A 57671-nucleotide genomic window follows, 5' to 3' on the forward strand; every position below is an offset into this window, starting at 1 on the left:
GATCACACCCGGGATTTCCGCAAACGCTCGCCAGAAAGAGTAGCTGAACGTTCTTCCGCCAACGGAGGGCTGAAGGTAAAAACCAAACACCGGAATCACTTCGGAGAGCGCTCGGACTCTTTCCAAGTGCTCCTCCTCCGTAAGCTCCGGCAGCCCTCCCATACTGATAAGCCCCGCATCGTAGCCTAGAGCGGCCGCCGTCTTCGCTTCTTGAAGCGCTTGTTCCAGCGAACCGCAAATCCCGGCAATTAAGAAAAAAGGACGCTGCTCCCGGACCTCGGCCGCCTCCTCCGCTGCCAGCCGAAGCACGGTTTCAAACAACGCGACGGAGGGATCGCGGATTTCAAACTGTGTGGAATGCACTGCAACAGCAATCCCGCCTGCACCGCTACCTGCGTAATAACGCGTCAAAGCTCGCTGCCGACGTTCATCGAGCTTTCTGTCTTCAGTTAACGCAAGGGGATGCGCAGGAATCACTAAACCTTCATGCAGCGCCCTCTTTTTTGCATCCGACAATCGGACAGCTGTATCCGCCATTAATACTTCCCCTCCCGCTCCTGAAAGTGTGTCGGCTTGTTCCAGGTATCACCGCCATTTTCCAGCCAGTCCGCGATCCAATCGATCATTTGCCGCAGGCTGACCTTGGGATAGCCGAACAGTTGGTGGCATCTTCCCGCATTGCTCAGTAACGCCGTCGGTGCCTCGTCCCCAGTAAGGACTGGCTCCGCACCCAGCCTTCTGCCGAATTCCTCGGCTACCCAGCGCAGCGAGATCGTCTCCGGTCCCGTTACGTTGATCACGGTCGGTGGAGTAGCACAAACGGTTAGCGCCCGTAGCGCAATCTCGTTGGCATCTCCCTGCCATATACAGTTGGCGTGTCCCATTGTAAGATCTACCGGTGTCCCCGCTTTTACGGCTTTGGCGATTTCGAGCAGTATGCCGTATCTAAGATCTATCGCGTAGTTGAGGCGGTAGATGGCCATAGGGGTTCCATTTTTTCGTGCAAAATGCTCAAATACCCTCTCACGGCCCAGACAGGATTGCCCGTATTCTCCGATCGGCCCAGGGGAATGGTCCTCCGAGGCTCCTCCCGACCCGACTGGCGTAAGCGGATATACGTTTCCTGTAGAAAAGACGACGATCCGCGAGTCGTGAAACTTTTCCGCCACCCGTCCGGGGAGATACGCATTCATCGCCCAAGTAAAATGCTCGTTGCCAGCGGTGCCGAATTTGTTTCCCGCCATATACAGCACATTGCGCACGTTCGGCAGCTTTTGCAGCTCTTGATCGTCCAAGAGATCCACGGAGATCGTCTCCACCCCCGACGCCTCAAGCTCCTCCTTCAAGGAGCCATTCGAAAACCGCGAAGCTCCGATCACTTTTTTGGAGAGACCCGCTTTTCGAATCGCGTTAACCGCCAGCTTTGCCAGTGTAGGTCCCATTTTCCCGCCTACGCCAAGCAATAGCAGATCTCCATCCAGGCTCGCCAAATCCTGCATCAGTTTCTCGGACGGCTCCGCTAAGATGTTTTCCAATTCCTGAACTGTTCGCATCCATCCACCTTCTTCCTTCAAATTTTTATGATCTAAATCCATCTTAAGGAAGGGGTGGGTTAAAAGACAAATCTTTATATTGTCCATAAATCAGACGCTATACTTAGAAAACCCCAGAAAAAAGCCACAGGTCAACGAACTACGACGCATAGTCAAATACACGGTTCTACCCGCTTAGATAAAACACAAAAAAGACCATATGACTATGGCCTTTTTCGTTCATTATAGTAATTGCAAGGGTTAGCGAACCGCCAGAACAACTTCCTGGTTCGCACGCACTTGTTTACCCGAGTTTACTGTTATTGCCGGAACCTGATCCGCTCCCGAAGGAATAATGACAGGGGTGATTGCCGATAAACCTGCCTGTTTTATTTTGTCGATATCAAATTCGATCAGCAATTGTCCCGCCTTCACCGTGTCACCCGTTTGAACATGCGTAGTGAATCCATTGCCTTTCATCGAAACCGTATCGATGCCGATGTGAATGAGCAGCTGAACACCGCTTTCATTCCCAAGGATAACGGCGTGTTTGCTTTTTTCAATCAAGTGGGCTACCGTACCGTCAAAAGGGGCATAAACCTTACCTTCCGAAGGATCAATTGCGTACCCGTCCCCCATGTGCTTCTCAGCGAATGCAGGATCCGGTACTGCATCAAGGCTCACAATGGTGCCGGAAATCGGCGAAGGAAAGCTAACTACTTGTTGGTCAGCAGGACTTGCTGTGAAAGTTACTGGAGTTGGAGCAGTCACCTTCGCTGGTGTAGTAGCTTGCCCTTCCCCAGTGCTTGCGGACTTCTCCGTTTTTTCAAGCATGCCATCCTTGTAGCCAAACAACCAGGTCAGTACGAATGCGATTGCCATTGCAACCACGTTGCATAAAATGTACAGCGGCAACTGGCTGTTTAAATAGAGCAGCGTACCCGGAATTACGGTTACCGACATGCCGGTCGCTGCCAGCCCGAACAAGGATGCCATGAAACCACCGACAGCACCACCGATCAGACCCATTACAAAAGGCTTCATATAACGCAGGTTGACACCGAAGATTGCCGGCTCCGTAATTCCCAGGAAAGCGGAAAGCGATGACGGCAGGGCTAGCGCCTTGAGCTTCATATTTTTCGTCTTCAAACCAACTGCCAAACATGCGGCCCCTTGGGCAGCCATCGCACAAGTAATAATCGCGTTAAACGGATTGGACCCCAGCTTTTCGAGCAGCTGAATTTCCAGGAAGTTGAAAATGTGATGCACACCGGTTACGACAATGATTTGCTGGAAGAAACCAATCAAAAGTCCGGCGATACCGTAAGGCAAATCCAGGATAAATGTCGTTCCATGCAGCACGACCTCCTCTAAGGAGTGGAAAACCGGTCCAATAACGAATAACCCCAACGTAATCATTACTAACAGCGTAATAAATGGTGTAACGATCAAGTCCAACGCTTCGGGAACCCGTTTTCTTAAATATCTTTCAAATTTCGCGCCGAGAAGCCCTACGAAAAAGGCCGGGAGCACGGAGCCTTGATACCCGACAACCGGAATAAAACCAAACATCGTCAATGCCTGAGCCGAACCATTGGCAACAGCATAAGCGTTTGGAAGCGCTGGATTCACCAGCATCAGGCCAAGCACGATACCGAGAATTGGACTTCCGCCGAATACTCGGAAAGCGGACCACGCTACAAGCGCAGGTAAGAAAGCAAACGCAGTATCTGTTAATACCTGAGTAAAGAGCAAAAAGTTCGGTGAAATATCTTCTGCTGTAGCGCCAAACAAGGCTAGGATTTGCGGCTGTGTAAGGAGGCCGCGCAGTCCCATGAACAGGCCTGTTGCTACCAATACGGGAATAATCGGGACAAATACGTCACCAAACGTGCGAATCGCTCTTTGGAAAGCATTCCCCTCTTTTTTCGCTTCGTTCTTCAGATCATCTTTTGTCGTTCCGGTGAATCCCAGCTTCTCTACTTCTTCATACACCCGATTTACGGTACCGGTTCCAAAAATGATTTGATATTGACCGGAATTAAAGAAAGCGCCTTTTACCTTGTCGATGCTTTCAATCGTGGACTGATTGATCCGGTTTTTATCATGAACCATAATTCGCAGCCTTGTCGCGCAATGCGCGAACGATGCAATATTGTCCTTTCCCCCAACCGCGTCAACAACCTGCCTTGCAATTTCACGATAATCAGACATTTGGTTTCATCCCCTCGTTAAGTTGGTTTTAATTAAATTCTCTATCATTGCTCTACTCGGGAGTGCCGGAATCGCACCCTTTCCCATCGTTGTCATTGCCCCGCTCGCATTGGCAAAACGAAGGATTTCCTGTCCATGCGCATGAATAATGTCGGTTAAGTTGTCTTGAACGGCTCCCTTTTCCAAAAGCTGATACAAAAAACCTCCCACAAAAGCATCCCCAGCACCCGTTGTATCTTGCACATTGACGCTAAAGCCTGATCCAACATATTTCGTATCCGGAGATACATACAATTCAGCGCCATCCTTGCCACGGGTATAGATGACGACTTTCACATCCCCTGTAAATAGAGAGGCAATAGCTTCTTCCATATCCAAAATACCCGTTACAAATTCAAGCTCTTCATCTGAAATTTTTACGATATGCGCAATCGGTAAAAAGGCTTGGATCGTTTCTTTGCACTTCTCGGCGCTATCCCACAGCGGAAGTCTTACATTAGGGTCAAAGCTTACGAGACCGCCTTTGTCTTTCACTGCTTCAATCGCTTTCAAATGTGCCTGCTTCATCGGACTATCCACCAGATCGACGGAGCAAAAATGCAATATATCGTTCGAGGAAAAGATAGCCGGATCGACCTCATTGGGCGACAATAACAAATCCGCTGATGGATTACGGTAAAAGGAAAAATCCCTCTCCCCGTCTTCCCGTAAAGATACGAACGCCAAACCGGTATTGGCCTCTTTTGTTCTTTTCACATGATCTGTATTCACGCCTGCAGCTTCAAGCTGCTCCAGCAAATAATCACCAAAAGAATCTACGCCAAGCTTAGTCAGCATGGAAGCCTTGCCCCCGAATTTTGAAACGGCCGCCGCTACGTTCGCTGGAGCTCCTCCGGCAGCACGTTCAAAAGATACAACATCCTTTAACGGACGCCCTTTCTGCAGCGGGATAAAATCGATCAGCACTTCCCCAATCGCGTATAACTGCCCCACTTTTTTCACCTTCCTATGGTCTTTCGAATTATGCACTTTGTGCGTGTCATATGCTCCAAACCGTGGCTTTGCAAGCTGCGCTCCCACCTTGAGCAAAAAAGCGAATCCCCGTACTATTCATACTAGGGAAGATACGGCTTGTAAATACCTCTTCACCATCATTCACGAAAATCTCAACAGAGGAGCTGTCTACAAACAGCTGGAACTTGATGTTGTCCGCGTCCAAGCTACAGCGCCGCTCCGTTCCATATTCCGTGGCAACGGGTTGCCCCGACTCGGAACGATCGAGGATCACTTCCTTCTCCACCCGGTCGTACAGTAAGACGGTTTTCTCTGTTTCTCCCGTGCGGAACTCAATCCCAAATCGCTCGGCATTTGCGCCGGAAAATTCGCAGATTAGTTCATAGGATGTCCCTGAGAAGCCTTCAAAGGTATTTACTTCATCTTGCAGTGTCGACTCAAACTTAACTTCCTGTTTACGCAGCATTTGCAGCTCCCGAACCGGCTGTTGAATCATTTTGCCTTCGCGAAGCGTGATCTCCCTCGGCAGGGTTAGGCAGTTAGCCCACCCGTTTGAATCCGTCGGATAATTCGTATCCGGGAGCCCCATCCAGGCCACGAGAATCCGTCGTCCGTCAGGCGCTGCTGTAGTCTGCTGTGCATAAAAATCAAAGCCTCGATCCAGCTCTTGAAATGATCCGTGCACAAATGATCGTCTTTCGGTGTCTAGCGGCTTGCCTACGATATAACCGGATTGGTAGATGTTGCGGTAATGATCTCCTTCGGGAGAGATACCCTGAGGTGAAAATAACAACACCCCTTGCTGGTCCATCTCGAAATAATCCGGACATTCCCACATGTAACCGAAATCTCCTAGCGAAGTGGCTATTTCACCTTCAAAGTCCCAAGCTTCCAAATCGGAAGAGCTGTACAACACCGCACAGCCGGTTTCATTCGCTCGCTGAGCGCCGATAACGCAGAAGTACTTGCCGCCTGAGAACCAAATCTTCGGATCTCGATAATGCTCGGTATACCCTTTTGGAACCGCTTTAATAACTGGGCGACTTCGCTTCTTGATTTTTCCGGTTGAATCCATGACCGCTAGGTTTTGAAAAGGATGTCTCTCCCCTTGCTCATCACGGGTGTTGCCGGTGTACATCAAATACAGCTTGTCATCCTTGACAATTCCGCTGCCCGAATAAGCGCCATGGGAATCCTGTGGATCTCCGGGCTCGATCCCGACCCCGACATCTTCCCAGTGTACCAAATCGCTTGATTTCATGTGGTACCAATACTTCATACCATGAAACGTTCCTAAAGGAAACCATTGATAAAACAAGTGGTATTCTCCCTGGTAAAACGTAAATCCGTTTGGATCGTTGAGCAATCCTGCAGAAGCCTGAATGTGATATGACTGCCTCCAGGGGCATCCTTTGGCCTTCTCTTGGAGCTGCTCGAACTCCCCAGGCTGGGCTTGTTCCAGCTTTCTGTACTTAAGTTCGTCTGAAATATTCATTGTTTTTTCTCCATCTATCCAATGTCAAAGGGATAAAACAAGTTCTAATTTCCTTGCAAAAAGGAACCGGTTCCATTTGAGTGATAAAATATGTTCCATAATTCTTACACACTTTAAGGTGATGTTCAGGAATTATGGAACCGGTTTCTTTTTTGGATTATAAACTGGGATTTGGCCGTTTGTCAACACTTCCACGCTCAAGAAGCTCGTAACTCATCTTGGTAATTTTATCTATATGCTCCTCACGAACGAGCCTGATCATATGATGCGCTGCAACCTTCCCCGCCTCTTTGTAGAAAAATCGGATCGTCGTTAAGGTTGGGTGAATGATCTCAGTGACATCATAACCTCCGAAGCCGGTGACAGACAGAGTCGAAGGAATGGCGATATTTTTCAGGTAAGCAGCTTTCATGACTCCCAGCGCAATATTGTCGGTCGCACAAACGATAATGCTTGGCGTAAATTCGTCCAGGATTCGAGCAGCGGCATTTACCGCATCCGTCATTTTGAAGCTGGTTTCATAATAGCGAACTTGACATGGTGTATTCTCCAAGCTCTTTTTGAAGCCTGCTTTTCTTTGCACGCCAACGGCAATATCCTCTTCTGTGACACCCAGATAGGCGATTTGACGGTGCCCTTGCTCGTATACATGACGCCCCATCGTCATACCTGCGTTGTAATCATCGTGAATCAGGCTGTAGAGATTAGGATGCTGCTGTCCAACGAGTAGAATAGGAATTTTCGTATCCTCAGCAGCCTTGAGATGAGCGTCGCTTATTTTTGCGGCCAGTAAAATGATTCCAGATACTTTCTGCCTTGCAAAATCGTAGATCGCCTCAATTTCGCGTTTCATATCCTGGCTCGTGTTCGAGATCAGCATCTGGAAATTGGCATTTCTTAATTCATCATCAATCCCCATCAGCGTTTGGGAGGTGGCGAAGGAATCCAGCCGTGGCACTACGGTCCCGATAATATTCGTCTTTCTCGCTTTTAAGCTTTGGGCAAACGTATTCGGAACGTAATGGTATTCCTTGATGACTTGTTCGATTTTTTGCCGCGTCGCTTTACTTACCGATCCTCCGTTTAAAAACCGTGATACAGTACTTTTGGCAACACCGGCTAACTCGGCGATATCCGCGATTGTTTTATTCATTCATAGCTTCTCCTTCAGTCCCAATTAGTATTTACGTTTTTTTCCTTTCTTTACTAATTCCCAATCGGCTTCGACATTTTTTCTGACCCTGTACAGCAGTTGACACAGCGTGTCCGTTTCCTCATCCGATAGTCCGGAAAGCGCAACCTTGTTAGAGTGCTCCCCCTCCCTTTTCAGAAAAGGATACACATCAAGTCCCTTAGGCGTAGGAAATAGTAGCTTAATTTTTTTGTTGGCGGTATCGCTTCTCTTTTCGATAAAACCTTGGAGCTCCAGCTTTTGAATCGCTCTAGCTGCGGTCGTACGGTCCACCTTGATCATCTCCGCAAGCTTCTCTTGAATAATCCCCGGTTGCTCGCAAATCCGAACCAAGTATAGATACTGTCCTTTTGTCAAATCAATCTCCTTAAACTCAATGTTGCTAATGGAATCCAGCGCTCTTGCGATCATGCCGATTTCTCGCAAAATCTCCTTCATGAAGCTAGCTCCTTTATGAATTATGTTGTATTTACAATAATATATGATCAATTTATAATCGTACAAGTAGATAACAAAATTATGACGGATCTACTTCAATAAATCCAGAAAAAGGACGGACTTTCCATGGAAACTTTTCTTATCACGAACGAGGACGACTTACACAGAGCATTTGCCATCAGAAAAGAAATATTTGTCAAGGAACAAGGTGTTCCCTTATCGGATGAGTTTGACGAATTTGACCATCTGGAAGCAAATTGCAAGCACATTCTAGTCCTTCACCAAGGTCAGGCTGTCGGAACCGGCCGAATCAGAACCGTGGGGGACACAGGGAAATTGGAGCGAATTTGTGTGCTTGAGGCATATCGCAAATATGGGATCGGGCGCTTCATTATCGATAAACTTGAGTCCATCGCCCGAAGCGAAGGGCTTCGCAAAGTGAAGCTGCATGGACAAACCCAGGCGGAGGGATTTTATCATAAGCTGAATTATGTCACTTCATCCGAAATTTTTATGGAGGACGGAATCCCTCATGTACTGTTAACTAAACGGCTATCCGAGGAAAAATAAGGAATAAAAACAAACCAGCCAGAATTTTTCTGGCTGGTTTGTTTTCCTAAAATTTATTAAGGTCGAATTTACTCAATTTCACTAGCTTCCTCTTGCCCCGGTTCTCTTTTGTAACTTTGACTTTACCTTTGTCATCGGTTCTTCTTTGGATATAGTCGCCGGTCAGGAGATTGTAGTCATTTTCGTCTGCATTCTCCATGGTTGCATTGCCGGTGAAATACGTTCCCGTAGTTAATCCGATTAAATACCAGTCCTTATTTTGATATCTGAATCTGTACTTGTTGTACCAGCGCCAGTTGCTGCCACCGTAGTCACTGAGGACGACCGAACCTCGATCAATGACTAGGCTATCAAAGGGATCTCCCCATACCCCGCCTTCATCGGCTTTCAGCACTACATTTTTAGCGATAATGGAGAGGGTTAATGTTTTATCTTTATTACCAAAAGCTATCAGTAAATCACGCGGGGGAGCTTCATCCCCTTTTTTATTTTTTTCGATGATCGTTGCGATATCTTTAATGCCATCTTTGTTTAAGTCTCCCTCAGCTTTGATTGGCTTCCTATCAGTGTCCTCTAATATATGCCAACCTGCTGGAATTAACGAGGTCAATTGTTTTGCGCGCTTCGGTGTAACCTTCGTCTTTGCTGAAGTCACTATGTGTTTATTGGTCCCAGTTTGTGTAGTGGCTGCTGAAGCTGTTGTTGTACTATAGTCACTAACGCCCGTAACGTAAACCAATAGTGCGATTGCAAGGCAAAGAGTTTTACGTTTCATGTTCACACCTTCTTCAATATTATTGATGACTAAAGTGGCATAAATATCCACGTTCAACCACTCTGATATTCGTAAATCACGATAATTGCTTAAAAAATCCTTTCTTTTTGTCCTTGTAGCCTAGGGATTCATAGAAACGATGTGCCTCCTCCCGTTCATGACTAGAAGCAAGAAGAATGAAATTGCAATGGTGCTGAATCGCAAAGTTTTCAAGCTCTGTCATCAATTTTTTGCCAATTCCAAGTTTTTGACATTTCGATGATACCACGACATTCTCGATCAGTAAAAACGGAGCGCAATTTCCAACAAGGTCGACGCAAACGATCCCCATGGCCGTTCCGACAACCTTATTATCCAAGCAGGCTACCGCAACATAATAATTCGGCTGAGTGTCAACAAACAGTAATTGTTTTTTTAATGCACCAATATCACTTTGTTCCCCAACCAATTCCACAAATAATTCGGACAATCCTGACGCATCTTCGTGTGTAGCCTTTCTAATCAACAACTTCAAACACGCCCCCTCCAATTTGTGCAAAGCTCCTTCAGCTCAATAGACGTTTGATCGATAAAGTGTTGGACTTTTTCAATAGGAAAATAAATTGGTGTAATGTTTGGCTCATTTTGCCCATCACGGAGCCAGCTTATTTTTTCATTCCTGTATTGTTCTACTTCCTGCCTAGTAACAAAAGGATCTATAGAAAATCCCTTGGCTATCTTTAGGCTCGTCAAAATTCCCTCAGTATTTTCCATTGATTTCATGAGTAAAAACTCTAATTGACTCACTTCTACTGTGTATGTATTTCTAATATGCTCCTGATCACCTTCATAAGCTCTCTCAAAATCAGCATAAATGGTATCCGTCCACCGTAAATCGGCATAGATATGCGAGAAATAGCCTAAAACAAAGTCCTTCCATTTCATATCCGGCCACATCGAGAAATAATCTTTACAATTGTGCAAGATCACATCCTTTTGCGGCAATTTACCGTTACTTACAAGATGAGTTGTTCCCTTCTCTTCTCTAGATATTTCTCCCCGTACATGAATAGCATCCGGGCCAATACTGCCTATTAAAAAATCAGGTGATGGTTCACCTTCAAAAAGGTTAGACGCTATAGCGAAATGTACCATTGGCCAAGGCAACTAATTCCCCCACTTTCAAAGTATTTAATTAATACACACAAAATGGCTGACATCCGAATAAATTCCACAAATGTTATATTTTGAAAATAAAGTGCGAACCCTTTTTAGGAACATCACAGAAAAGATGGCAGCCTTGGACATAAACTCTTCGGTCCTTGGCTGCCGCTACGTTACTGTAAATGATCCAACATGACCAAAAGCTCTTGGTAATTAGCCAACAATTTCGAATCTTCTACTTTCATACCGGATTGATAATACACAATATCTCCACTGCCTTCGCTTAATTGGCTTCGAGCTGCAAGAATTCGCCTTAAGTTTTTCGCTGTTCCTGTACTTCCGGAAATCATGTCCACGCCTTCGGGAAACAGCTTCTTCAAGTGATTTGTAAAATACGGAAAATGAGTACATCCCAAAACCACGGTTCCATATTCGTTCAAATCAAAAGAGGACAACTGCTCTCTTAAATACGGAAGCACTTTTTCATCATGAAACTCAAATTTCTCCGCAAATTCAACAAGTCCTGGAAGCGCCAGGTTGTCAACTATATCTTGGTGGTCAACACTTTTCACTAGTTTATGGTACTTTTCTTCCTTGAGCGTTAAATTTGTTGCTAATACAAGCACTTTTTTACGCTTGCCTTCCCATTTTTGAACGGCTGGCTTAACCGCGGGCTCGATTCCTAAAATCGGAAAGCCATACTTGCGCCGAAGATCTTCTATGGCGATACTGGTCGCCGTGTTGCAGGCTATGACAATAGCCTTTACGCCCTGCTTGGCGATAAAGTCAACAGCATCAAAAATATAGCCCCGTACCTCATCCTTTGTCTTCTCACCATAGGGGACGTGAGCGGTATCCGCATAAAAGACGTAATCCTCCTTCGGCAGAACGCGTAATGCTTGATGGAGTACGGTAATTCCACCAATACCGGAATCAAAAAATCCAATTGTCACGAATTTCACTCTTCTCATTAATGATGTCTGCTCTATTTTACCACATGTCGGATTCATATTACTCGGGCTAGTATACCGACACAAAAAGAACTGCCGGAATCGCACAACATGCGCTCCTGACAGCTCCTCTTTCTTCATTCATACACTTAAAAACTCGATCAATTTATTAAGCCCTTTTTCAAAAGACCTGAACTCTTTCTCGCTTAACTCATCGCGAATCCACTCTTCAAAGGGTTTGACATAAAACTGCTCATAAGCGTAATAGGCGGATTGCCCTTTGTCCGTTAACGTTACATTCACCTTTCTGGAGCCTCGCATGAGCTGAGCTCGCTTCACTAATCCCTTATTTTCCATACGCTCGACGAGCTGGGTTATGGCTCCATTGGTAACGCCAAGGCGGTCAGCCAACTGCCCCATGATAATCCCGTCCCCAGTTCCGATCGTACGGATGGTGTGAATTTCACTAGGGGTAAAAGAACCCACCTTTCCGAGACTTCTCGGTTGCCGCTCTTGGCGTCTGATTTGATGAACCAAATGCGTAAACAACATGCTTGTTTTTGTCCACGTCGGGCCCTTTTCCACCAGCAGACCTTCACTGTTTGTGCTCACCATGATCAGCCCCTATTCCATATTTAATAACCTACACATTGGTTCCATTGTAAAGTTCGTTTGTGAGGAAACCATGTTGAAAATATTCGTAATTTATGGAATGGTGGGACACCACTGCTTTAAGCCTCTAAGAACCTAAACCAGCCAAAATCAAACCGGCTGCCCGGCAAAAACAGGAAGGTCACTTGCTGGTGACCCGTGATTTTGTCTAGTTCAAACACCTGCTCTATGTAGCCATCGACCTGCGCAAACTCAACCATTTGACTGCTCTCCCCCTCGCCGCTTGCGAAACGGATTTGAATTATGTTTTTATCCAGTGGAGTTCTACCATAAATGATGATTTTCGAAGCGCCCCCATCTCCAAAATCCATCTGCCCAAACTCCAACGAAACGTTATTGCCGATATCTTCTATCCACTTATCCTTGATGGTAAAAGAATCTCCATAGATGCGGTCACAGTCCGCTGCGTTGTTTAGCTCAAACGCTCTATTCGGGGACTCGAAAGAAAAACCTTTGATATGGACCTTCTGGTGAAACACGAAGCAAAGCGAGGTCACGCCTCGCAGCTTTTTGGACAATCGATAAGTTTCCTCCTGATACACGTTCCATTTGGCCTCTTTCTGGTAAATCACGTCGGCAAGGGGCAAACTGCCTGCTTCATCGGGCATGCCTTCCCAAATTTGCAACGTATACGCCTCACTAGACAGAGCAAAGATTGGGATGGTGAGCGTATCCGAGCCGTGCGGACCGAAGTCGATATCTCGGAACCCAACCTGCGTTTCTCCGTCCCTGCTTGTCGAGACCCCTTTTTCATTCCCGTTTCCTACTTCACCAACACTGTATTCGTAAAGCCCTGCGGAAATGAAACGATAAGGATCTTTGAAAACGGAGCCGATACCCGAAGCTCTGAATTCAAGCTGTGAGATGAGCTTCGTCTTATCCGTACCGTTCGTGCTCGTACAACGAATCCTAAATTCTCCGTCGCCTAAGGCTGTAACTATCGCCAGGTGCCCATCCGGTTCGACCTTGGCCAAATTGGATTCGATTCCCATCTCGTTGACTACGGCCCAGTCAATCTCCGAATATGAGGTTTCTGACGGGTGCAAAACCGTTCGCACAGCAATTTGCTTCTTTTCAGGGCCAAACTGATGCCCATCTTCGCTGATCAGTTCAATTTTTCGCAAAGGAAGCTCTTCAGCGTTCCCTATCACACTTAGTAGGTCCTCATTATTCATCGCTGCACTTACACCTTGGATAGCCGTCATGTCAGGAACCTCAATCACTTTGAAATGCATGGTTTGACTTTCCATACCTAAAGAGGACACGTCAAGGCGAATATCCCCAGGCTCTAGCGTTGCCCCGATGATCGCCATTAGCTTCCCGCCAAACAGTCTTCGGCTGCGTCCCTTATAAGGATCGTAGTCTGTGCTATCCCCGTTATCCAGTCCAAGCAGACGTCCCGCTCCAGTCACCTGAACATGCATGCGGTTGTTGGCATTTTCGACAGTACAGCCATTTTCATCCTCCACTCCGATTTCGACAAAAACAAGGTCCATCCCGTTAGCCGTGAGCTCCCCTTTATCCGCCCGCAAACGTATCGCCTTGGCATCTCCAAAGGATGACCGAACGTCCGTCGCAATGATTCGGCCCGCTTCGTCATAGGCGATAGCTTGCAGTTCCCCTGCGGTGTAAGGAATTTTCCACCATCCAACAAGCTGGTCACCCTGCTTATGGTCAATGTCTTCCGCCCCGATCGTTTTCCCATCCAGTCGCAGCTCCACTCTCGGCGCGTTCGAGCAAACTCGCACATCAATCATTTGACCGTCGTTAAAATCCCAATAAGGAAATAGATGTACCATCGGGTTCTTCCTGTAGTCGGTCCAAGCCGCTTGGTATATATAATACGAATCCTTAGGGAAGGTGGCAGTATCGATCTGCCCGAAATAAGAGTTCTTTGTATGGTACGGCGTCGGCTCCCCAATATAGTCGAATCCGGTCCAGATAAACTGGCCCAGTGAGTAAGGCGCATCCCGATCGGAGATAATGCAGGCTTCCGCTGACTTGGCTCCCCAGCTCGTTGTGCTATTGCCAAGCGAGGAGCACTGCTCGTCGTCGTCAGCCAAGATCGACTTTTCAAACGGGAAGTGGTAAATTCCCCTGCTTTGCACTACTGAAGCCGTCTCACTGCCGTAGATGATCCAATCCGGATGCTCCTTATGATGCCGCTCATATAAGGCTTCCGCATAGTTGTAACCCGCTACCTTAACGATATCGGCGCATTTTTGGGCATTCTCCCACGGCATGTAATTCGAGCCGATCGTCACCCTGGCGTTTTGCTTCGGATCATATTTCATTACCTCTTCCATGAGCATCTTCGTTACGCTCTGCCCCCGCTCATCAGCGTGGGTATCGTAGATTTCGTTGCCGATGCTCCACAGAAGAAGACTCGGATGATTGCGATCTCGCTTGATCCAGCTCTTCACATCCTTCCGGTACCAATCCGTGAAAAATCTCGCATAATCATGAGGTGTTTTCGCGCGTTCCCACATATCAAAAGCTTCCGACACGACCAGCAAGCCCATCTCGTCCGCAAGCTCCATCAGCTCTTTCGCAGGCATATTGTGAGCCGTACGGATCGCATTGGCTCCCATTTCCTTGAGTAGCTTAAACCTTCTCGCTAAAGCAGTTCTGTTAAACGCCGCGCCAAACGCCCCTAAATCATGATGCTCGCACACCCCGTTCAGCTTCAGTTTCCGGCCATTTAGCAGCAGTCCTTGATTCGGATCGAGCTGAATGGTTCGGAATCCGATGTTTTGGGACAGTACCTCTACAGCTTCCCCGGAATGCTGCCCCTCCTGACCCGGCTCCGCCAGGTGCAACTCTGTGATAAGCTGATACAAATTAGGCTCATCCGGGCTCCATAAGGCAGGATTGATTACTATCAAAGCCTGCCGATTTACTGCACCACCATCGCTTCCTACAGTCACTTTTTCGGATCTCACTTTTTCGGAAACGGTTGCGATCTGCCTTCCTTCTTTTACAACGGAGTGCGCTAGGTAAGCATCGCAGACAAGGTTCAGTTCGGTGTCAATTTCCACCCGCCAGTGGTCTTCTTCCTGCTTGGTTGTCACGTAAATGCCATCCGCAACAATATAATTAGGACCTCTTGATTTGAGCCATACATTTCGATAAATCCCGGCCCCTGAATACCACCTGCTGTTCGGGCTTTGATGCACCACTTTGACAACGATTTCATTTTCACCCGGAGTAAGAGCCTGCGTAATATCATGCTCGAAGGAGGAATAGCCATACTTCCATTCGCCCACCAATTTTCCGTTAACATACACGGATGAATCCATATAAACACCATCAAAGTAAAGTAAAAATTGCTGAAGCGTCCCCTCATTCTCCCTCGTTAACCAAGTCCATACCTTTCTGTACCAGCCAATGCTGTTTTCATAGAGGTCCAGCGTATTATAAATTAGCCAATCATGCGGCAGGTCAACTGGTTTAAAGTCGAGGCCAGCGGAATTGCTGATTTCCAAACTGGTTTTCGCAAACGTCCAACCATCATTAAACAAGGTCTTCTTATTCATGGAGTGGCACCCACCTTCTTCATAGCATTATTGACTTCTCGCCTGGAACCGCAACAAATATCAACTCTCTCTTCACATTATCATGAGGGACCGCTCATTAGGCATAGCCTATTAAGAGGTTCTAAGCTTTTCTAAGCAAGTCCTTTAGCTTCTCCCCCTTATCTACTTTCAAACCTGTGTAAAAATATATGCAGGAACTTCCGTTTCAGAAAGGAAACTGGTGATGAAAATAACGGTTCGGGATGTGGTCGGTAGTTTACTGATATCTGATAAGCCCTTGATCGATAGCGTTGATCAACTGCTAATAGGTTGCTACGACGAGGAAGTCAGAGGGATTGCTACTACGTTTGCGGCTACTTGTGAGGTAATTGAGAAAGCAAGCAATTTAGGCGTAAATCTATTGATTTCGCATGAGGGGATCTACTACAGTCATCAAAATAACCCGGAATGGTTGGCCGCCGATCCAGTGTGCAGCCGCAAACGCCAGATCATCGAACAAACTGGTATCGCAATATACCGCGATCATGACCACTGCCATCGGCAAACCCCGGACATTATCATGGCCGGTTTGCTTGAAGCTCTTGATTGGGAGAACGCGGTCGCGGAAATGCTGTCTACGTCGGCGATTGTTCAAGTTGCACCCATAAAGCTGCAGCAATTGGCAGCCTACATCAAAACCAAGCTTGGTCTTCACTATGTGCGCGTTACAGGACAGCTTTCAGATTGTTGCAGCCACATTGGCATATTAGTAGGTTATCGAGGTGGAGGGTCCCTTGCTATACCTCTTCTGCGGGACAAAGGAGTCGATGTCATTATTGCGGGGGAGGGACCAGAGTGGGAAACACCGGAATATGTCAGAGATGCCGTGCATCAAGGCGGTCATCAGGCTTTAATCACGCTCGGTCATGCCGAAAGCGAGCAGCCTGGGATGCAGTATCTTGCCAAACAACTACAGAAGCAATATCCTCAGATTCCGGTGCATTTTTTACCCGTGGATCCCCTTTTTCATGTGCTATAGATGATGGTTAGATGATTAAATATGGCTCTCTACCCTCTTCTGCTTTATAGGAAGCTGGGTTATTGAACTCTTGGACGGAACTGCACTTTTGCGGATTAATATCGCGGCAAACACAAGCGCCAGCGCCAAAAACGCCAGAATGACCGACACAACGCCTCCCCAGCCATAGCTGCTCCAGAATTCCCCGACGGCGGTACCGCCGAAGCTGGAGCCCATATAGTAGAAAAACAAATACAGCGCAGACGCTTGAGCCTTATTGCTCGTCGCTCTCTGCCCTACCCATCCGCTGGCGATCGAGTGGCTTCCAAAGAAACCGAAGGTTAATAGCGGCAGCCCGCAAATTTTGATCCATAGATTCGGTTCTAGGGTGATAGCAGCTCCTGCCATCGTAATAAGCAGTGACAGGACAAGCGCTTTAGACTTGCCGATATGCTGAGCTACTTTAGCCATCAACACCGAGCTGAACATACCGACGATAAAGATCAGGAAGATCCAGCTCAGAATACTGCGGCTTATGAAATACGGCGGCCCGCTAAGCTCGTAAATAACATAATTGTACATCGCCACATTGCTGCCAAGAATGAGAAAGCCAATGCCATATAAACACAGCAGACGTGGATCTTTGAGATGGCCGGTAAAGGTGGACAGCAGCTTTTTGGCTTCCAATGAATGTGATTTGAAATTTTGCGAGCTTGGCAAGGTCAGCCAGAAAATGATACTGCCGCATAAGCTTATGAAGCTGATTACGCCCAGGCCTACATGCCAGTTGAAATAGTTACTCACAACCCCGGAGATCAATCTGCCGGAGACTGCCCCGAGCGAATTCCCGCTTATATAGAGCCCCATAGCGACCCCCAAGCTCCCAGGATCGATTTCTTCGCCCAAGTAAGCCATGGCAATAGACGGAACCCCGCCTAAAATAATCCCTTCAATGATCCGGAAGGTCAGTACCGAGCTAAACGTTGTACTAAACATGGTCAGAATGGACAGCAGAGATGCGATGAGCATCGAAACAATCATCAATTGCTTTCTTCCCCACCGTTCCGACAAAGCGCTAATAAACAGCATGCTGACCGCCAGAGACATCGTCGTCCCTGAAAGCGCCAGGCTTGCCGTCGTTGCAGATATATGGAACTCTTTCGCAAATTCCGGCAGTAAGGGCTGCGTGCAGTACAAAATAGCAAAGGTGTTAAATCCGGCCGCGAAAAAAGCGATATTGGCTCGCCGAAAAGCAGGTGTTCCTTGTTTGATCCGACCCATATGATGTTCCCCCAATGTATGTCCGTTACATAAACATATGGTATCATCGACAAATGCAAAAGTATAATTTATGATAATCATTGTTTTCATGCTTTTTTGTAATGAATAGAGTGAATCAAGCCTGGGGGTACAGAATATGGATTTTCAACAACTGAAATATTTTCAAGTTCTTTCGCAAATACAGCACGTAACTCATGCCGCCGAGCACTTGTCGTTATCGCAGCCAGCATTAAGCAGATCGATCGCAAGGCTTGAGGAAGAGCTAGGTGTTCCCTTGTTTGAGCGTCACAATCGGTCGATTCGACTCAATCGGTATGGGGAATTGTTCTTGAAGCGGGTTAATCGGGTGATGAAGGATATCGAGGACGGGAAAAGAGAGCTGTATGAAATGGTTCACCCGGAGCGTGGCGAGGTTTCGCTAGGCTTTCTGCATACGCTCGGTACCCATATCATTCCGGATTTGATCGGTGAGTTCAAGAACATGTATCCTGCCGTTCGCTTTCAGTTGATTGAGAATCACAGCTATTCTTTATTGAATGAATTAATAGGTGGAGAATTGGATTTGTGTCTGTTAGCTGAGCCGGAGAACGTGGCACCAAATGTGGAATGGACTCCATTGTGGGAGGAGGAGTTATATGCTACTTTGCCCCTTCATCACCGTTTATCGAGCGCCCAATCCATAGCACTAAACGATCTGAAGGACGAGCCTTTTATTATGTTAAAAAAAGGGTACGCCCTGCGCCAAACGACGGATCACATGTTCGAAGAGTACGGAATTACACCCATCATCGCTTTTGAAGGAGAAGAAGCAGCGACGGTTGCAGGTATGGTGGGAGCTGGATTAGGCGTTTCTCTTTTGCCTGATCTGAAGGGGTTTGACCGAAGCAGCATTGCTCAAGTTCACTTGCGTCACCCCGGAAGTCATCGAACCATTGGACTTGCTGTAAGAATGGATGGCTATTTATCACCTTCTGCTCTCAATTTCAAACAATTTGTATTGCAGAAATTTGGTGTGCGATAGAACGCAGCTGAAGCTGCAATATTACAATAAGGAAAATCCCAAAAACGACGAACCCATAATAAGTGACTGCTTCATGTCATTCAGATAGCTGAGCTGCTTTTCCGTTAGTTTGTCGTAATCCGCATATAGAAAATGATATGTATAAGAGAAAAGATGTCGGTAGTCGATAAAATAATCAATTTGCGATAGAAACGGAGTATTCGCATTTCCCCGCTTATAGCCGGTCATAAAGGATTGAAAGAACGTTTTAACAAACGCCTCTCGATCAGATCTATCTACCGTTTGGGCGGCATGGTAAACCGCAACCGCGATATCGTAGGCAAACCAGTGGTACTCGCTATCACCAAAGTCGATTAACGTCAGTTCATCGTTATGCACGATTAAGTTGCCGTGATGCAAATCCCCGTGAATCAGCCCAAAATGGTGCCGAGTGGATGGCAAACGCTCAAATTCCTTACCGTAATGTCTCCATTTCTGTATTAAAATCGGATCCAGTCCAGCAGAATCAAGCTTTTTAAGAATTATGTGTTGGTTCCAATGCGGACGCTTCTGGGCAGGATGATAGCATTTGGCAGCGGTATGCATTTTTCCCGTCGCCTCCCCCCATTTTTCAAACAAGGCGGAGTTCCACACTTGCGGGTTCTGGGGATTAACGTGAGTACCGTTTATTTTGTCATACATCACAACATAATACTCACCCGAGATAACATGAATAAATTCATCATCCGATAGCCGTAATGGTTTAGCTACTTGAACCTTTTTAGAGACCAGATATTCCAGCCATTCGAGTTCACCCAGCGTGTCGGCTTCCGAAGCAGAAGTTGTTTCCAATATTTTCACGACACCTCGATCAGGTAAAACCTCAAAAACATTGCTGTTATATCCCCCAAGAAGTTTGACATCTGACGGACGGCAGCCGAGCCGTGTAATTAACTCGTTCATGACCGTATCAGGTAGCATTTTATTCTTACCCCCTATTGCGTTACGCTAAATACCTAACTCCAACAAAATAGCCTATCGATATAAACACCACCGTCCAGATGATGGCACCGATACAGCAAATCAATAAATATTTCTTGAATGGCATTACGCCAATGCCGGAAATATAGCCTGACGCGTGTCTCACTCCTGGAATAAAATATGAGAATAATACCGTCCAAATGCCGTATTTGGAAAACCAGACTCTTACTTTTTCATATCGCTTGGGCGTTAGGCCGATCCACTTGCCGTATTTTTCGATGATGGCGTAGCCCAGCTTTCTCCCAATGACGTAACTGACGGTCATCCCGGTTACCGAACCCACGAAACTGAAAAAAACGGATAAGCAAAAATTCAGCATATGAATTGAAGCCAAATAACCGATAAACAACATCAAAGTCTCGTCCGGGATCGGTAATCCGACTATACCTAAAGACAACATGACTACAATAGCCAAATAGCCATATTGCGATAACAACTCTGCAGCCATTTCCACGATCTATCACTTCCTGGTAGTAATGTTTTTCAATGATGGAAATGGGACACGGCTGATCATTAGCAGAGATAACACACCCATCAAGGTTACGATAACAAATGGTTGTACATGCTGACTCAACAGGGACATTAATGCCAAAATCGTACCGGCAGCGGTAATCGGCATCCCTGTAAATGTCGGGCTGGATACGGTAATGTTGAATCGAGCCAGCCGCAATGCACCGCAGACTAGAAAAATGATGGCCATTACAGCGCCTAGCTGAGGGATGGCATCCAAATTGTTCAAAAGTATAAGAAAAGCAGGTGCTGCGCCAAATGAAATAAGGTCCGCAAGAGAATCAAGCTGCTTTCCAAATTCACTGGTGCAGTGCATCAATCTAGCCAACAGCCCGTCCAACACATCAAAAAAAGCGGCAAATGCAATCAGAATTAGTGCTATTCTATAATGCCCCTGAATCGTGTAAAGCAGTGACACAGCCCCAGCTCCCAGATTGCAAACCGTGCACAAGGAGGGTATCCATTTACATTTCATACATTTCTACTCGCTTTCTAATTATTGTTCGTCTTCCTGCTCAAACTTGTACCCCGTACCAATCACCGTGCGGATAAAGCGGGATTCAAACCCGAGCTTTGCTCGTAATTTCTTGATGTGTGTGTCGACTACCCGCGTATCTCCTTCGAATTCCACTCCCCACACTCGGTTAATGATTGTGTCCCGGGGGACAACGATATTTTTATTGGTAATTAACAGCAGAAGAAGCTCGTATTCCTTGGGAGTAAGCTCGACTTCGGTTTCCCCTACTTCCAACCGTCGGGCCAGCGTGTTCAGAACCGCTGACCCAAAGGTCAGCATATGCCCTTGGGGTTTGTAGTTCTCTGTCACACGCTTCATTAATGAATTAGCTCTGGCGATAAGAACCTTGGGGCTGAACGGCTTGGTCACATAATCGTCAGCCCCCAGCTCAAACCCGAGAATCTTGTCATGATCTCCCGATTTGGCGGTAAGTAAAATGATCGGAACGCCTGATCTGGAGCGTATTTGTCTGCACACCTCGAAACCGTCGATTCGAGGCATCATGATATCGAGAATGACTAAATCCGGATATAGCGAGTCAAACCAGTTCAAAGCATCGCTGCCGTTTTCCGCCTCATGTACTTCCCAGCCATCCTGAATAAAATAGTCAGAAACGACCTCCCTTATTCTGAACTCGTCCTCGACGATAAGTACTTTTTTTCCCAATCTCATGCACCTCCCTTCAGTTCAATAGCCGAGCAGCTAATTGTTAAGTGTGATAAAGAAACGCACACCGTTCTCCAAATTTGTAACACCGTACTCGCAGCCATGCATGTCCAGGATCAGCTTCGCAATCGAAAGCCCTAACCCGGTGCCGCCTGTCTGACGGCTTCGTGACGCTTCCGCCCGATAAAACCGTCCCCAAATCAGCTTCTGTTGATCCTCCGGAATCGTCTCGCCAACGTTGTCCACCGAGAGCCGACTTGCGTGGGCATCGCTTTGGATTTCAATCGTAATCGTGCTTCCTTCCTCTGCATGCCGGATCGCATTGACGATAAAGTTAAGAATGACTTGCTCCATCCACTCCGGATCTGCCAGCACAGGCAGCTCATTCACGGGGATGACCATAATTTCCAGTCTTTTCTTCTCCAACAAATAGACCAGCTTATCGGATACCTTTTCAACCAGCTCGCTGAGCAGAAAAGATTTTTTACGCAGCTGAATGGTGCCGGATTCCAATCTTGCGAGGTCCAGCATATCCTTGATCAGCATCTCCATCTTCTCTGCTTCCTCAATGATGACGGAAACGTAGTGATCCCGTTTGTTTAGGTTGACGCCATCGCGCAGCCCTTCGGCAAAGCTTTTGACAATGCTGAGCGGAGTTTTCAACTCATGCGAGGCATTGGAGAAAAAGCTTTGCTGGATCAGCTCCATTTTTTGCTTCTGCTCCATATCCTCTTGCAGCCTCTGATTAGCTTCTTTCAGCTCGCTGAGCGCGTGATCCAAATTTTTAGACATCGTAATCAGGCTGCTCGACAAGCTGCCCAATTCATCATTTTGATGAATCGGCTTGGCCGCTTTGAAATCAAAATGCACCATCCGCTTAGCCATTTCATTTAATGCGATCAGCGGTCTGGTCAACATCTTTGAGTAAATGAGTGACAGAATGAGAATAAACACAAATCCTCCGATGCCCAGATACATATAAAACAAACGCAGTGCTTCATTGGTGTCGCTTATCTCCTGAAGAGAGGTCAGTGAAAATATGAGTTCGATCTCTCCACTGTGTTTTTTCACGGGCTGGATAATAATCACGTTGTTTGTCCCGCTCCAGGGCTCGATCCACTCGATCTTTTGCATCTGCAAGTGCCTTAGCTGCTCCGTCTGCTCATTGGTTAACGGAAACCACTGGTACAACGCTTGCATGAGGAGACCTTGCCGCTGGTTCCATGTTTTTAAGCCGGGAAGTACGATATCACTTACTACACCGGTAATCCTCACCGCTTCTGGCGCAGCATCTTCCCCGACCATGCCGAAATTTTGCTTATATATTTTGTCAGGGAATAGAATCGTAGAGAAATCCTTCCCCCTGATATCCTTCTCTCCCCAGAGCGTAAGCTGGTCCCCTTTTTTAATATTTGTGGCTCTCAACTCATCCCCGTGCAGTGCCATAAACAAAGATAAGGAAACGAAGATCTTGTTACCGTCCGGCTGTTTAATCGTCATGTGATAAGGATCGTCCGTAATCAGCTTTCCGTCCATATTGACAACCGTAAGCTGGCTTCGATTGCGGCCCATAAATTGAATTGCTTTTCGTGCGATCAGGCTTGAATTTCCCTCTTCGTCGGCATAATATTTCGCTAATTTTGCTAAATCATGCTCTACTTTATTTATTTTTTGTTCCTGATAGAAATCTTTGAAAAAGAACAACTGCGACATCATCACGATTCCGTAAAAACTGGCGAAGAAGATAACCGTAATGATGAAGAGTTTAAAAATGATGCTCCGGCTTTTCATAGAACCCCCTTACCCAGGCAGAACCGCAATCGGATATCCTCGACTTATCTAATATAAAATAAATGAGCCCTTAGAAAATGAAAATGATGTAACAAAGTGTCGCTAAAGTAAGATTAAACGAGCGGTTTGTCCTTTATGTGTCCTCGGAATGGCAAAAAAATGAAACGATATTGGAAATAAGCCGTATTAATTACAAACCAAACTTTGCTAGGAGATCCGATATGCGATGGTTTCCGTTTCTCAGCTCCTTCGTTGCGGAATGGCGTGATTATCCGGCCGAAGTGAATCGTGTGCTTGGACAAAGGTATTTGGTGCAGGCCATGGTTGGCGCAGGCAGCTACGGCTTGACATATAAATGTATGGATCAGTTCACCGGCAAGCCCGTTGCCGTGAAGCAAGCAAGACCAAGCAAGGAACTTTATGCCAGGCAGCTTTTGGCCAGAGAGGCAACAATTTTAAAATCATTGAACCATCCCAGAATTCCTGCATGCATTGACTTGTTCACGGAGCACCGAAACGAATATCTCGTAATGTCCTTTTTAAGCGGTGATACGCTGGAGGATCTGATTTTTGAAAAAGGTAAAAAGTACGGCGAGCAGGATTGCCTTCGGATTACAATACAGCTGCTTGAGCTCGTTGTCTACGTCCACAGCCAAGGGTATGTTCACCTCGATGTGCGCATCCCCAATGTACTGTTTAAGGATGAACAGATCTACCTGATTGATTTAGGTTTGGCCAGAGCGATTGGAGAAACTCCACCGCCTCAAGCACCGGCACAACGATGCCTTTTTCAAAAGCACACTGTTCCGTCCAGACCGTTTAAAGAATCGGAGGAAGCTTCCGACCTGCTCGATATCGGTCATTTCATGTTGTTTATGCTCTATTCCGCATATGAACCGGATCGTGATGAGGAAGGTAATGAAAAGCGGAGCTGGCAAGAGGAATTGCAGTTATCGCCGAGGTTGAAGTTTATGATAGAGCGATTATTGCAATTAAGCGAGCCTTATTCAAGCTCGGCAGAGTTCATGCACGATTTGAAGAGTTTGCTAACAAATAATGATTACGAATAAAGGAGGTGAATACAGATGTTGAGAAAAATGCTTGAAAAGCTGCTCCACGCCTCGTCTCACAGCCATCACCGGCATAGGCATTACAGCAGCTCTGCAAAAGGTTACGGAAGGCGTTACAGCAGCAGTCATGGATACTCGCACCATAAAGGCTCGTCTTCGGACTACAAACACAGGCATGGGAATCAGGGACACGGCTACTATAAATCAAGAAAATATAGCTCAAGCTAAAACTACCCCCTTCCTCTCTTGATGAGAGGTTTTTTTGTTCTATTCATCTTATTTCCACCAACTACTTTCTTTATTGTTCCGGCCAGCGCGAAACGGAGCTTTCTTAAAATTAGAGCCCCGCTCAGTGTGACAGCGGGGCTCTTTTCTACGTATTAGTCCATATTACTTTTTCGCAAGAATGCGCCAAATCAGTGTGATCGCTTCCGCACGTGTCGCATGGGCTTGCGGGCGAAACGTATGATCTTCATAGCCATCGATCACACCGTACGCAGAGGCTGTAAGAACAGCCTCTTTAGCCCAAACAGCCGTTTGATTAATATCAGAAAAGGTATTTGCGGCTGAGTTTTCGCCCAGTTTAAGTGCTTTAACCACCATCACCGCCATCTGCTCGCGCGTAATCAGATCATCAGGAGCGAAAGTGTTGGGGGTGTGGCCTTGGAGGATTCCAGCAGCATACGCTGTTGAAATGAATTCTTTCGCCCAGTGATTCTCTGTATCGGCAAAAGCATAATTTCCCTGCGATGCAAGTCCCAGCGTCTTAACGAGCATTGAAGCAAACTCGGCTCGGCTAATCTCCTGATTTGGTTTAAAGCTGCCATTAGCATAGCCGGTTAAAGCACCTTTTTTAGCCAATGCCTCAATATACGGTTGCACCCAATGCCCTGTAACGTCCGTGAAAGGTACGACTTGTCCCTTGTTCACTTCCTTGGGCTTTGATAGAATGACGAATTTGGACAATTGGCGAGTCGTGCCGCTGTTCAATCCTTTCACCCAATCAACAGCGAGCTGGTCTGCGGCGACCCATCTTTTCGTCGCAGTGTCAAACCGGGCAAGCCACAGTTCGTCACGCTCCTTCAGCAGATCAACTGCATTAAAGCGCATTTTGACGGTTACGTCTTTTTCAAAATCCCCCGGAACATCCTTCGAAAACTCCACGACTGGACTGGACACCCGATCTACTTCTGGTAAGGAAAGTCGTTCCATATCATTAATATAGTGAACCGTTAGATAAAATGGCCGTTGAAACGCCCCAGCCGGGATAACAATTTGACCTCCCTCAAAATCGATCGTTTTTCCGTCCAAACCTACCAGATATGTGTTACTTGGCAGTGAACGATCAACGCTGCCCGACCCGGATTCGCCTGGGGAAGTAATCGGTTGGCTTGGCTGCCGAGCTGTTAATCGGAAACGATAGGACGTTATAATTTGTTCATTGCCGGCCAAATCCTGTGCTTTAATGTGCAAATACCAGTCCCCGTCTGCCCCATTTTTCGAAAGAGTGGCTCCTTCGGAAAATTTCGCCCAGCCCGCAGCTGGGATGGAGGATTCTGTGGACCAGGCATACTGCAGGGAGTCAGTGTTCGTTCCACTGCCGGTGTCCTGGACAGTGACCTTCGAATTTGCCGACAAGCTCAGCTGCTCGCTGCCGTTAGGTTCAATGACGACCGCAGGTGATGTCTTATCGATCTTAACGAGAAGCTCAAGTGCGAGCTTATTTCCAGCCTTGTCGATCGCTTCAAACAACAGCGTATTTGATCCCTCTCCCGATACTTCAAGCAGAGTTTTGTTCTCGTAAGCCTGCGCTTTACCACCGTTTAATTGATAAGTGAGCCTGGACAGTTCACCGATTCCCGTTTCGGCGTAGACGCTTACGGTAACGCTTTTGTTTGTCCATTCCCCACTTGTATAGGCGCTGCCGTCGGCTTTGACGATGATTGGCGTGAGCTTCATACCGCCTTTGCTGATGCAAACGGTCCGCTGCTCTACCTTTTCATTCCCAGCTTGATCAACGGCTTTGAACGAGATCGTATGAATCCCATCGTCACTGAACACGATTTCCGATAGGTAAGGGCTATAGTTCACACCGTTGTCAAGCGAATACGTAAGTGTGGTCACGCTGCTCTCATCCGCCGCTTCCGCACTCACCCGTATACTTTGGTTCGTCCATTCTCGATCAACATACACACTGCCGTCCGCTTTCGTCATCGTTACCGTAATCGAAGGTGGCGTCTTGTCCGGAGGCGGGATGATTTCAGCACTTCGGTCTGAGAAACTTAACATTCGATTTCCTGCCATGTCGGTGATATTTCCTTTTTTTTCATCGTAGGAAACTAAAATCTGCTGTCCCATCTCAAACTTCTCCCCGGTGAGAAGGCTCAGTGCCTTCGTTCCGATGATTTGGGCGCCGGTAATCGAAACGAGATTTCCATCCTTCGTGACCGAGACCCCGTCCCCGTTTGTGATCTGGATGTCCTCATCAAAAGATAAAATAATACGTTTCAGATGTTCGCCTTCCACCTTCGCACTAACCACAGTAGGAGGTGCTGCATCCGAAGTTAGACTCGCCTCAATTCCCTGCAAGACGGGATAGGTCTTTCCTTCCTCCAGACGCCATGTTCCTCCAAAATCCCATGTGCTGCCATAGGTTACGTTTTGCTTCATTTCTGCTGTAGAAAGTAATACTCCCCTGTTTTCCCCGGTGTCGGATTGTCCAGTCGTCTCTTTGTTGTAGAAACTCGTGGAAATGAATCCAAATTGCCTGCCAATCAGACCACCGGTGATCATATTACCAGTGACACTGCCCACGGCGTAACTATTTGCCACACTCCCAGTATTTCTTCCGACCAAACCGCCGATTTCATCATTTCCGCTGGTCGGACCAGTTGCGTAGGTATCGATCACTATACCACCTTCATTGCGTCCGATGAGCCCCCCGACAAAACTTATTCCACTCACGTCTGCATCGGCAAAAGAACGTTTGATTTGACACATCGGATCATTGACACCTACCAAACCGCCGACTTTATATCCCCCCTTGACGGTGCCAGCCGCATAGGAATCTTCGATGAAACCTCCTATACTGTTATCCCCAACCAGTCCGCCTACTTCACTGCTTCCTTGAACTTGAACGTTTGCGGAGGAACCACTGATCTTCCCTGAATTCTTTCCAACGAACCCGCCGGCATGGTCCATTCCCTGAACCCACCCTGTAACATGGACATTCTGAATCTGCGCGCCGCTCCCGATTTCTCCTGCGAGCATGCCTGTTTGGGTTCCGCCTTTGACTTCACTGTCTTTGATTTGAAGGTCTCGCACCTCACCGCCCGCAATCCTGCTGAATAAGCCAACATTCATGAGAAGTCCAATTCCCACATTCGTATAAAGTCCAGAAATCGTATGGCCTTGTCCATCAAGCTTGCCTGCGAAGTCTGAAGTGATCGGTACAAAACCCAGACCTATCTCTGATGTCGTCGTCCATAGATCGGAGCGGCTATGATCCTTTAACACTTTACCGAGGTCAATATCCTCCATCAGCTTGTAACCAGCGGCCGGATTTAACTGCATCAACTGCAACTGATGCCCATTTCGAATCTCGTTCGACCACTCCGAACGCAGGAAGGGCCGCGATCCCGGGACCATGAACCACATGTTCGTAAAATCCCATCCCATGTAGCTCGACTGGTTTATCGCTTGCTGAGTGGATAAACCCGATGACATCTTGCATAATCCATCCAGATCGTATCCGCAGGCATTGCTCTGCCCCGTTGTTTCAGTATCCCAGTAGCTGGCTACCAGATCAACACCGTTATTGCTGCCGATCAGCCCGCCGACATAGCTGTTTCCTGTTACAGCTCCTGTGGCGTAAGAGGCAGTGATAGGCCCAAAGTCAACCGTATTACCCACCAGACCGCCGACCGCTGACTGTCCGGTTACATTTCCAATTGCGTAGGCGTTGTTCACGCTGCCGGAAAGCTTGATACCGATCAATCCTCCGACATTTACATTACCTTCAACATTACCTGTTGCATAGGATTGGCTGATTTCACCGCCTTCGCTATTTCCAACTAACCCACCAACGTATCCATCGCCGTTAACATCGCCAGAAGCATCAGAGAATTCAATGCCTCCGTCGTTACGTCCCACCAATCCACCGATAAAGGAGTTTCCGCTGACAACAGCGTTGGCATGAGCATAAGTGACTTTCCCTTGGATATGATTGTACCCTACCAGACCTCCTACTACATTTTTGCCGCTTACCTTGGCACTACTATAGGATCTCTCCAGAGAGCCATAGTTCATACCGGCCAGACTGCCTGTGAAACTTAAACCACCGGTGATGCTTCCCCCTTCAAGGCCGACGTTGCGGACCACTCCATCTTCGCTAATATTTGCGAACAGCCCTGTACTATTGTTGTCAGGCCAATTCATGGTCAGATTGCGGATTACATGCCCCTGTCCGTCGAAAACACCAGTGAAAGGATGGCTATTGCCGTCCGAAGCGTAGCTGCCAACCGGGGCAAAGCCTGAGCCATCGTTCCAACTGACTGTCTCCGTGGCATCGATATCCGCCCCAAGGATATAATGAGCGTTCAAATCATTCCGAACTGCGTCGAGCTGTTGAAGCGTCATAATGACATAAGGATTGCCAGCCGATCCGTCGCCGGACATTCCGGCATTTCCAGCCGCGAAGCTTTGAATCGGCAAAATGCCGGCCCCAAGAACGAACGCAAAAAATGCGAAAATGGCTCGTTTCATGCAGTTTTTTTCCTCCTTTCGTTTTGATATAATACCACGACGAAAATTATATAAAATTTTAGACTTGCTAGAATCTAACCCAGGTTATAGATGCGGTTATAGAATTTAGCACGAAGTTGCTGCAAACGTACTATACAAGTTGAACTAATGATTGTACGTATAGAGGCAGCCGGGTGAAATGTTTCTTACGATCGCTGTTGTTCCCGGATTTCTATGAATGAACTAAATAGTGGTAGAAATCCGGGAACAAAGGCGAACGAGCCTATGCTTCCGAAGCAGCTTTCTTTTCAGAAAGCTTTTAGCTTCTTCAGAATCATTTCTCCTAGGTTCAATATTCTAAAATGCGTGTTGTTTAGAATATTGAACCCTTTTGCCTGTGTTCCGCATTTCTTTAGTTCAACTTATATAGCTGCCGTTACAGCATGCATTTTATATTTCTGTCTTTATATTCTTCTAGCATTAGAAATATAATGTGAGATGTTGGAGGTTCAGAAAATGTCGAAACGCCTGTAGATAAACGAACCAGGAAAAGGGGGGAAAGAATGATAAGAGTGGCAATTTGTGACGATGAAGATCAAGCCGTTGCACTACATAGAGCAATTATTCAAAGCACTTTGAAAAGCTGTGGGATTGGCTTTGAAATTTCGACCTATACGCATAGCGATAACCTACTTTTTGATATTGTAGAGGATGGCTTTTTTTATGATTTGCTTTTGCTGGATATTGAAATGCCGAAAGTAACGGGGATGGAAATAGCCGAAAAAATAAAACCTTATTTGCCGAATATAAAAATCATTTTCATCACTTCGCATATCGAATACGCGATTGATGCCTATGAATTATCCATTTTCCGTTATGTTCCCAAAAGTGAATTGGGCAAACGGCTTCCTGTGGCGATCGCAGACGCCGCAAGGTTGATTGCGCTGGAAGCCGGCCGGGAATATACAATACAGACAAACAGCCGCATGGAGAAAATACCCTACAAAGAGATATTCTACATCCGACGGGACGGAAAAAATGCGAGTATCCTATCAAGCCTCGGCGTGTCAAAAGTTAGAAGGAGCTTACAACAAGTTTACGATGAATTAAATACGCCAGAGTTTATCTTTATTGACCGTGGCTACATTGTAAATATCATTCAGATCATGAAAATCAGTGATGGAATGGCCGTTTTGAAAAACGGTGAGCAGCTACCCGTCAGCCGTTCCCATGTGCAGGAAGTAAAACAGCAGATCAACAAGTTTTGGGGGGCGCACATATGATGGAATGGGTTCAGATTATTTCTAATCTACTAACAAATAACATACGGATTTTTCTGTGCCTCTTTCTGGTTGCAGAGCTTTTGAAACTTCCTAGAATTCAACGAAACGCTGCGGGTCTTTCTTTAGGCGTAGCAGCCGTAATCACAGTTCTTACGCTTTTGCCGCTTTCACAGTTCTATCTGACGGGGATTGAGATTGTTGCGTTAATGGCAATAGCCCACTATTTGTTCCATGAAGAAACAAGAATGTGTTTATTCTTGATTTTCTTTTATGAAATAAGCGTTGCTCTCTGGGATTTCCTGATCTCGGCGGGGTTAGGCATGATCTTTCAGTCCGAGCGATTTGTTGACAGTACGACAAGCGAATATATGATAGCCATTTGGATTGTCCGTTTATTCATGATCGGGATTGCAACATACATAGTCAAAAAGCGAAACACTGTAGTACATCCCTCTTTCCGGTTAGCAGCCATTATTGCACTTTTGGGTATGTTCGGGGTAATTGCACTCTCCGAGCAAAATGTCATTTCACTAAACGATGACCAGCTTACATCATGGACTATTCTATCGCTTATGACGGTGTTAGCCGTTTTGTTGTTCAACCTAAACCGCAAATATGAGATGGAAAAAGAAATCGCCCAGTTAAAAGAGGAACAGGCTGCATTGTTGGAACGAAATTATGAAGCACTACGCGATGTCTATTCAACCCATGCCAAGCTGTTCCACGATCTTCACAATCATGTTGAAATCATGTATCGCTATCTTACACAAGGAAAAGCCGCTGAGGCTACCCAATATTTGGAGGCCTTACGGACTCCTATTCGAGAAATTACCCAAACCGTTTGGACGGGTGAGGAGGCGGTAGATTATCTAATCAACAGCAAAATAGCTCTTGCGGCACAGTCACATATTGAAGTGAAAGCCAATATTGAGTTTCCCCGCCACACGAATATTCGCAGTACGGATTTAGTAGCTATTTTGGGAAACCTGTTGGACAATGCCCTTGAAGCCGCCGAAAATGCCAATGGTGATTTACGCTTTATCTCTTTGACTATACGGCGCATTAACGAAATGCTGGTTATAAAGGTTGAAAACGGTTATCGTACAGCACCCGTTACGAAGGACGGAAAATTGCAGACTTCTAAATCAGACAAAGAATTGCATGGATGGGGATTGAAAAGTGCCTGTGCTGCTGTGGAACGCTACGATGGAACCGTTGAAATATCTTATGAGAAGAACATATTCCGCGTCGTTACGACTTTGTCCTATAACACGATATAAAACCGATTAGCTCTTGATAGAAACGGTAGATTGCCTTGATGGTGATCTGCCGTTTTTTCATGGACAAAAACCTACCAATGATGGACTTTTCCGTGTGGTTTGCAATTTTACTATATGCTATTTCTGTAACAAGAAACGTTACTAAAAATCTTGATTTGAGGTGTTATCATGCGTCACTTTTATTTTCGTTTGATTATCGGTATCGTCTGGCTGATCGCAGCGATCTTTAGTGTTGTAAACGGCAATTTCCCGTTTGCCGCCCTGTATGTCGTTTTGGGGATTGTATTCCTGTACTCGGCCAACTCCATTTGGAAAAAGGAAAAAGGCAACCGGAGGTAACGTATGGACCGCTCGAAATTACTTGTCATCAAGAATCTGTGTGCGTGGTACACGCAGGATAAACCAGTTCTTGCCGATTTCTCCATTACATTGGGAACCAATGAAGTCGTTGGACTGATTGGGCTAAACGGCGCGGGAAAGACAACTTTCATCAAAACGCTATCAGGCTTGATTGATAGTTTCATTTTAGAAACCGCCCTTTGGAATGGTGCCCCCTTCTCTTTCCGGGATAAAGCTTTCAAGCTAAACCGCTACACTGTATTTGCGGAAGATCACTCCTTTCGGTATTTTACTTTTCGGGAGTATTTTTCGTATGTGGCGGCGTCTTATGGGAAAAAGCAACGAGATGCTTCCGAGCTGGTACAAGGCTTCCATTTTGAAGAATACACCGATGTTCTTTTGAAAGAGTTGTCAACCGGCAATTTGAAAAAAGCATATTTGATTACAGCCTTTGCCTTACGCCCAAAGCTACTGCTTCTCGACGAGCCGGTGAACGGCCTTGATTTCCAGAGCACCGAATATCTCTACAAGCTCATGGAAGGCTACAAAAAGTACGGAACCATTTTGTTTTCCTCTCATATTCTCGAAAGCATCTGCTTAACTTCTGATCGAGTGATCGTGCTGGAACACGGGAAAATCAAGAGAGCATTTACCGGCAAAGAAATAGGCACCGAAAAGATCCGGGAGGTGCTTGCAACTGATGGGAACCGTTAAAGCAATTTCCAAACAACTGCTGGGTGCACAATATGAGCGCATTACAAAGAGCCTGTTGGCCTGCCTGATTCTGTTCTTTGCCCTTTTTGCCGCAGAGATCAGAATACCGGTTGCCCCGTTTATTCTTTTCCTGACCGCAACGGTCTTTACAGCGGGCGTCATGTGGCAGACATTAAGCTCATCGCAAAATGCCGAAAGCATGATGGGACTATTCATGCTTCCCTTTGAAAACAAGGAACTGACGTTTTCCTATACCGTGGCTTTTAGCGGGTATACGTTGATTACAAAATCATCTTGGGTGCTCGCGCTCTTTTTTGCAGTTGGGAACTGGAGCATCCTGCAAGTGCTGGTCGCGTTGCTCTGTGCCTGTAACGGCTGTATGATGGCAACGGTATGGTATTCCATGATGGGGCAAAAGAGGATACTGCCTGCCTTCCTGTGGGAGACTGGCATCATACTTTCGATTTTCTATGTGCAGCAGCTTCCGGTACTCTTTTGTATCGTGTTTATCAGCTTGGGGCTATCTGTGCTGTATCTCCGTTCAGTCAATGCCTATACATTTTACCGGCCTGTGTCAGCAAAAGCCCTTGTTAAACATTCCGGGAAAACCGGGAGCGTCTTTATCTATTTGCTGCGGTATTTAATAACAAATAAGAATTACCTGATAAATACCTTTGGCTTATGGGGAATCGCCTGCTTTTTGCCGTTGCTTCTTGGGCAATTCGAGGGGTTAAACATCATGCCGCTGGGCTTTGCCATTCTATGCCTAAATACGCCGATTTGTATTCTTCTGTCATGCGATCCCGGAACGGAACAAGCTATCCGGGTGCTGCCCGGACAGGCTATTCGTTTTGGCAGCCGGTATTGCCTTTTTATCTTTCTTGTCCACATGACCACCAGCACCGTCTATCTGTTTAGTTGGCAATTTCAATATGGCGGGATCAGCGGCATGGATGTTTTAATGGCGGTACTGTTTGCCCTTCAGAGTGCGGTTCTATCTGTTCTGCTGGAATGGCTGCGCCCGATCCGTCATTGGAAAGTCGAAAATGATCTGTGGCACCATCCACGAAAATATGTTGTTCCGCTGTTGATGATGCTCGTTGCAGCCTTTATCAGCACATGGCCGTTTATGGTTTGGATTTGGCTTTGTGTTTTGCTGATTGAAATTTTGAGTTTTCTGCTAATAGCGAGGAGGATATAGCCATGAAAAACACAAAATGCTGCCCCAAATGCAGCTCTCACCATATTGTGCGGGTGCCGAACAACCAGAACCGTCACGCGAGTGGGAACAATATTTACACTTCGTGACAAGATCAAGCACACTTTCGGATAACAAGGCGTTAACCCTGCAGCTTCTGTCCGCGTTTTATCGCCTCTACCCGATTTTTGGCCTGCAGCTTGCTATAAATGTGGTTAATGTGGGCCTTTAAGGTTCCCATGCCGATTCCAAGCGCCTTCACGATTGCGGGGTTATCCAAACCTTCCTCCATATAGTGAAAAATCAAGTGCTCTCGCGGTGTCAGCAGCTTTTCTAAAGAGTCTCCGCTTGGCAGAGGCAGAGCTCCGAAAGCCCCACCAAAGCTGGATAAAATCCTACGCACATATTGCAGTGAAGGCGTGCTCCGGTCTCGGAGATTCCCTTTTTGCCGCTGCCCCACATATTCTTTAAGCAGCTCGGCGACGCTCTTTCCTTTATCCACAAAAATTCGGATGTAATCATCCGGTTCCGCATACGTCAGCGCTTCCTCCAACCCCAGCAGCGCTTGCTGCGGCTTGCCTTCCCGCTGGAGCATCATGGCCTGCAAAATTTGAATATCCAGTGCCACCATCGGACGGTGATTTTTTACAGCTAATTGAAACAGTCTTTTCGACAGTGCCCATGCCTCCTGGCCTTGGCCGATCTCCATCAGCACTCTGACGAGAAAAACGTAAACATATAGCTGAAAAACTGAAATCGGATCATCCGCATGGACTTGGTAGCGTTCCTTCCACTCCATCGCAGCAGATACGTCGCCTGCATCCAGCCGCAGCGCGGCAAGCTCCGCATCCAGAATAATAGGCGCTTCGCTGGCACCATCCAAGGATGCTCGCCGATACGCCTGCTCCAGCCATTTTTCCGCCTCGGCTATGTCTTGTCTGGCCCGGCTGATTCTTGCCAAGAACAAACTAGCAGGAACATACACCTTTTCCGGCTGAAAATGCGACTGGCTATAGCCGTGCAAGCCCAGCTTCAAGTAACGTTCCGCTAATTCCAGCTCGTCGCGCTCATACAACAACTCGCCGTAGCAGACGACTACCGAATCCTCCAGTCCCATCTGCTTCATGAAGTCGATCATATTTTGGAAAAAAGTATCCGAAAGCCCTCGGGGCAGATGTTCGCCCCGCTTGCCGTTATAGGACCTGTAGATGGACGGTGCCAGCGGCATTTGAGGAGATGCGAAAATCAGGTCCGTTCCGTTCGGACTGTACTTAAGCGAGAGCTGAATGTACTCCAAACCCTTAATCATATCCATATCGTACTGGGTTGCCTTGAAATTCCTTATATAATACAAATAGCCTAAGTACCGGTTCTTTTCATCCAAACTCCAGCTTAAAGATGCTGCCTCAAAATGCCGCTCTGCCATGATTAAATGCCGCTCTGCCAAATCCACCTCCTGCCCCCACAGTAAAGAAAATGTGTATGAAAAATATAAATAAGGGTGCTGCTGAAGCAACTCCGTGGGTATAACCGACAGCCATACTCTCATCGTGGAAAATTCTCGACGGATCATCAGGCTCCTCATCTGCTCAAGTAGGCGAATGGCCTGGTTATATTCGGCTCCTGCCAGATAGTAATCCACCGCCTCTTCAAGAAGCTGCTGCTTTTCGCACCAAATAGCCGCCGCCTCATACAGTTCATATAGCTTGTCCGGGTCGCGCCGCTGCTGCTCCCGCAGGAGAAATTCGCCGAACAAATGATGGAATCGATACCATTCGCGTTGATCATCCTGCGGGATGAGAAACAAATTCAAATGAAGCAATTCCTCCAGCTTGTCCGCCCCATGTTCGCCAGCAACCGCTTCGCAGAGTGGGCTGTTCATTCGCTGCAAAATGGACACATCGAGCAAAAATTGGCGCGTCGCTTCATCCAGTGCTGCAAACACTTCTTCAAATAGATACCGCTCGACACCTTCATGGGCAAGAGACGTGCCGGAGGGGATTTGCCAAGCATCCATCCACATCTCATCTCGATCTCGCGCAGTCAGGGAAATTAACCTGAGGCCGGTTACCCAACCCTCCGTTTGTTCGGAAATCCGCTCTATCGCCTCTCGGGTCAGTTCTTTTTTTCCATCCATCCGAAAAAACTCAATAATTTCCTGCCGATTGAAGCATAGTTGCTCGGCGCAAATTTCCTGAATCCAGTTTCGACTGATCCAGCGAGCTCTCACAAATCCGTTCATCGTCCGGCTGCCAAAATAAAGGTGCAGATGGGAAGGCAAATACTCAAGAAAATAGGAAACCGATGCGATAATATCAGCATCGTGAATGACATGCCAGTCATCCAATACGAGAACGAGCGGCTTATCCAATCGGCTAAGCTCGTTAAGCAATGTAATAATGTAAGACTCGTAATGACCAGGGCTAAGCGTAGTGGCGGCCGCCTGGATATGATCGGACAAACCTCCCTGTGCTAGCGCAATCGCCTCCGTCATGTATGACCAAAACCGAATCAGGTCGTTATCCTTTTCATCCAGCGATAACCATCCGGCAGGAACGTGTAGCTGACTGACCCACTCGCTAAGCAGCGTTGTTTTCCCGTAACCGGCTGGCGCTGTAACAAAGGTAGCCCTAAAGCTTAATCCGTCATGAAGTCCAGCCAGAAGCCGGGGGCGGGGCACGGAGGGGGCCAGCGACTGGGGCCTTTTTAATTTACTGAGCAGCAGGAATTGTCTATCATTGATCTCCGGCATCACTATCCCTCCTTTAGGTTGAATCACATAACCGCAATTCTATTAAAAAGAGCCCTGCTAGTATATAGCGGAGCTCTCTTTGTAAGTTTACTAGCTTTTGTTAGTTGAACAATCCTACGATGGCGGCTGCGCCTTGACCTAATTCCTCCAACATTATACATCCTATTTTTAATTATCAAAAGATTTGTTTTTTATGCCCATAACCATTCATGACATTAATGTTCCGTTTAGGCCTTCTCGGAGGCCTCTTAAATCAAGTCCATCCGCAGCAAAGGCTAAGCGCACGAGCTCGGGCGAAACAAACTCGTCGTATTTGCCAAGGTACGGAGCCTCATCCGGCGCCAGCAGCTGCTCCTCGGTGCTGTGTTGGCATTCCCAGATCATGTCGCGCACCAGGCTTCCAGCATCGCACTTTCCGGACACAATCATGTAGTAAGGTTCCATCGGTACGACCGATCTTAAGCCAAGCCGTTCGGAAAGATTATGCTTAAGCAGTCGCTCCAAGGTGCGGAATTGCTTGCTGCCCACCCAAGGCAAAACAAACATCGAGTCCCCGCCTGCCGGAAGGACGATTTGCTTGGTCAGCCCGGTCTCTCTCGCTAACCGCCGCGCTCGCTCCAGCCGATTCACCGCCTGCGGAGACAGATACGGATAAATCGTTTGCTCCGCGAGAACCTCACGCATCTTCTGGACGACTAGCGTATGAATGTCTCCTCCAGCTCCGAGCCACAGCGTATCCACTTTGCCAATCGCCGCTTTGACATAGACCGCCTTATGCTTTGTGTCCACCTCCGTGACCTTCCACAGCTTGCCGGCGAGCGTAAAGCAGTAACCTGGAGGCGGAACCGTAGTGATCGAGCCGATTTCCTCCGAGCCGTTGTAAACAGAATGCTCCTCATCATCTTGAAACACGGCATAAAACCGGAAATTGTTAATGATCTTCTCTCCGGTTAAACCGACGATCAACGTCTTCTCTTCCGTCCACTGCACGTGATCGGTCTGCAGAAGGTAGTTCAGAAACAGCTTATACTGCTCAGGTGTAACCTCGCGAAAAGAAGGCAGCGACAGCACCGATTGAGCAAGCTCTGCCGGTTCGGCTTCCCCCATGCTTTTCAGAATGCTCATCGTTTGGTGGTACATCGTACCGATCGGCATTTTTCGGATATCCACCGGCTCAATCCACTTGTGCCGTACATACAGCTCGATCACCGCGATCGCTCGCAGCAAGGTCCACGGCATTCTGGCTGGAAGCGGAGCGTCCTCGTCCTCTTCCTCCTGGACGACGAACAGCATCTCGGACGCCGCATCATCCCGTCGGCCGGAGCGTCCCATGCGCTGCACAAAGCTGGATGCACTGTACGGAGCGCCAAGCTGCACCACCCTCTCCAGCTCCCCAAGGTCGATACCAAGCTCCAAGGTGAGCGTAGCGGCAGACACGGCCGGACCAACGCCGGTCTTCATCGCACTCTCCGCCTGCTCCCGCAGCATGGCCGAAATGCTGCCATGATGGACATAAAACACATCCGGCTGATGCCGCCGCGCCGCGATTCTTCTCATTTCCAGCGTCGTGATCTCCGCGTCCGTCCGACTGTTAGTGAAGATGAGTGCTTTTTTTATATGCGTGCTGTCGTAAATAAACTCATAAAATGCTTTACGTGCATTTTGCAGTTGCTCAGCCTGCTCTTCGTCCCGGGCATCGGGAAACGAAAAATGCTCCACTCGCAGCCGCAGCTTCCGCCCGCCTGGCGATGTAACGACCTCGACCAGCTCCGAGCTTCCGGCGCCAAGCCAAGCGCTTGCTGACGCATAATCACTGAGCGTCGCGGACAGTCCGACTCTTCTTGGCTTCGCCCCTGTCATCCGCTCGATCCGGGCGATCTGGCTCAGCACCTGAATCCCCCGATCCGCGCCCATAAATGCGTGAACCTCATCGATGATGATGTACCGCAGATCTTGGAACAAGGCAGGTATCGCATTTGGCCGGTTCATCAGCAGCCCTTCCAGCGATTCTGGGGTAATCTGCAAAATCCCGGAAGGATTTCGCACTAGCTTGTTTTTCTCCGCCTGGGGAACATCGCCGTGCCAGTGCCAAACCGGAATGTGCGATTCACGCAGCAAATCCTTCAGTCTCTCAAACTGATCGTTAATCAGCGCCTTAAGCGGCCCGATATACAAAATGCCTACGGATTTGGACGGCCGCTCATGCAGCTCGGTCAACGCTGGAAAAAAAGCCGCCTCCGTCTTCCCGGAAGCTGTCCCGGAAGCGATTAGTAAATGATGCGTCGTCTCGAAACAAATGCGGCAGGCATCCACCTGAACGGATCGCAGCGTATCCCATTTGCGCTTATAGATAAACTCCTGAATAAACGGTGCCAGCCTGTAAAAAGGGTTCGTACTCATAGCTCAAACTCCGCCAAAAAGTCGTCCACTTCAGTGTCCTCCGGATTCGATTCCGCCGGCTTTACCTGCCGCTCCCCTACAAGCTGCTCAAAGGTCGCTACGGGATTTTGATGCAGGGTATGCAGCAAATCCATAAAATCGCGGATCACTTCGCGCGGCGTCAGCAGTTGATCAGCGCCCAAGCGCCCTACCGCCATCGCCATAAATTGAATGATCTGCTCATGCGTGATTGAAGGCGTATAGCCAAAGTGCTGTGCATGGATATTCACCAGCTTCTGCAGCAAGATGAGGATTTCCTCATTGGAAAGCATGTCCAGCTTCAGAATTGGCCCGGTGTAATTGACGTACCCGTTCCCGGCAAACCGTCCCTCGATCAAACGGGACCGCAGCGCCTCATAGCTGAACAGCCCCCGGCGCTCATCCTCCACAAATTGCGGAGTTCCCCCCACAAAGATACCCAGATGCTCGGCTTTTCCCTGCATCGTATCATTGAACATTGTAAGCAGCTTCTCATAGTTGCTTTGCCGCGAAATGCTGTTCGTGATTTTGTACAAATTCACTGCCTCATCGATGAATATAAGCAGCCCCTTATAGCCGATCCGAGCAGAAAACTCCGACCACAGCTTCATATAGTCGTACCAATTCTCATCATCGATGATGACGCCGACGCCAAGCTCCTTCTTCGCTTCCGTCTTCGTAGGAACTTCACCCCGCAGCCAACGCAGCGCGGATTGCTTCCGGTCGTCGTCGGCCAGCTTGTACCCGTTCCAGTAAGCTGCCAGCACCTTGGCAAAGTCAAACCCATGAACCATGCTCTGCATTTCAGAAGTAACGGTAAAAATCCGCTGCTCCACCTCCACGTTCAAAGCCGGATCGTTCGGCCGAAGCTCGAGCTCCTTCATCACTTCCTGCTGGATGGCTGCAAACCATTTTTGCAAAATGGACTCCAAAGCCCCGCCATCAGGCCGCGTCTTGGTAGACAGGTGAGTCATCAGCTCACGGTAGGTGGCAAGTCCCTGCCCTTTTGTGCCAACAAGTCTTCGTTCCGGCGACAGGTCGGCATCAGCCACGACGAAATCACGGTCCATCGCGTAATTACGGATCGTTTGCAGCAGAAAGCTTTTTCCGCTTCCATAACGTCCCGTGATAAATCTGAATGCAGCGCCTCCCTCGGCGATATTGTCCATATCCCGCAAGATCGCCTCTACTTCCGCTCTGCGCCCAACGGCGACATGCTCCAGCCCTACTCTCGGCACGACGCCCGCAGTCAGGGAGTTGACCAGTGCAGTGGTCAGACGTTTCGGAATTTTCACTTCATTCATGAGGACTCTCCTTTCAATTTCTCGAAGCATTCCGCGTATTCCTGGGCGATTTGATCCCCGTCAATGACCAGGTCACCGATCGTTTCCATCGCGATATTGTTAATCTCATCGATCACAAGCTCCGCCATCGTCCCATATGTATCCGCCACACGGGCGAGTTCGGCCTGCGGAGAGGCGCTCCTTAAGGCACATAACGCTTCTATGTGGTAATCGTCCAAACTACTGGCAAACATGGACCATTCCTCGTCCAAGCCGGATGTATCCCAGTGAAGTTTCTTAGGCGGCTTCCCGTCTGATACAAAGGCGTCCACCGGGAGTTCCGCTTCCGGATGATCCGTCCCATTCGCTGCCTGAGTATCCGTAGAAAGCTTTTCTACGGACAACACCTCTTCGGACTCAACAGGCTCCAAGAATAGCCCCTCTTGATCAGTCATGCCTTCTATTAGATCGACTTCATCCTCGTTGCTGATAGTGAGCAGGTTCTGAACATGCTCCGTATCCACAAGTAAAGACGCTAATTTATCAGGATCTATAGTTACATTCGGTTGAACCCGCGATTTAGCTTCAAATTCCTTCTCAAGGTACCGGTCAATCAGTCGCTCTACTTCAGCTTCCAGAATAAATTCTCTGAGACGGCCGCGATAGCCTTTCAATTCTCGTAATTTATTTTCAGTATACCGAATGACGTGAGTGATGAACCTTCTTAACGGACGGTGATTGCTGATTGGCACATAGGTCAGCTTGATCGCTCTTCCGTATAATGAATCGTCATACACCGCGCTGCGGAATAGATACCTGTGAATCACCTGCTCCTGATCCGGCATAAATCTTTCGATCAGCTTGGTCTGAGTTTTTTTCACAAAATAAACATCCAGCATGGCGATCACACGAGGCACGTACTCTTCAACTACGGATTTTCCAATTCCCTGGACGAATTTGCTCCGGCGCAGCTCATAATCACTTAGCGTCAGGAGCAAACTTAGCGGAATATTGATAGGCTCCTCCCTAAAAAGCCTCAACAGCTCGATGTTAAGCAGTTCACCGTCCAGAGAACCGCCAAAGCGTATGGCAATATTGGAAAAAGGGATATCCAGCGCATGAACCATGACATAATCGGCCGCCCAATCTATTAAATAGCCATTCAGTTGAGGGTACTTACCGCCATAAGCTGCCGCAAGGCTCGCAAGCATCTCATATCCTTCGTTCGGATCAGCCCAGCCCACTCCATTAATCAGCTCATATACATAAACAAATATGTAAGATAAGTCCGTATCGGGATATCGGCCATTTCTCACCTCGGAGCGCCAGTAAAAATACCACTTCCGCTGCGACTCCATCATGTGCTCATAGGTGGGCCAATAGCTCATAAAGGGAACAAAGGGCGCAGCTTCCCCTTGTTCATGAGCCCATTTGCGCGCTTCCTGCACGAAATGCTGGTCCCGGCTATAAAAAGAAACAGGCGCCAGCTGCTCGCCACTCGCTTTTTCAGCTTCCCTTGGGGGGATGCCCACGCCTGGCTCCTCTTCATAAAAATCGATTTCCGTAAATTCAATGTATCTAGGAGTGTCCCCCATACTGTTCTTCAGTCCTCTTTCATTCCTCATCCGATCATGAATCTATTCCATTGTAGTATATCATAATTGGGGTGTTTATCAGCGGGGGCATTCAGGAATCTGAGCCGAGTTTTCGGCCGGATTTTGGTAATTAGATTACTGCCATATCCGGCCCGAAAGCTTGGGCGAAATTTGAGGTGTAGTGCGAATTAATGTTTTTCCGGATTCATCCGGCCGTTCGCCTTATCGGCTTCGTCGGAAGGCAGGGCGGTTAAATCAGCCTGTTCCGGCATGAAGCCCGTTCGCAGGTGTGGGGTCGTATCTTCATATGTAGTGCTCGGGTCACCATCGGTTTCAATCGGTTCGCGCTCATAAGGCATTATTTTCATTCCTCCTTTTGAGCATAGATTGCCCGAAGCGGTTGGTTTCATTCCATGTCGCTAATCGTTATTCATAAACGTTTTATGATATGCGTTTCGAAACTGCTTGGGAGTCATGAGAACATATCTCTTAAACAAACGCATGAAGTATTTTTCATCGGAAAACCCGCTCTCCACCGCGATGTCCTTAACCGGCAGCGTAGTCCGGGACAACAGTTCCTTTGCCTTCTCGATTCGTACCCCATGAATATATTCAAGCGGGCTCATCGAGGTATGAAGCTTAAATAAACGTGTTAAGTAGTCTTTGTTATAGTTAAATCTGGTTGCAATTTCCGATAAGGTTAGCGGCTTGATGGCGTGAATTCGGGTCCACTCGGCGATTTTGTCAAACTGCGTATCTCCCCGGGCTCCTACTCCTCTCAAGCTGAACCGGCCCATAACATGCTCGGATATCTCAATCAGCAGCGAGGTGAACGAGTAGTTTACGCTTTGATAGGTCAAATAATTGGAGTTCGCTATGTGCAAAATTTGGCTTGCGAGCACATGAATCCGATCATTCTGCCCCATATGCTCATATTTAGGGATGTATAGATGATGCACCGACCAGCCGCGCGGCACTGCTTTGCTCCACTCCGCTGCTTCCCGCTTCATCTCTTCTTGGCTCAACGTTTTTGACATATCAGGTAAATCAAAATGAAACCAATAAAACGATACCCCGGGCTCCGAAGGTTGATAGCCCATATGCCTTCTTCCTGGAGTTAGGACTAGCACATCACCGGGACCAAGCTCATATTCGTCCTCTTCTTCCCTCATGTACACTGTCCCATTAATACCGATTATCAGCTCGTAGCTGTCCATTAGCCGCTCGGCATGCTGCCAAGGCGTTTCTGAAACAAATATACCGGCCGCCGTAAAATGAACCGGGCGATCCGCCGTCGTCTTGATATAGGCCATCTTATCCTCCACTAACTATGAAGTCGGATTCGTCCACTAATTCTAGGCTTGAGCTACCGACTTAAAGCATTTTTCATGTTAACTTAATGATAAAATATACACTTGCTATATAGGTTATGGCAAGTCCAGGAGGTAAACACATCATGGCAGCACAGGCTTTTAGTCTGAAGCAGGTTCGAATCTTATCCGGACCGCTCAAGCATGCAATGGAGCTGAATGGAGCCTATTTACTGAAACTCGATGCCGACCGGCTTCTCTCCCGGTTTCGGGAATATGCCGGACTTGAGCCGAAGGCCGCGCATTATGAAGGCTGGGAAGCTATGGGTATCAGCGGGCATACGCTGGGCCATTATTTATCAGGTTGTTCTCTCATGTACGCTTCTACAGGAGAGTCTGCATACTTGGAGCGCGTAAACTATGTTTTAAATGAACTCGATCTATGCCAGAAGGCGCATGGTAATGGGTTCATTTCAGGTATTCCACGGGGGAAGGAGCTTTTTGAAGAGATTAAAGCCGGCGACATTCGCTCTCAAGGCTTTGACCTGAACGGTGGCTGGGTTCCGCTCTACACGATGCATAAGCTGTTTGCGGGCTTGCGTGATGCCTACCGCTTGACGGATAGCCGTAAAGCACTCGAAATGGAAATCCTTCTAGGAAAATGGCTGGAGGATGTGTTCAGTCCGCTCAGCAATGAGCAAATTCAGCGAGTGCTCCACTGCGAATTCGGTGGAATGAATGAAGTCCTAACCGACCTGGCGGTCGATTCAAATCAAGCCCAGTTTCTTAGTTTGGCAGAGAAGTTTTACCATGGAGAAGTGTTGAACGACTTGGCATCGCACAAGGATACCTTGTCCGGACGTCATGCCAATACGCAAATCCCGAAAATTATCGGGGCCGCGCGCCAATATGAGGTGACCGGCAAGTCCAAGTACGGAGAAATATCTCGGTTCTTTTGGGATCGCGTGGTGCATCACCATTCCTATGTCATCGGGGGCAACAGTTATAATGAGCATTTCGGGGATCCCGGAAAGCTCAACGACAGGCTTGGCGAAGGCACCTGCGAAACCTGCAACACCTACAATATGCTCAAGCTGACGAGACATATGTTCCAGTGGGATGCCGAAGCTGCTTACGCGGATTATTACGAACGGGCCATGTTCAACCATGTTTTGGCTTCCCAGGAACCGGAGGATGGCCGGGTCTGCTATTTCGTTTCTCTGGAAATGGGTGGTCATAAATCGTTTAACACGCAATTCGACAGCTTTACCTGCTGTGTAGGATCCGGGATGGAGAACCATGCACTGTACGGGTCGGCGCTATATTTTCATACCGATAACGCGATTTATGTGAACCAATATGTCGGTTCTTCGGTCGATTGGCACGAGCAGGGCGTCAAGCTGATTCAGGAGACGGCCTTTCCAACGAAGGGCAGTGGTAAGCTAACTCTGCAGTTGGAGCAGCCCAAGCTTTTCACTCTCAAGCTGAGATGTCCGCATTGGGCTGGACGTGGGATGAGCGTGATAGTGAACGGAGAGCCACTGGAAATTACAGCTGTTCCCTCCTCCTACGTTGATATTGAACGCGAGTGGCACGACGGGGACATTGTCGAATACATGATTCCGATGACGCTCCGCACCGAGTCGATGCCGGACAATGCAAAACGCATCGCCTTCATGTACGGGCCACTCGTCCTTGCAGGCGATTTAGGACCGATCCAGTCAGACGAAAAGGAGCAGCAAATGCTGGCCTCCGTTATTATTGGTACTCCTGATACGATCACCGCAAACCTGGTTCCCAAGCAAGGAACGGAAGCTCGCTTCCTTATGAACGGGATCGGATTATCCCAGGACTGGGAACTGCGCCCTTTTTACGAGATGTACGATCGCCGTTACACGGTGTATTGGGATTCGTTCACCTCAGAGGAATGGCAGCGGGAAGAGACCGCCTATCGGACCGCACTAGAAGCAAATAGGCAGCTTGAGAAACGGACGATCGACTTCGTGCAGCCTGCTGAAATGCAGCCGGAACGCGACCATCAGTTCGAAGGTGAACATGTAGGCCTAGGATCGATTTATAACCGCAAATACCGGGATACTTGGCCGAATGGATGGTTCTCCTTTGTCATGAAGGTGCTTTCCGATGAGCCTGTCGCTCTGGCAGTAACTTACTTGAAAGGCTCGGCGCCGCTCACCGACTTTGAAATCACCGCAAACGGGCATCCGTTAGGCCTGGGTGATTTAGCTTCGGAAGAGATGGATAAGTTTGAAACCTATATGTATGAGATCCCGACTCAGGCGATTCAAGGTCAAACCGAAACAACGGTTAAATTTTCCGCCCATTCGGGATGCAAAGTAGCGCGAGTCGCCGGATTGCGAACAGTTCGTAAGGATAAATAATATTTTAAAAACTAAATTGACACTGTAATTGACACTGAGTTTGGGCGTTATTGATCAAAAAAAGACAGCGATAATCGCTGTCTTTTTTTGACTTGCTGTATTATATTACTTACCCTTATATGCTACTGCATCAATTTGAACTTTAAGCCCATTAGGACCGCCTATGTGTGCAAATTCCGTGGAAATAGTCTTTCTCGCAGGATAATTTCCTTTAAATCGTTGCTTGAAAACCTTCTCCATTACTGGGATATCCCAAACATCTCTGAGCATTACATCTACTTTAACTACTGAATCCAGAGTTAGATTTACTTTTTCTAATCTCTCGCTCATGTTATTGAGAGCGCCTTCTACTTGTTCATCAATTGAACCTCCAACATTTCCAACACAGAAACTTAAAAAAATAAAATCTCCTGCTTCTACAAAACCAGAGTAAGCATTATCTTCGTTTACTTCATACCTAATTATCTCACTCATTGGCACATCGTCTCCTCAAACGAATTGGATATAATTAACACTACTCATAATAATAGAACGAATGTTCGTAATTATCAAGCTCCAGATTGTTATTTCACATTGCCATTTCTGCGAGTTACTTGCACCTCAAAGGGGAGCCCGTTAGCATTTGACCGGTGGGCTTCCTTCTTATATCAATTTGCTATAAGTTTTTGACCGCCGCTTTCATTCGATCATAGCTGATGGCTCCCTGAAGCCGCTCACGAATCACCCCATTGCCATCAACAAAATAGGTCGTCGGATACGCCGATACTTGGTACAGCTCCGCCACATTCCCTTCCTTGTCCAGAACGATAGGAAAGGATATCCCTTGTTCGTCCACAAAGGCTTGCACCGAATCGCTCCCCTTCTCGGTAAATGACAAGTTGACCCCGAGAACGACTACATCCTTGGATTCATAATTCGCATAAATTTTTTGCATGTGCGGCATTTCCGCCTGACAGGGAGGGCACCAGGTTGCCCAAAAGTTGATAAGCACTTTTTTACCTTTGTAATCGGAAAGCTTTACGGGCTCCCCCTTCAAATTGGTTAATATAAAATCCGGTGCCAGTTTACCCTTTTGTATCCCTACCTCCAACGTGGAGCCATCGGTGCTAAATTTGTCTACTTGACTATAAAAATCGTAACCTGCATACACGACAAGACCGATCAGCGCCAGGATCACAACTATATTCCTTTTCATCTCTTTCGTTTTATTTTCACGGAATAACGTTCGAAAAACCCAGAACAACGCCAGGATGATTAGGGTCAATCCCAGGTGAAGTGCATAACCCCACCGATCCTCGCCCCCAAATGATAAGAGAAGCAGACGAGAAGAAATCCAGCCCCCCAAAGCAAACCATACGATAATGTCAATAATCTGCCGATGCATGAATCCCTGCTTAATCCAGCGAAGCCATACAAAACTAACAGAAACGAAGCTCGCCAGACCTACTCCCCACACTCCACCGTCAAAGTACAATAACGATAAGGGGTGGCTGAGAAACTCGCTTGGATGAAATAGGATGAAGCTGCCTTTCCAGATCAACAGCCACAGCAATAAGCCGCTAAACAGTCGTGAAAAAATGTCGCCTCGCCTGGACCAATTTCGCAGGCGGTACAGCAGCAACAGCCAGCCTCCCAATCCAAAGCTAAGGTATAATATGAGTCGGCCGTTTAGTATAAAGGGCCCGAGCTGTAATGAATCCAATCGGCACTCCTCCATTTACATTTTAGTTAATCCTAAGCTATAGTTAAAGGCACCAAATAATGAGCCATATCGCTCGCAAATCTCGCTTGTAGAACCTTCGCCCACCGCATGCCCGCCGCTCATAAACACAATATAGTCAGCCACCTGTTCGGCAATTTCTAATTGATGTGTGGAGAAAATGACGGTATGCCCTTCCTCTCTAACGCGCCGAATATGGGACACAAATTCATTCATCCAGAAAGGGTCAAGCCCATTTGTCGGTTCGTCCATAATGAGCAAAGGTGGCTTAGCCAGGAGTGATTGGGCAAATAAAAGGCGCTGACGCATCCCCTTGGAGAACGTGGTCACGATCATTTTATCTTTGTCCTCCAAACCCACGAGTTCAAGCAGCTCATCCACTGTCACCGCAGGCTCCGGGATCTTCCGTATTGCCGCCCAAAAGGTGAGCGTCTCCCTGGCCGTTAATCCATGCTGAAACTGATAATCATCCGGCATGAAGCCGATTTGCGCTGCGTAAGCCTTTCTGTCCTTGGCCCATTGCAGGCCATTAATGGACACCTGCCCGCAGGTAGGTCGATAAATCCCGGCGATGATGCGTAAAAGCGTACTTTTCCCGGCTCCGTTACCTCCGCATAAAGCCAGTATATTCCCTTTATCAATCTGAAGGCTGATATCCTCAATCAAGGTTTGCTTCTTGATGGCTTTAGATACTCCCTCCACCTTGAGACAAGTTTCAACCACGTGAGCGCCCCCTTTCCCATATCCAGTACACGGCGGATATCGAAACGATGATCCAGGCGGCACAGATCCCTACAAACAGCCAGGAACCACTGGGGAGATTGATCCACTGAATCCACGCGTAATACTCCGGGCCGAGTACGGCCCCCCCGCCTAGCTTAACGACGATGAACAACCTCACCAGCTCAGCGGGATTCAGCAGCGTTAATGTGACAAGCAAAGGCTTGATCCATGCATACGGCAGCAGCCCCAAAATGGCAATAAGAATCGCAGGCCAGCCTATAACGGCAAAAAACCACACCGCCACCGAAACGGTGAGCGCTTGCCAGCGATTTTTGCATAAAGAACCAATCAACAAAGCGATTGTCAAAAATAACATCACCAGTCCAGCTGAAAAGGTTATAAACATAAAATAGGTGGAAGGATCAAAGTTCGTCCCAAGCAGGCCGCTTACTAGCCCCATTAGTCCATATCCGAAGGTTACAATGACAAGCAGCACAAATGCTAGTCCGACATATTTGCCAAGTATGAACGGAAGCGTCCCTATCGGATAAGTAGATAGAAGCCGCCAGCTCCCCTCTTCCTTTTCCGAGGTCAGCGAAAATGAACCAAGAAACAACGTCATAAGCGGCAGCAGATAAAGAATCAGGTTTATCATAGAGCCTGTCGTCGATGTGTACCCCTCGACCATATTTTGCGAATGGATAAGAAGCAGGCTCAGGCTAAATACACAGAATAATGCCAAAAACGAATAAGCCCACGGGTTTCGAAATCCCGTCTTTATTTCTCTTCTAGCTACATGAATCAGCTCGTTCATTAGAGTACATCCCCAATATTAGTGACTATTTGTGTGACGATCCTTCAGACATATGTTCATGCTTGTGCTTCATCATCATATCCTTGTTCTGCTTCCAATCGTGGGATGCCAGCTCTTCTGCTGATAGTACTTTTCCAGCCCCTTGCTCGGTAACAAAAGCTTTAGCCGAGGCAGCATCCTTGAAGCTGATAACACCATAAGCCATCGGCGTACGGAGCGATTCATCATAGACAAAGCTTGCCTTTTTAAATTCAATCCAGTCCTTGCTGTTATAGTCACGAACATAATCCATCCCGATGTTGTCCGTACCGTTACGTTTTTTCCATTCATTCATACAGCCGACATCATCAAACTTATAGCTTTTGCCGTCTTTTGTAATGATCTGGGTGGCATAGGCGTTATCCTTGACCTGCATATTGCAGATGGCGCAAACATCGACATCTTCCTGGATCGCAAGCGGCTCGTATTTTTCCCCGCAAGCAGATAGTGCTAATACCCCGATAACAAGCAACAATAACAAGACATTCCATTTTCTCATGATCTAAAAACCCCCAAATAAAATATTAGCAATATAGAAACAAGCAGCATCATTCCACCGGCGAACATGACCAGACCTGGGTACTCCGCGACCCCACCTGATAGCAAGGCTGTCGGTTTTGTTAGCGGCGCGTGGTCGGAGGCCCAATCTGCTCGGTCACCAGAAGAAAGATCGCTTAAAAATATCATCCCTGGTGACTGAAAAAACAGCTGATAAGCCGCATTCTTGGCAGTCAACCGCTGATAAAACGGATTTGTGGCGTAAGGCAGATCACTGAGCCCATCGTTCGTAACGTCTAGTCCTTGAAAAGCGTCCCAATAGTTCCCATCAAGCTGATTCTTTTTGCTGGACGTAGCACTTGCCTCAATGACATTGGCAATAAAAGTGTTGTTCTGAAAGCGATTTCCATCGGCGTTTAAAAACTGAACCCCGGTGTAATTTCGAAGCACCAGATTGTCCTTCAACACGTTATTGGAGGATTGCTCCATATAAATGCCTACCCTATTCCCTTCAACGGTGTTCTTAAAGATGCTGGAAGTATGCACGTCATAGAGTAAAATTCCTTGAGCATGAACGTTTTGATTTTGCTTGCGAAAAGAATTTCCTGACACGATCACATCGGACACACCCATGATCATGGCACCGGTATAATTGTATTCTCCGAGGTTATTCGTAACATGCGAACCATTCACATACATGCAATGGATCCCATATCTCAAATGACTTAACCGATTGTTATCTACTTTGACGTCTTGACTGTTCTCAATATAAATTCCGTCTCGAAGATACGAGATTTGATTGGCAATAATCTGAATCCCATCGGAATTGTACAGATCGATCCCGTTGCCCCTGTTTCCGCCTAACTTTCCTTCCAAACGGATCCACTTTATTTTGTTATTCGTTATGAGTCCGCCTTTTGAATCACGCAGTAAAATGCCAAATCCCCGAGTTTGTATCGAGAGATTGTCAAGCGTAACATGGTCAGCTTTCACCGATACAGCCGGTACTTCCCCGCCGGCAGCTTGCCGAATCTCAATATTACGAAGCTCCGTGCCTGCTGAGTTTATTGCAATAGCAGCTTCGTCCGATGAACCGTTGATCAAGGAGACATCACCATCTCCTAGAATCGTTAATTTCTTATCAATGACGACTGGACCAACATACGTTCCGGAGGTTAGTTTAATCGTATCCCCAGTCCCTGCCTGATCGATGATGGGCTGAAGTGGAATCCCGATAGGTTCATCCGAGGCTTCAACTGCTCTAACGTGATCTGCGCTCATGAAAAATAAACAAGAGACTAGGAACAATACAAGGAAAATACGGCTGTAACCTCGAAATGACATCATTCTCCTCCTATCGCCGCAGCATTCCTATACTTTCCGAAATAAAGCTATAGTTTTAGTGTAAAAAAGATAGATATCACTTCATATAGCCCGATCGGGCTATGACATAGCAAATTTTGTGTCTGTTTTGTGATTTTTATCATTGACTTTATTAATGACCTGCAGGTGGAATTCTCGTTTTTCTTGTGCCTTTAAATTGCCAAATTGATATGACATAATGGCTTTGAAAGCTTAAATTGGAATGAACGGAAGGAGAAGCTATTGATGCAGCTATCTGTGTTCTACAACCATATTCTCGTAGCAAGCGAGCAAACAGGACTGAGTGTGGATGAGGTGCTGCGGCGTGTACGCAGTTTTGGCATAAGTGCCGTGGAGCTAGGAAGAGATGAGATCGGCTCTGATAAGGAGAAATTTAAAGAGCAACTCAGTAAGGCGAAAATTGCAGTTTCCTCGATTTATGAAACTTTTGATTTTGGACACGCTCCAGATGCTGGACCTGGACTTGAACTTATTGATACGGCTTATGATTTTGGTGCGAGCAAAGTGCTGGTGATACCCGGCTTTATAGAGACTTCAGCTTCTGTGGAAGAAAGAAATCTAGCACTCCAGCGAATGGCGGCCACCTTAAGAGAAATATGCGATTATGCCGAAGAAAAGGGAATTACCGTCACGATGGAGGATTTTGACGACAACAGAGCACCTTACGCCTCCTCTGATGAGTTAGTCTGGTTTCTTTCAGAGGTGCCTAAGCTTGGCTGCACGTTCGATACGGGGAATTTTATATTTACCGGTGAGAATGAGCTGGGCGCATTCGGAAAACTTGCAGATCGAACAGTCCATGTGCACTGCAAAGATCGTTCGCTGGATGAACAAAACGGCGGGATAGTCAAAATCACGCTTAACGGAACTCGGCTCTACCCGTCTCCGGCTGGTTCCGGGATAATTCAGATTCAAGAGATCATCAATCGACTGCAAACGCTTGGATACGATGGTACCCTGGTCATTGAGCATTTTGATTCCGTTGATGAGCTGGCCTATATGGAGCAATCGGCTAAATGGCTGCGTTCAATAATATCAAAATAATTATTTTATATACAACCGAAGGACCTTGCGAAGCCGCAAGGTCCTTCGGTCGTTCCATCACCAGTGCATAATTTTGCTCATCTTCCAAATACTACCCTTAATTATGATGGCATGAATGGGAGGGTAGCAGTGACATGAGCGATATCAAGCAGGATTTTCAAGAAAATAAGGATACGCTCCGCCAGGTGTTTACGCAATGTGATGATTTCACGATGCTCGATTTCCTTATCGGAGAAAAGCAGGTTTCCGCTTGCCTCTTCTTTTTGAGAGAGATGGCTGATAAGCATGTCATCAATCGTATTTTGCATCACTTGTCGAACTTAAATTGTGCGACTAACCCTGCCTACGGCCAATTTGAATGGATCAAACAAAATTTGGAGCTAGATGATGTAACCAAATCATCGGAATTAACCACCATATCAGATGCAATTTTGTCCGGTTATACGGCTCTCCTGCTTAATGGCTTTTCCGAGTGCATCCTGATCGGTTCCGTCGGAATCGAGTACCGGGCCATTTCTGAGCCTTTGGCTGAAGGAGTCATCAAAGGCCCCAGGGAAGGCTTCAATGAATCCATAAAGACCAATCTGACCTTAATTCGAAAGCGGCTGAGAACGACACGTCTGAAATCCGAAAGCTATGTTCTTGGCAATTTTACGAAAACGGAAATTCTTATTGTTTATTTGGAGGGAGCTGCATCCGACTCTCTCTTGACGGAAGTTAAAAATCGTATCCAGAAAATCGACGCAGACAGTATTTTGGATACTCAGTATATTGAAGAATTTATCGAGGACCAGCCATTCTCTTTATTCCCGCAGGTAGAAACGACAGAGCGTCCGGACAAGGTAGCCTCCTCCCTTCTAACCGGGAAAGTATCGATCCTTGTGGATGGCACCCCATTTGCCATTATCGTGCCCGTTACATTGTCGCAATTTCTGATCTCCAGCGAGGACTACTATCAAAGATACCCTTTTGCGTTGTTTATCCGAATGTTACGCTATTTGTCCGCAAGCTTTTCCCTGCTTCTTCCGGCTATTTACATTTCGGTTACGACATTTCATCAAGAGATGGTCCCCACTCCGCTCATGATTTCTATCGTAAACTCTTATGAAACGGTCCCTTTCCCTGTTTTTGTTGAAGCCTTGTTACTTGAGCTGACCTTTGAAATCATCCGCGAAGCCGGTATTCGCCTGCCTCGATTAATCGGCCAAACAATCAGCATCGTCGGCGCTTTAGTCATTGGACAAGCAGCGGTGCAGGCAGGTCTGGCATCGTACGGAATGGTTATTGTCGTGTCCCTGACCGGGATCATGTCATTTGTCATCCCTTCATATACCATTGCGATTGCGTTTCGTCTCATGCGTTTTATGTTTATGATCCTCGGGGCTACCCTCGGTTTATACGGTGTAATGCTCGGCCTGATAATGCTGCTTATGCATTTGGCATCGCTGCGTTCCTTCGGGGTTCCGTTCCTCGCGCCCATTGCTCCGGTGAACGTGAAGGCGTGGAAAGATACGATTGCACGCTTCCCGTGGTGGAGCCTTAGCAAGCGAGCAAGCCCCCAGGGACCAAAAAATCGTTAGGTGGTCAGGCTATGAAATGGGCTAAGAAAATGCTTCTATTCGTTCTGCTTATGACTCTACCGGTTACACTCGGCGGATGCTGGGACAATATTGAAGTAAGGGAGCTTGGCGTGGTGATGGGTATCGGTCTGGATTACGAAGAAGGCGAGGAGCCAATCCAGCTCACCCTACAAATGGTGGCTCCAAGCGGGAAACAAAGCGAGGAAGGGCAAAGCGGCGGGAACAAGAAATATGAAACCTACACAGTACACGGACAGACCGTTTTTGACGCTTACCAGAACATGCAAAAAACTTCACCTAAACGTACAGTGTTACCACACAGTAAGCTTGTTGTGATTGGAAAAAAACTGGCCGAACAGGGGCTTACGGAGGTTTCCGATTTTTTGGTGCGTGAAAGAGAAGTACGTCCCACATCGTGGATTGTTGTGTCCGATTCGACAGCACGTGAAATTTTGGAATCGGAGTTGGGTACGGGGTCCATTCCCGCTGCAGGCCTAGTCACGATGCAGGAAAATTTCTTGAGGTCATCTACAGGAAACCCTATCAACCTTATTCAATTTTTCATGCGCATGCAGGGGGATGCCAAGGCGGCCGTGACTCCAATCATCAAAAAGACTGGAGAACATATTCAATTTGAACAATCCGCTCTATTTCGGAGAGATCGAATGATCGGCACCTTGAGTCTTAACGAAACCCGAGGCTTGATGTGGCTTGAAAGCAAAGTTGAAAGCGGAAACGTCACCTTGCCTTTTCAGAACGAGGGCGTGAAACTTCAAAAAAATGTATCGGTAGAAATAAGCCGAGGCCATACGAACATTACCCCTCACTTCGACGGGCGGGATGAAATTACAATGGACATTCGCTGTAAAGGCTGGGCGCAGATTCGTGATACGGAGTTGGCGAACAAAATCTTATTCTCATCGCAACAAATTGAACGATTGGAAACGGCTGTGGAAACGCAGTTGGAAGAACGCATTCAACATACGATCGATATAGCCCGGCAGAAGTATAAAACGGATTTTCTCGGCTTCAATAACAAATTCCATAACCGATATCCGCAAGCCTGGAAATCGATTGGCAAGGACTGGGATGAAATTTTTCCGTCTATCCGCACAAACCTTGCAGTGGACATTGAAATAGTTCGTCAAGGCATCACCAAAAATCCACCTGTCAACGAGGATTGAACTATGAAATCAGGCATGGTGTTTTATACTATTGGCTTGCTGCTTATTTACGTCATTGACCTACACAAGTCGATTCGTAAAAAGGATAAGAAGAGCGTAATCGCGATTTGTATTCTGTTATCCATCGCTACGACTTTGGCAGGGATCTATTCTGTTGTCGGGCTAAACCCGCTTTATTTGCTACATTGGTGGTTAAGCCCGTTGGGTCGGCTCATCTGGGGAAATTAATGCGGTGCAAAGGAGATTTCTAACATCATGATTAATCAAGAGCAAATTAGCACGAATCAGTTTGTTTGGCTGCTGTTCATCATCATCACTTCGGTAACTGTCCTGCAAGCCCCGGGTATTCTGATGCAGACAGGCAGTAGAGACGCCTGGATGTCTGTGGTGGGCGGGATCATCCTAGACGTCCTGCTTGCGATCGCCTACGCCTATATGGGATTACGTTTTCCCAAGGAAAACTTTGTACAGTACAGCTCGACTATACTCGGACGGTGGATCGGCACGATCGTGGGCCTGATGTTTCCATTCCTGTTTCTCCTTACCTCCGTCTTGGTAATGCGAAGTTTCAGCATGATCATCCATACCGCTTTTCTCCCTAAAACCCCCCTTCCCATCATTTCTATAACCGGCTATGCCGTGATCGCCTACGGAGCTCGAAAGGGGATTGAAGTGATTGCAAGGGTGTCCGAAATTCTCGGGCCAATCTATTTTATCAGCGTGATCATCATTTCATTGATTTTGCTACCCTCCGCCGATATCCAGCGAATAAAGCCCATATTAGAAAACGGCTTTCTCCCGGTGATTAAAGGCTCTTCTTACATCGTTACCAATTATGGAATATGTATTATAATGGCGATGTTCATTCCGATCTGTAATCAGCCGAGAAACGGTTTTTTTGCAAAATTCACCGCAATCAACCTAGGCGGGTTTCTGGTAGGAATCATCGTTGTTTTCAGCATTATGGTGTTCGGTTATCAGCAAGGAGTTAACAAAATAGCCCCCAGTTTGTCCTTATTGAGGGTCGCCAACTTGGGTACCTTCTTCGAGCGATTTGAAATAATGTGGATGCTAATCGCGGTTGGAGCGGCAATTATTGGCTCGGCGCAATTAATTTGGGCCGTCAGCGTTGGAGTTTCCCAAACCTTCGGAATGAACCATTATAAGCCGCTTGTATTGTCCGTCTGCCTGATCTCAATCGTACTAGGGGAGACTTCCTTTCACAATCAAGGGCTTCACGCTGAATTTCTGCAGTTCACTGCTCCTATCGTCGCTTTCTTTATAGAGACCATTTTGGAGGTTTTCTTGCTCATCATGGCTCTCATACTGAAAAAAGGGGAAAAAGGCCACTTTAAGGATATCAAGCTGTGGCCAACCCAAGGACAGAGTAAATCATGACGGAACTCGTCCGCCATCTTTACCTGTCCTTCGATAATGGTTACTTCCGGTTACGTTTTCTAATCCGGGAAATGCCTCTATCGGTGAGAAAGGCAATAACCGCATAAAGGACACCCCACAGCAGCCAAGCGTCCCAGTTCATCTTGAAGGTGTTCCAGTCCGTCGTTATGTAAAGAAGCGGAAACAGGAATGCGATGATTGGCGCGATGATTTTACCTCTCCGAAGAAACGCCGACACGGCACCTATCACGACCGCAAGCAGTGGACAGAACAGAAACACCATTTGAAACGGATCCGGGTTCATAAAATGATAAATCAATAGCGCTCACCTCTGCTTTATTTCTTGGACAATAGCATTGACTCCTTCGTCAATTTGCTCAGGTTGTACCCGTGAAATGCTAATGCGCAAAAATTTCTCTCGTTCTAAATAATTGGATAAATAAAATTGCTTTCCAGGCACAACAATTACATTTCTAGCAGCAAGGCGCCTCGTAAGGCGATCTAAATTCACTGAAGGCTTCAGCTTAAACTGAGCATAGATGCCAGAAGCTGCATCAGGCACATCTAAATCTCCGTCTTTAGCGTGTCGATGAACAGCTTCGTACAACGCGTGAAGACGGGATGCGTACTGACTCGATATCGAAAATTTGTGCCGTTCATACATACCGTTTCTGATATAGATATCAAGCGCTGCTTGTGATAGTTGCGAGGTATCGGCGTATTTTTTGTAGGCACAAAATGTCTCAAGTAAGAGTTCTGGCAATACGACAGCCCCTAAACAAAGACCCGGAAAAATAATTTTCGAGAAGCTTTTTAAATAAACGACATGTGAAGTTCTATTTAAAGCATAAATCGGGTCAAACCCCGAAGCTTCACCTAGATCGGCCATATAATCGTCCTCAACGATGTACACGTTGTATTTACTCGCCAAATTGGCTATGGTTCGTCGCTCTTCCTCACTATAAGTCGTCCCCAGCGGGTTGTGATATCTAGGCATCGTGTAAAAAAATTTGATGTTTCCGTGTTTAAATTTGTCTTCCAGCTCCTGTAAATCAACCCCCTTGGCAGTACGGGCGATCCCGGTGACAGCCACCCCTTCAAACTCTAAAAATCGCAAATAGTGATCATAGCTCGGTTGTTCGACCAGAATCACCGATTTCCCGTTCGGAAAAGGCATTTTGGCCAATATTTCCAGAGCCTGGTGTGCTCCTGAAGTGATTACAATCCGCTCGGCTTTGGTGAACACCTGATCACCAGCAAAATGAGAAACGAGCGTTTGACGCAGGCTCTTAAGCCCCATCGTATCCCCATAGGTGAACAGCTGATATTTATAGGTATCGATGGCTTTGTTCAAACAGTGTTGAAAGTCCAAATACGGGAATAGACTTAAGTCCGGGGAAGCTGAAGCAAAATCGATACAGGGGTTGCTCGAGTGGTCCTTTACCTCGTGCTCCCCTTCTTTAACTATATAATATCCGCTTTGCGGAATGGAATAGATAGCGTGGCGTCTCTCCAGTTCAGTGTAAGCTCGGATAATTGTGCTGATACTGCATCCGTACAACTTAGCGGC

50 protein-coding genes (2 of these 50 cut by a window edge) are annotated in these 57671 nt (G+C 47.2%); 16 read left to right on the forward strand and 34 right to left on the reverse strand.

The features are described 5' to 3' along the window. The 7 genes from ACFQ3W_RS16345 to ACFQ3W_RS16375 all read right to left on the reverse strand — a co-directional run. On the reverse strand, window positions 1-537 hold the 5' portion of the coding sequence (locus ACFQ3W_RS16345) for a dihydrodipicolinate synthase family protein (protein WP_379320311.1). Its footprint begins 537 nt before the window's first position; the window shows 537 of its 1074 coding nt (coding positions 1-537); its start codon is at window positions 535-537; its stop codon lies off the left edge, out of view. Continuing rightward, complete coding sequence (locus tag ACFQ3W_RS16350; RefSeq protein WP_379320312.1) at window positions 537-1553, reverse strand: NAD-dependent epimerase/dehydratase family protein; 1017 nt, start codon at window positions 1551-1553, stop codon at window positions 537-539. The genes ACFQ3W_RS16345 and ACFQ3W_RS16350 overlap by 1 nt, the downstream gene beginning before the upstream one ends. A 240-nt stretch (window positions 1554-1793) precedes the next feature. Beyond that, window positions 1794-3746, reverse strand: a complete 1953-nt coding sequence (locus ACFQ3W_RS16355; RefSeq protein ID WP_379320313.1) for a sucrose-specific PTS transporter subunit IIBC — start codon at window positions 3744-3746, stop codon at window positions 1794-1796. Window positions 3747-3752: 6 nt separating this feature from the next. Continuing rightward, a complete protein-coding gene (locus tag ACFQ3W_RS16360; protein ID WP_379320400.1) occupies window positions 3753-4739 on the reverse strand; it encodes a carbohydrate kinase family protein in 987 nt (328 codons plus the stop codon). Window positions 4740-4785: 46 nt separating this feature from the next. Further along, window positions 4786-6255 (reverse strand): glycoside hydrolase family 32 protein, encoded by a 1470-nt coding sequence (locus ACFQ3W_RS16365; protein WP_379320314.1) that lies wholly within the window; start codon window positions 6253-6255, stop codon window positions 4786-4788. 157 nt (window positions 6256-6412) lie between these two features. Continuing rightward, complete coding sequence (locus ACFQ3W_RS16370; RefSeq protein ID WP_379320315.1) at window positions 6413-7408, reverse strand: LacI family DNA-binding transcriptional regulator; 996 nt, start codon at window positions 7406-7408, stop codon at window positions 6413-6415. Window positions 7409-7432: 24 nt separating this feature from the next. Continuing rightward, entirely contained in the window at window positions 7433-7885 is a 453-nt protein-coding gene (locus ACFQ3W_RS16375; protein ID WP_379320316.1) for a MarR family winged helix-turn-helix transcriptional regulator, read from the reverse strand. Window positions 7886-8011: 126 nt separating this feature from the next. On the opposite strand from ACFQ3W_RS16375, the gene ACFQ3W_RS16380 reads away from it, so the two are divergent. Further along, entirely contained in the window at window positions 8012-8455 is a 444-nt protein-coding gene (locus ACFQ3W_RS16380) for a GNAT family N-acetyltransferase (RefSeq protein ID WP_379320317.1), read from the forward strand. 46 nt (window positions 8456-8501) lie between these two features. On the opposite strand, the gene ACFQ3W_RS16385 is transcribed toward ACFQ3W_RS16380, so the two are convergent. From ACFQ3W_RS16385 to ACFQ3W_RS16410, 6 genes are all read right to left on the reverse strand, one after another. Then, the gene (locus ACFQ3W_RS16385; protein ID WP_379320318.1) at window positions 8502-9281 is read right to left on the reverse strand and encodes a hypothetical protein; all 780 of its coding nucleotides are present in this window, start codon (window positions 9279-9281) and stop codon (window positions 8502-8504) included. A gap of 25 nt (window positions 9282-9306) precedes the next feature. Beyond that, window positions 9307-9744, reverse strand: coding sequence for a GNAT family N-acetyltransferase (locus ACFQ3W_RS16390; RefSeq protein ID WP_379320319.1), 438 nt, complete (start codon window positions 9742-9744; stop codon window positions 9307-9309). Continuing rightward, window positions 9741-10376 (reverse strand): antitoxin VbhA family protein, encoded by a 636-nt coding sequence (locus tag ACFQ3W_RS16395; protein WP_379320320.1) that lies wholly within the window; start codon window positions 10374-10376, stop codon window positions 9741-9743. Before ACFQ3W_RS16395 ends, ACFQ3W_RS16390 begins: the two co-directional genes overlap by 4 nt. A 170-nt stretch (window positions 10377-10546) precedes the next feature. Continuing rightward, window positions 10547-11326: a glutamate racemase gene (gene murI, locus ACFQ3W_RS16400; RefSeq protein WP_379320321.1), complete on the reverse strand. Its 780-nt coding sequence runs from the start codon at window positions 11324-11326 to the stop codon at window positions 10547-10549. Window positions 11327-11464: 138 nt separating this feature from the next. Beyond that, entirely contained in the window at window positions 11465-11938 is a 474-nt protein-coding gene (locus ACFQ3W_RS16405; RefSeq protein ID WP_379320322.1) for a MarR family winged helix-turn-helix transcriptional regulator, read from the reverse strand. Between the two features lie 116 nt (window positions 11939-12054). After that, window positions 12055-15531, reverse strand: coding sequence for a glycoside hydrolase family 2 TIM barrel-domain containing protein (locus ACFQ3W_RS16410; protein ID WP_379320323.1), 3477 nt, complete (start codon window positions 15529-15531; stop codon window positions 12055-12057). Window positions 15532-15754: 223 nt separating this feature from the next. Here ACFQ3W_RS16410 and ACFQ3W_RS16415 point away from each other — a divergent pair, with 223 nt between their 5' ends. Beyond that, the gene (locus tag ACFQ3W_RS16415; RefSeq protein ID WP_379320324.1) at window positions 15755-16549 is read left to right on the forward strand and encodes a Nif3-like dinuclear metal center hexameric protein; all 795 of its coding nucleotides are present in this window, start codon (window positions 15755-15757) and stop codon (window positions 16547-16549) included. A gap of 15 nt (window positions 16550-16564) precedes the next feature. Here the strand turns inward: ACFQ3W_RS16415 and ACFQ3W_RS16420 are convergent, their stop codons facing one another. After that, window positions 16565-17809: an MFS transporter gene (locus ACFQ3W_RS16420; protein ID WP_379320325.1), complete on the reverse strand. Its 1245-nt coding sequence runs from the start codon at window positions 17807-17809 to the stop codon at window positions 16565-16567. Between the two features lie 136 nt (window positions 17810-17945). Between ACFQ3W_RS16420 and ACFQ3W_RS16425 the strand changes: the two genes are divergently transcribed. Next, complete coding sequence (locus tag ACFQ3W_RS16425; RefSeq protein WP_379320326.1) at window positions 17946-18830, forward strand: LysR family transcriptional regulator; 885 nt, start codon at window positions 17946-17948, stop codon at window positions 18828-18830. Window positions 18831-18851: 21 nt separating this feature from the next. Here the strand turns inward: ACFQ3W_RS16425 and ACFQ3W_RS16430 are convergent, their stop codons facing one another. The 5 genes from ACFQ3W_RS16430 to ACFQ3W_RS16450 are packed head-to-tail and all read right to left on the reverse strand — an operon-like array spanning window position 18852 to window position 23334. After that, window positions 18852-19790, reverse strand: a complete 939-nt coding sequence (locus tag ACFQ3W_RS16430; protein WP_379320327.1) for a phosphotransferase enzyme family protein — start codon at window positions 19788-19790, stop codon at window positions 18852-18854. 22 nt (window positions 19791-19812) lie between these two features. After that, on the reverse strand, window positions 19813-20304 hold the full coding sequence (locus tag ACFQ3W_RS16435; RefSeq protein ID WP_379320328.1) for a DedA family protein: 492 nt from the start codon (window positions 20302-20304) through the stop codon (window positions 19813-19815). Window positions 20305-20310: 6 nt separating this feature from the next. Beyond that, the gene (pssA, locus tag ACFQ3W_RS16440; protein ID WP_379320329.1) at window positions 20311-20835 is read right to left on the reverse strand and encodes a CDP-diacylglycerol--serine O-phosphatidyltransferase; all 525 of its coding nucleotides are present in this window, start codon (window positions 20833-20835) and stop codon (window positions 20311-20313) included. 21 nt (window positions 20836-20856) lie between these two features. Continuing rightward, complete coding sequence (locus tag ACFQ3W_RS16445; RefSeq protein ID WP_379320330.1) at window positions 20857-21543, reverse strand: response regulator transcription factor; 687 nt, start codon at window positions 21541-21543, stop codon at window positions 20857-20859. A gap of 36 nt (window positions 21544-21579) precedes the next feature. Next, the gene (locus tag ACFQ3W_RS16450; RefSeq protein ID WP_379320331.1) at window positions 21580-23334 is read right to left on the reverse strand and encodes a sensor histidine kinase; all 1755 of its coding nucleotides are present in this window, start codon (window positions 23332-23334) and stop codon (window positions 21580-21582) included. 221 nt (window positions 23335-23555) lie between these two features. Here ACFQ3W_RS16450 and ACFQ3W_RS16455 point away from each other — a divergent pair, with 221 nt between their 5' ends. Both ACFQ3W_RS16455 and ACFQ3W_RS16460 read left to right on the forward strand, forming a co-directional pair. After that, window positions 23556-24404 (forward strand): serine/threonine protein kinase, encoded by an 849-nt coding sequence (locus ACFQ3W_RS16455; protein WP_379320332.1) that lies wholly within the window; start codon window positions 23556-23558, stop codon window positions 24402-24404. A gap of 15 nt (window positions 24405-24419) precedes the next feature. After that, on the forward strand, window positions 24420-24632 hold the full coding sequence (locus ACFQ3W_RS16460; protein WP_379320333.1) for a hypothetical protein: 213 nt from the start codon (window positions 24420-24422) through the stop codon (window positions 24630-24632). A gap of 162 nt (window positions 24633-24794) precedes the next feature. Here ACFQ3W_RS16460 and ACFQ3W_RS16465 read toward each other — a convergent pair whose 3' ends face one another. Then, the gene (locus ACFQ3W_RS16465; RefSeq protein WP_379320334.1) at window positions 24795-29168 is read right to left on the reverse strand and encodes an S-layer homology domain-containing protein; all 4374 of its coding nucleotides are present in this window, start codon (window positions 29166-29168) and stop codon (window positions 24795-24797) included. A gap of 542 nt (window positions 29169-29710) precedes the next feature. Here ACFQ3W_RS16465 and ACFQ3W_RS16470 point away from each other — a divergent pair. From ACFQ3W_RS16470 to ACFQ3W_RS16490, 5 genes are all read left to right on the forward strand, one after another. Next, a complete protein-coding gene (locus ACFQ3W_RS16470; protein WP_379320335.1) occupies window positions 29711-30430 on the forward strand; it encodes a LytR/AlgR family response regulator transcription factor in 720 nt (239 codons plus the stop codon). Beyond that, complete coding sequence (locus ACFQ3W_RS16475; protein WP_379320336.1) at window positions 30427-31710, forward strand: GHKL domain-containing protein; 1284 nt, start codon at window positions 30427-30429, stop codon at window positions 31708-31710. Before ACFQ3W_RS16470 ends, ACFQ3W_RS16475 begins: the two co-directional genes overlap by 4 nt. A gap of 168 nt (window positions 31711-31878) precedes the next feature. Next, a complete protein-coding gene (locus ACFQ3W_RS16480) occupies window positions 31879-32049 on the forward strand; it encodes a hypothetical protein (protein WP_379320337.1) in 171 nt (56 codons plus the stop codon). A 3-nt stretch (window positions 32050-32052) separates the two neighbouring features. Then, window positions 32053-32763 (forward strand): ATP-binding cassette domain-containing protein, encoded by a 711-nt coding sequence (locus ACFQ3W_RS16485; protein WP_379320338.1) that lies wholly within the window; start codon window positions 32053-32055, stop codon window positions 32761-32763. Next, window positions 32750-33964 carry a hypothetical protein gene (locus tag ACFQ3W_RS16490; protein ID WP_379320339.1) on the forward strand — a complete coding sequence of 405 codons (1215 nt, stop codon included), beginning with the start codon at window positions 32750-32752 and terminating at the stop codon, window positions 33962-33964. The genes ACFQ3W_RS16485 and ACFQ3W_RS16490 overlap by 14 nt, the downstream gene beginning before the upstream one ends. 139 nt (window positions 33965-34103) lie before the next feature. Here the strand turns inward: ACFQ3W_RS16490 and ACFQ3W_RS16495 are convergent, their stop codons facing one another. The 6 genes from ACFQ3W_RS16495 to ACFQ3W_RS16520 all read right to left on the reverse strand — a co-directional run bounded on the left by ACFQ3W_RS16495 (window position 34104) and on the right by ACFQ3W_RS16520 (window position 43322). Continuing rightward, window positions 34104-36713, reverse strand: coding sequence for a LuxR C-terminal-related transcriptional regulator (locus ACFQ3W_RS16495; protein WP_379320340.1), 2610 nt, complete (start codon window positions 36711-36713; stop codon window positions 34104-34106). A gap of 207 nt (window positions 36714-36920) precedes the next feature. After that, window positions 36921-39113: a DEAD/DEAH box helicase gene (locus ACFQ3W_RS16500; protein WP_379320341.1), complete on the reverse strand. Its 2193-nt coding sequence runs from the start codon at window positions 39111-39113 to the stop codon at window positions 36921-36923. Next, complete coding sequence (locus ACFQ3W_RS16505; protein ID WP_379320342.1) at window positions 39110-40435, reverse strand: ATP-binding protein; 1326 nt, start codon at window positions 40433-40435, stop codon at window positions 39110-39112. The genes ACFQ3W_RS16500 and ACFQ3W_RS16505 overlap by 4 nt, the downstream gene beginning before the upstream one ends. Further along, the gene (locus ACFQ3W_RS16510; protein WP_379320343.1) at window positions 40432-42039 is read right to left on the reverse strand and encodes a TerB N-terminal domain-containing protein; all 1608 of its coding nucleotides are present in this window, start codon (window positions 42037-42039) and stop codon (window positions 40432-40434) included. The genes ACFQ3W_RS16505 and ACFQ3W_RS16510 overlap by 4 nt, the downstream gene beginning before the upstream one ends. Before the next feature lie 158 nt (window positions 42040-42197). Then, complete coding sequence (locus ACFQ3W_RS16515; RefSeq protein ID WP_379320344.1) at window positions 42198-42368, reverse strand: hypothetical protein; 171 nt, start codon at window positions 42366-42368, stop codon at window positions 42198-42200. Window positions 42369-42428: 60 nt separating this feature from the next. Further along, window positions 42429-43322 (reverse strand): AraC family transcriptional regulator, encoded by an 894-nt coding sequence (locus ACFQ3W_RS16520; RefSeq protein WP_379320345.1) that lies wholly within the window; start codon window positions 43320-43322, stop codon window positions 42429-42431. A 143-nt stretch (window positions 43323-43465) separates the two neighbouring features. Between ACFQ3W_RS16520 and ACFQ3W_RS16525 the strand changes: the two genes are divergently transcribed. Then, a complete protein-coding gene (locus tag ACFQ3W_RS16525) occupies window positions 43466-45718 on the forward strand; it encodes a beta-L-arabinofuranosidase domain-containing protein (RefSeq protein ID WP_379320346.1) in 2253 nt (750 codons plus the stop codon). Window positions 45719-45823: 105 nt separating this feature from the next. Here the strand turns inward: ACFQ3W_RS16525 and ACFQ3W_RS16530 are convergent, their stop codons facing one another. The 6 genes from ACFQ3W_RS16530 to ACFQ3W_RS16555 form a co-directional block, all read right to left on the reverse strand. Then, the gene (locus ACFQ3W_RS16530) at window positions 45824-46192 is read right to left on the reverse strand and encodes a RidA family protein (protein WP_379320347.1); all 369 of its coding nucleotides are present in this window, start codon (window positions 46190-46192) and stop codon (window positions 45824-45826) included. Window positions 46193-46373: 181 nt separating this feature from the next. Beyond that, entirely contained in the window at window positions 46374-47420 is a 1047-nt protein-coding gene (locus tag ACFQ3W_RS16535) for a TlpA family protein disulfide reductase (RefSeq protein ID WP_379320348.1), read from the reverse strand. Between the two features lie 15 nt (window positions 47421-47435). Beyond that, window positions 47436-48161 carry an ABC transporter ATP-binding protein gene (locus tag ACFQ3W_RS16540; protein ID WP_379320349.1) on the reverse strand — a complete coding sequence of 242 codons (726 nt, stop codon included), beginning with the start codon at window positions 48159-48161 and terminating at the stop codon, window positions 47436-47438. After that, window positions 48154-48975, reverse strand: coding sequence for an ABC transporter permease (locus ACFQ3W_RS16545; protein ID WP_379320350.1), 822 nt, complete (start codon window positions 48973-48975; stop codon window positions 48154-48156). Before ACFQ3W_RS16545 ends, ACFQ3W_RS16540 begins: the two co-directional genes overlap by 8 nt. Before the next feature lie 25 nt (window positions 48976-49000). Continuing rightward, window positions 49001-49513 carry a nitrous oxide reductase accessory protein NosL gene (locus ACFQ3W_RS16550; RefSeq protein WP_379320351.1) on the reverse strand — a complete coding sequence of 171 codons (513 nt, stop codon included), beginning with the start codon at window positions 49511-49513 and terminating at the stop codon, window positions 49001-49003. Continuing rightward, window positions 49510-50859, reverse strand: a complete 1350-nt coding sequence (locus tag ACFQ3W_RS16555; RefSeq protein WP_379320352.1) for a right-handed parallel beta-helix repeat-containing protein — start codon at window positions 50857-50859, stop codon at window positions 49510-49512. The genes ACFQ3W_RS16550 and ACFQ3W_RS16555 overlap by 4 nt, the downstream gene beginning before the upstream one ends. Before the next feature lie 261 nt (window positions 50860-51120). Here ACFQ3W_RS16555 and ACFQ3W_RS16560 point away from each other — a divergent pair, with 261 nt between their 5' ends. The 5 genes from ACFQ3W_RS16560 (at window position 51121) to ACFQ3W_RS16580 (ending at window position 56101) form a co-directional block, all read left to right on the forward strand. After that, a complete protein-coding gene (locus tag ACFQ3W_RS16560) occupies window positions 51121-51939 on the forward strand; it encodes a sugar phosphate isomerase/epimerase family protein (protein ID WP_379320353.1) in 819 nt (272 codons plus the stop codon). Between the two features lie 134 nt (window positions 51940-52073). Further along, entirely contained in the window at window positions 52074-53519 is a 1446-nt protein-coding gene (locus ACFQ3W_RS16565; RefSeq protein WP_379320354.1) for a spore germination protein, read from the forward strand. A gap of 11 nt (window positions 53520-53530) precedes the next feature. Beyond that, window positions 53531-54703, forward strand: a complete 1173-nt coding sequence (locus ACFQ3W_RS16570; RefSeq protein WP_379320355.1) for a Ger(x)C family spore germination protein — start codon at window positions 53531-53533, stop codon at window positions 54701-54703. 3 nt (window positions 54704-54706) lie between these two features. Further along, window positions 54707-54931: a hypothetical protein gene (locus ACFQ3W_RS16575; RefSeq protein ID WP_379320356.1), complete on the forward strand. Its 225-nt coding sequence runs from the start codon at window positions 54707-54709 to the stop codon at window positions 54929-54931. 27 nt (window positions 54932-54958) lie between these two features. Next, window positions 54959-56101: a GerAB/ArcD/ProY family transporter gene (locus tag ACFQ3W_RS16580; RefSeq protein ID WP_379320357.1), complete on the forward strand. Its 1143-nt coding sequence runs from the start codon at window positions 54959-54961 to the stop codon at window positions 56099-56101. Window positions 56102-56141: 40 nt separating this feature from the next. Here ACFQ3W_RS16580 and ACFQ3W_RS16585 read toward each other — a convergent pair whose 3' ends face one another. Then, on the reverse strand, window positions 56142-56405 hold the full coding sequence (locus tag ACFQ3W_RS16585; protein ID WP_379320358.1) for a hypothetical protein: 264 nt from the start codon (window positions 56403-56405) through the stop codon (window positions 56142-56144). Between the two features lie 21 nt (window positions 56406-56426). Continuing rightward, a protein-coding gene (locus tag ACFQ3W_RS16590; protein WP_379320359.1) for an aminotransferase-like domain-containing protein crosses the window boundary here: on the reverse strand, window positions 56427-57671 show its 3' portion. 93 nt of this gene lie beyond the right edge of the window; only the last 1245 of its 1338 coding nucleotides appear in the window; the start codon falls outside the window, past its right edge; the stop codon is at window positions 56427-56429.

This window comes from Paenibacillus puldeungensis (assembly GCF_042678945.1).
GTDB classification, from domain to species: Bacteria; Bacillota; Bacilli; order Paenibacillales; family Paenibacillaceae; genus Fontibacillus; species Fontibacillus puldeungensis.

What these genes read in the sequence shown, in the direction of transcription:
- ACFQ3W_RS16350 (WP_379320312.1), bottom strand. Translation starts at nt 1,553, where the DNA reads ATGCGAACAGTTCAGGAATTGGAAAACATCTTAGCGGAGCCGTCCGAG.
- ACFQ3W_RS16355 (WP_379320313.1), bottom strand. Translation starts at nt 3,746, where the DNA reads ATGTCTGATTATCGTGAAATTGCAAGGCAGGTTGTTGACGCGGTTGGG.
- ACFQ3W_RS16365 (WP_379320314.1), bottom strand. Translation starts at nt 6,255, where the DNA reads ATGAATATTTCAGACGAACTTAAGTACAGAAAGCTGGAACAAGCCCAG.
- ACFQ3W_RS16370 (WP_379320315.1), bottom strand. Translation starts at nt 7,408, where the DNA reads ATGAATAAAACAATCGCGGATATCGCCGAGTTAGCCGGTGTTGCCAAA.
- ACFQ3W_RS16375 (WP_379320316.1), bottom strand. Translation starts at nt 7,885, where the DNA reads ATGAAGGAGATTTTGCGAGAAATCGGCATGATCGCAAGAGCGCTGGAT.
- ACFQ3W_RS16380 (WP_379320317.1), top strand. Translation starts at nt 8,012, where the DNA reads ATGGAAACTTTTCTTATCACGAACGAGGACGACTTACACAGAGCATTT.
- ACFQ3W_RS16405 (WP_379320322.1), bottom strand. Translation starts at nt 11,938, where the DNA reads ATGGTGAGCACAAACAGTGAAGGTCTGCTGGTGGAAAAGGGCCCGACG.
- ACFQ3W_RS16410 (WP_379320323.1), bottom strand. Translation starts at nt 15,531, where the DNA reads ATGAATAAGAAGACCTTGTTTAATGATGGTTGGACGTTTGCGAAAACC.
- ACFQ3W_RS16415 (WP_379320324.1), top strand. Translation starts at nt 15,755, where the DNA reads ATGAAAATAACGGTTCGGGATGTGGTCGGTAGTTTACTGATATCTGAT.
- ACFQ3W_RS16420 (WP_379320325.1), bottom strand. Translation starts at nt 17,809, where the DNA reads ATGGGTCGGATCAAACAAGGAACACCTGCTTTTCGGCGAGCCAATATC.
- ACFQ3W_RS16425 (WP_379320326.1), top strand. Translation starts at nt 17,946, where the DNA reads ATGGATTTTCAACAACTGAAATATTTTCAAGTTCTTTCGCAAATACAG.
- ACFQ3W_RS16430 (WP_379320327.1), bottom strand. Translation starts at nt 19,790, where the DNA reads ATGCTACCTGATACGGTCATGAACGAGTTAATTACACGGCTCGGCTGC.
- pssA (WP_379320329.1), bottom strand. Translation starts at nt 20,835, where the DNA reads ATGAAATGTAAATGGATACCCTCCTTGTGCACGGTTTGCAATCTGGGA.
- ACFQ3W_RS16450 (WP_379320331.1), bottom strand. Translation starts at nt 23,334, where the DNA reads ATGAAAAGCCGGAGCATCATTTTTAAACTCTTCATCATTACGGTTATC.
- ACFQ3W_RS16455 (WP_379320332.1), top strand. Translation starts at nt 23,556, where the DNA reads ATGCGATGGTTTCCGTTTCTCAGCTCCTTCGTTGCGGAATGGCGTGAT.
- ACFQ3W_RS16460 (WP_379320333.1), top strand. Translation starts at nt 24,420, where the DNA reads ATGTTGAGAAAAATGCTTGAAAAGCTGCTCCACGCCTCGTCTCACAGC.
- ACFQ3W_RS16465 (WP_379320334.1), bottom strand. Translation starts at nt 29,168, where the DNA reads ATGAAACGAGCCATTTTCGCATTTTTTGCGTTCGTTCTTGGGGCCGGC.
- ACFQ3W_RS16470 (WP_379320335.1), top strand. Translation starts at nt 29,711, where the DNA reads ATGATAAGAGTGGCAATTTGTGACGATGAAGATCAAGCCGTTGCACTA.
- ACFQ3W_RS16475 (WP_379320336.1), top strand. Translation starts at nt 30,427, where the DNA reads ATGATGGAATGGGTTCAGATTATTTCTAATCTACTAACAAATAACATA.
- ACFQ3W_RS16480 (WP_379320337.1), top strand. Translation starts at nt 31,879, where the DNA reads ATGCGTCACTTTTATTTTCGTTTGATTATCGGTATCGTCTGGCTGATC.
- ACFQ3W_RS16485 (WP_379320338.1), top strand. Translation starts at nt 32,053, where the DNA reads ATGGACCGCTCGAAATTACTTGTCATCAAGAATCTGTGTGCGTGGTAC.
- ACFQ3W_RS16490 (WP_379320339.1), top strand. Translation starts at nt 32,750, where the DNA reads ATGGGAACCGTTAAAGCAATTTCCAAACAACTGCTGGGTGCACAATAT.
- ACFQ3W_RS16495 (WP_379320340.1), bottom strand. Translation starts at nt 36,713, where the DNA reads ATGCCGGAGATCAATGATAGACAATTCCTGCTGCTCAGTAAATTAAAA.
- ACFQ3W_RS16500 (WP_379320341.1), bottom strand. Translation starts at nt 39,113, where the DNA reads ATGAGTACGAACCCTTTTTACAGGCTGGCACCGTTTATTCAGGAGTTT.
- ACFQ3W_RS16505 (WP_379320342.1), bottom strand. Translation starts at nt 40,435, where the DNA reads ATGAATGAAGTGAAAATTCCGAAACGTCTGACCACTGCACTGGTCAAC.
- ACFQ3W_RS16510 (WP_379320343.1), bottom strand. Translation starts at nt 42,039, where the DNA reads ATGAGGAATGAAAGAGGACTGAAGAACAGTATGGGGGACACTCCTAGA.
- ACFQ3W_RS16515 (WP_379320344.1), bottom strand. Translation starts at nt 42,368, where the DNA reads ATGCCTTATGAGCGCGAACCGATTGAAACCGATGGTGACCCGAGCACT.
- ACFQ3W_RS16520 (WP_379320345.1), bottom strand. Translation starts at nt 43,322, where the DNA reads ATGGCCTATATCAAGACGACGGCGGATCGCCCGGTTCATTTTACGGCG.
- ACFQ3W_RS16525 (WP_379320346.1), top strand. Translation starts at nt 43,466, where the DNA reads ATGGCAGCACAGGCTTTTAGTCTGAAGCAGGTTCGAATCTTATCCGGA.
- ACFQ3W_RS16530 (WP_379320347.1), bottom strand. Translation starts at nt 46,192, where the DNA reads ATGAGTGAGATAATTAGGTATGAAGTAAACGAAGATAATGCTTACTCT.
- ACFQ3W_RS16545 (WP_379320350.1), bottom strand. Translation starts at nt 48,975, where the DNA reads ATGAACGAGCTGATTCATGTAGCTAGAAGAGAAATAAAGACGGGATTT.
- ACFQ3W_RS16550 (WP_379320351.1), bottom strand. Translation starts at nt 49,513, where the DNA reads ATGAGAAAATGGAATGTCTTGTTATTGTTGCTTGTTATCGGGGTATTA.
- ACFQ3W_RS16555 (WP_379320352.1), bottom strand. Translation starts at nt 50,859, where the DNA reads ATGATGTCATTTCGAGGTTACAGCCGTATTTTCCTTGTATTGTTCCTA.
- ACFQ3W_RS16560 (WP_379320353.1), top strand. Translation starts at nt 51,121, where the DNA reads ATGCAGCTATCTGTGTTCTACAACCATATTCTCGTAGCAAGCGAGCAA.
- ACFQ3W_RS16565 (WP_379320354.1), top strand. Translation starts at nt 52,074, where the DNA reads ATGAGCGATATCAAGCAGGATTTTCAAGAAAATAAGGATACGCTCCGC.
- ACFQ3W_RS16570 (WP_379320355.1), top strand. Translation starts at nt 53,531, where the DNA reads ATGAAATGGGCTAAGAAAATGCTTCTATTCGTTCTGCTTATGACTCTA.
- ACFQ3W_RS16575 (WP_379320356.1), top strand. Translation starts at nt 54,707, where the DNA reads ATGAAATCAGGCATGGTGTTTTATACTATTGGCTTGCTGCTTATTTAC.
- ACFQ3W_RS16580 (WP_379320357.1), top strand. Translation starts at nt 54,959, where the DNA reads ATGATTAATCAAGAGCAAATTAGCACGAATCAGTTTGTTTGGCTGCTG.
- ACFQ3W_RS16585 (WP_379320358.1), bottom strand. Translation starts at nt 56,405, where the DNA reads ATGAACCCGGATCCGTTTCAAATGGTGTTTCTGTTCTGTCCACTGCTT.